Genomic DNA, 57671 nt, shown 5'->3' with positions numbered 1-57671 from the left:
TGATATCGCCTTACCAGACGGAGAATGGCAAGTCCTTCCTCCTTTCACCGGGGAAAGTTACCCCATCCGGTTAACTGTCTGGCATGGTCCCGCACACGCTGTGTGTGTGTTCCAAAAGCAATGATAAGGAGTCAGACATGGTCAAATTAGAAAGAGCAGAACATCTTATGCTGGCGCGCCAGCTCCCTACACAAACTGTTGCCCTTGTACTGGCTGGTGGACGCGGTACGCGTCTGGTGGATCTTACCGCTAAGCGTGCCAAGCCCGCCGTTCACTTTGGTGGTAAATTCCGTATTATCGACTTTGCCCTTTCCAACTGTGTTAACTCAGGCATTCGCCGTATTGGGGTCATTACGCAGTATCAATCTCATACGTTAACCCAACATATTCAGCGCGGTTGGTCTATCTTCAACGAAGAGATGAATGAATTTGTCGATCTGCTACCGGCTCAGCAGCGCTTTTCCACTGAGCAGTGGTATCGCGGTACAGCCGATGCCGTCACACAGAACCTCGACGTTATTCGGCGCTATGGCGCACAGTACGTGGTGATCCTTGCCGGCGATCATATCTACAAGATGGATTATTCAAGGATGTTGTTGGATCACGTGCTGAATGAAGCCCGGTGCACCATTGCCTGCCTGCCCGTACCGGTGCATGAGGCGACCGCATTTGGCGTGATGGCCGTAGACGAAAACAATAAAGTAATCGATTTCGTGGAGAAACCGCCGAAGCCACCGACCATGCCGGGTGACGACACAAAATCGCTGGCCAGTATGGGGATTTATGTGTTCGACGCCGATTACCTGTATGGCTTACTGGAAGACGATCTGAACGAGGCGGGTTCAAGCCACGACTTCGGCAAAGATATTCTGCCCAAAGTGGTCGCGAGTGGTGAGGGTTACGCCCATTCGTTTGCGATCTCTTGTGTGCAAAACGATCACGAGGCACCGCCTTACTGGCGGGATGTTGGGACGCTGGAAGCCTACTGGCGCGCCAACCTTGATTTGGCTTCAGTGACCCCTGAACTGGATATGTACGACAGCACCTGGCCGATTCGTACGCACATGGAACCTTTGCCACCGGCAAAGTTTGTCCAGGACCGCTCTGGTAGCCATGGTATGACGATGAATTCACTGGTGTCTGGGGGCTGTATTATCTCGGGCTCGGTGGTGGTGAATTCGGTCATGTTTTCCCGCGTGCGGGTGAACTCATTTTGCAATATTGATTCAACGGTACTGCTGCCTGATGTGGTAGTTGGCCGATCCTGTCGTCTGCGCCGCTGTGTCATTGACCGTGCTTGTGTGCTGCCAGAAGGGATGGTGATTGGTGAAAACCCTGATGAAGACAGCCGCCGTTTTTTCCGTTCAGAAGAAGGCATTGTACTGGTCACCCGCACCATGCTTGCCAAATTAAATAGTGCGGGATCATAAACGACAAGCGGCACACACCCAATCGGCACGAGGATCGTGCCTGGTAACTTAATGAGGTCGAGGATGCAGGTTTTACATGTCTGTTCAGAACTTTTCCCGCTGCTGAAAACGGGCGGGCTGGCTGATGTAGTCGGAGCATTACCTCAGGCACAAATTGCGGGTGGAACAGATACGCGTGTGTTATTGCCCGCGTTTCCTGCATTGCGTAAAGGAATACCGGATACTCAGGTGGTCGCGGAGCTGCAAACCTTTGCCGGTCCGGTTCGCCTGCTTTTTGGGCGCTTCGATGGGGTGGGCATCTATCTTATCGACGCCCCCGATCTCTACGATCGGCCGGGAAGCCCTTACCATGATGAATCGCAGTTTGCCTACGTCGACAACTATTTACGGTTTGCTTTACTGGGATGGATGGGCTGTGAGCTGGGCTGCGGGCTGGATAGCTACTGGCGGCCAGATATCGTTCATGCGCACGACTGGCATGCCGGCCTGACCTGTGCTTATCTGGAGGCACGCGGCCGACCGGCCAAATCTGTCTTCACCGTCCATAACCTGGCTTATCAGGGACTGTTCTCAGCGCACCATCTGGACGAGATTCAACTGCCGCGCGCCTTTTTTAATATGTTTGGCCTTGAGTTCTTCGGTCAGATCTCTTACCTGAAAGCCGGCTTATTTTACGCCGATCACGTGACGGCGGTCAGCCCGACCTACGCACATGAAATCACCACGCCAGAGTATGGCTATGGCATGGAAACGCTGCTGGCACAGCGCATGCGCGAAGGCCGGCTGAGTGGGGTTCTGAACGGGGTCGATCCGGCGATTTGGGACCCTTCACACGATCTCCTGCTGAGCTCCCGTTACAACCGGGATACGCTGGAAGCGAAAGCAGAAAACAAGCGCCAGTTACAGGTTGCGATGGGCCTGAAGGTCGATGACAAAGCACCGGTATTTGCCGTTATCAGCCGTCTGACCCGGCAAAAAGGATTGGATTTGGTGCTGGAAGCGCTGCCGGGTTTACTGGCGCAGGGCGGACAGTTGGTGCTGTTAGGGCAGGGCGATGCCGAGCTGCAGCAAGGCTTTCTGGCCGCGGCGGCGGAACATCCCGGCAGCGTAGGCGTACAGATTGGCTATCACGAAGCCTTTTCTCACCGTATTGTTGGCGGCGCCGACGTCATTATGGTGCCGAGCCGCTTTGAACCCTGCGGTCTGACACAACTGTATGGACTGAAATATGGTACGTTGCCCTTGGTTCGCCGGACCGGCGGACTGGCTGATACGGTTAACGACAGCTCATTAGAAAATCTGGCGGATGGCATTGCCAGCGGCTTCAGTTTCGAAGACAGTAATGCCTGGTCACTGTTGAGGGCAATTCGTCGCGCGTTCGTATTGTGGTCTCGTCCTTCACTCTGGCGCTATGTGCAGCGTCAGGCGATGGGCATGGACTTTAGCTGGCAGGTCGCCGCACAAGCCTACCGCGATCTTTACCAACGTTTGTTGTAACGGACTGGGAAACAGAAAATGACGACACCATTCACTTACGCTTCACCTACGTTGACGGTTGATGCTTTAAAGCACTCAATTGCTTACAAGCTGATGTTCACCATTGGTAAAGACCCTTCAATTGCTAACAAACATGAGTGGCTGAATGCTGCGCTGCTTGCCGTGCGCGATCGCATGGTCGAGCGCTGGCTGCGTTCTAACCGCGCTCAACTTTCTCAGGACGTTCGTCAGGTTTATTATCTGTCGATGGAATTCCTGATGGGCCGCACACTGGGCAATGCGCTGTTGGCCATGGGGATCTACGACGATCTCAATATGGCGCTGGACGAAATGGGTCTCGATCTGGCCGAGCTGATGGAAGAAGAGAACGATCCTGGGCTGGGTAACGGTGGTTTAGGCCGCCTGGCTGCCTGCTTCCTGGATTCTCTGGCGACGCTGGGCATGCCAGGACGCGGCTATGGCATCCGCTATGATTACGGCATGTTCAAACAGAACATTGTCGATGGCGAGCAGAAAGAATCCCCGGATTACTGGCTGGAATATGGTAACCCGTGGGAGTTTCAGCGTTTCAACACCCGCTATAAAGTCCGCTTCGGTGGTCGCCTTCAGCACGAAGGTGCCAAGGTGCGTTGGCTGGAAACCGAAGAAATTCTGGCCATGGCCTACGATCAAATTATCCCTGGCTACGACACAGACTCGACCAATACGTTACGCTTGTGGGCCGCGCAGGCCAGTAACGAAATCAACCTGGGTAAATTCAATCAGGGCGACTATTTTGCGGCAGTGGAAGATAAAAACCACTCAGAAAACGTGTCGCGTGTGCTCTATCCCGATGACTCGACCTATTCCGGCCGTGAACTGCGCTTGCGTCAGGAGTACTTCCTGGTGTCAGCCACCGTGCAGGATATCCTGAATCGTCACTGGATGATGCATCGTACCTGGGACAACCTGGCGGACAAAATTGCTATCCACCTCAATGACACGCACCCGGTATTGGCTATTCCGGAATTCATGCGCTTATTGATTGATGAGCACAAGTTTACCTGGGATGATGCGTTTGATGTGTGCTGCCAGGTGTTCTCTTACACCAACCATACGTTAATGAGCGAAGCGCTGGAAACCTGGCCGATCGATATGATCGGTAAGATCCTGCCGCGTCACCTCAGCATTATTTTTGAAATTAACGACTTCTTCCTGAAAACGATTCAGGAATACTACCCTGATGACTGGGATCTGCTGGCGCGTATTTCAATCATTGATGAGAACGACGGACGCCGTGTACGTATGGCCTGGCTGGCTGTTGTCGTCAGCCATAAAGTTAACGGCGTTTCTGAGCTGCACTCGAACCTGATGGTTCAGTCCCTGTTTGCTGATTTCTCCCGCCTGTTCCCTGGCCGCTTCTGTAACAAAACCAACGGGGTGACACCGCGTCGTTGGCTGGCGCTGGCTAACCCGCCGCTGTCAGAATTACTGGACGAACAAATCGGTCGTAACTGGCGTACAGACTTAAGCCAGCTCAGCGAGCTGAAGACGTGTATTGATTACCCGGCGTTTATTGAGAAAGTGGCGGAAGCCAAACTCGAAAACAAAAAGCGTTTAGCGACCTGGGTAGCGAAGAATCTGGATGTTGTTATCGATCCGAATGCGCTGTTTGATGTGCAGATTAAGCGCATTCATGAGTACAAGCGTCAGCTACTTAACGTTTTGCACGTGATTACGCGCTACAACCGTATCAAGGCCGATCCTGACGCCGAGTGGGTACCGCGTGTTAACATTTTTGCGGGTAAAGCGGCATCGGCTTACTACGTTGCCAAGCACATTATTCATCTGATCAACGATGTGGCTAAGGTCATTAATAACGATCCGCAGGTTAAAAACAAACTGAAGGTCGTGTTTATTCCTAACTACAGCGTGAGCCTGGCGCAGATTATTATTCCTGCCGCCGATCTCTCCGAGCAGATTTCAACGGCAGGGACTGAAGCATCGGGTACCAGTAACATGAAGTTTGCGCTCAACGGTGCGTTGACTATCGGCACGCTGGACGGTGCTAACGTTGAGATGCTTGATCATGTGGGCAAAGAAAACATCTTCATTTTTGGTAATACCACGCCGCAGGTCGAAGCCTTGCGTAAAGCAGGCTATAACCCGCGGAAATACTATGAAGAAGATGCCGAGCTGCATCAGGTGCTGACGCAGCTGGCCTCAGGTGTCTTTAGCCCGCAGGACCCTGGTCGCTACCGGAATCTGTTCGATTTGCTGGTTAACTTCGGCGATCACTATCAATTGTTAGCGGATTACCGCAGCTATGTGGATACCCAGGATAAGGTTGATGAGCTGTATCGCCAGCCGGATGAATGGCAGTACCGCGCGGCGATGAACATTGCTGGTATGGGCTATTTCTCGTCTGACCGTACGATTCAGGAGTACGCGGATGAGATTTGGAATATTTCGCCGGTAAGGTTGTAGTTTGGCGGTAGCGTTTCTGCTCTGAGAGGATTCCGCCCGCCAGGCGTCGGGGAGTTTCAGCCTGCCCGTGCAGGCGGTCGGGTTAAGGGGCTTGCGCCAGCCCCTTAACAATCCCGGCGTCCGGCAGCCGTCGCTGTCCCTTCGTCACTCACTGCGGCCTGACGGACCGTCCGGATGCGCCCTCCGTGGCGCAGCCGTCCTCGTCGCGGCGTCCCTGCCGCGCCGTCCTGGCCTCCGTTCTTTCCTCAGCGCGCCGGATGCCTCCGGAAACCCCCGCCTGTGAGGACTTATTCCTCCTTTGGTTTGGCTCTGCCTGTGGGCAGGTGAATACGGTTTTGTATCGGACGTGTTCCGGCTGACATGCGGGAGGCGCTCTGATCCTGCTTCAGGGATGTTCTGCCTTTGAGGCGGTGGGATACCGTTTTGCACTGAGCAGGTTCCGCCCGCCAGGAGGCAGGGAGTTTCAGCCTGTCCGTGCAGGCGGTCGGGTTAAGGGGCTCGCGCCAGCCCCTTAACAATCCCGGCGTCCGGCAGCCGTCGCTGTCCCTTCGTCACTCACTGCGGCCTGACGGACCGTCCGGATGCGCCCTCCGTGGCGCAGCCGTCCTCGTCGCGGCGTCCCTGCCGCGCCGTCCTGGCCTCTGTTCTTTCCTCAGCGCGCCGGATGCCTCCAGCAAATCCTCGCCTGTGAGGGCTTATTCTTTAGTTGATGTGGGGTTGCCTGTGGGCGGGGGCGATGCCATTTTACTTCCGGTGTGTTCCGGCCATCGGGCAGGGGAGCTACATTTTTGCTTCAGGTGTGCTGTGCCTGCAAGGTAGTGGGGATAGCGTTTTGCTCCGAGCATATTTTGCCCAGCTGGGCGCTACGGTTTTGCACTGAGCATGTTCCGCCCGGCTGGGCGCTACGGTTTTGCACTGAGCATATTCCGCCCGCCAGGCGTCGGGGAGTTTCAGCCTGTCCGAGCAGGCGGTCGGGTTAAGGGGCTTGCGCCAGCCCCTTAACAATCCCGGCGTCCGGCAGCCGTCGCTGTCCCTTCGTCGCTCACTGCGGCCTGACGGACCGTCCTGGCCTCCGTTCTTTCCTCAGCGCGCCGGATGCCTCCAGCAAACCCCCCGCCTGTGAGGGCGTATATTTTTCCCAAAGGCTGGCTTCGCCTGTCTGTTATTAACATGCGTAATCAGAACTGAAGACAGGGAAGCCTGACGAAAATGAAAAAATGAACAGCAATAAGCTGTGATGCTTTTCTGGTATCTGAAGCGATGTTTTCTGGCATCTGAAACGACGCGGAAAGTCGTTTTGGCACAGTTATCAAAGCGGGGGAGTTGGGTCGGCCTTCCCGTCCCGCTGAGCGGATGCAGGATTTCCGGATGAGCCGACAGGACGTCGGCGAAAGTCAGGCCGCGCCAGGGACGGCGCGTCCTGGCGGTCCGGCAGAAATCCTGAAGCAGCGAAGGGACCGCGCAGCGGCGGGTGGGCAGGACGGGAGCCCGGGGTCAAGGGGCCGCGGCGACTGGCGGCCCCTTGTCGGTCGCCCGCACGGGGCGGACTGAAACTGCCCGCCGCCTGGCGAGCGAAACCTTCTCAGAGTTACATAACTGGATGCCGCCCAGGCAACCAACCAAAAGCCACGTTCATGCAATGAACCTCAACACGCCACCGCGCAGGCAAAAAAAAACGGCACAACAGGCCGTAACCCGTTGTACCGCTTTCTCAGCGCTGACGCGCTATTACGATGCCAGTGAAAGCGTTGGTTTCGCCTTGACCGCCAGCCATTCGGCAATACGTGCCTGCTGGGCTTCGTTCAGCCACATACCCTGTTTGGTACGACGCCAGATCGCGTCATCCACTTCACGCACCCACTCGTGCTGCACCAGGTAACGCAACTCAGCTTCATAAAACTCATGACCGAAGTTTTCACCCAGATCTTCCAGCGATGTCGCGTCTTTAAGCAACACCTCGGTGCTGCTACCGTAAGTACGGGCGTAGTGACGTGCCATGTTTTCAGTAATGAACGGGTAACGACGGCGCAGGCTGGCAGCGTAATCGTCGCTGCTGCCGGAAATATTACCGCCGGGCAGCACGCAGTTTTTAGTCCAGGCCGCACCCGCGTCAGGATAATACTTCGACAACTTCTCCATCGCATGCTCGGCCAGCTTACGATAGGTCGTTAATTTACCGCCGAAAACGGACAGCAGCGGCGTTTCACCGTTGTCATCACGCACATCCAGTGTGTAATCGCGCGTAATAGCCTGCGGCGAATCTGACTCATCGTCACACAGTGGGCGCACGCCGGAATAGGTCCAGACGATATCATCAGGCGTTAACTGCTTTTTGAAATGGCCGTTGTACACCTTCAGGATGTAGTCGATTTCGCTATCGTCAATGGCAACGTTTTTCGGATCGCCTTTGTATTCCACATCGGTGGTACCGATGATGGAAAACTCGTCCATCCACGGAATGACAAACACAATGCGGTTGTCTTCGTTTTGCAGAATATAAGCCTGCTTCTCATTGTGTACGCGCGGCACCACGATGTGGCTGCCTTTGATAAGACGAATGCCATAAGGTGATTTCAGTTCCAGGCCATCATCAAAGAACTGCTTAACCCATGGGCCTGCGGCGTTGACCAGGCCTTTAGCCTGCCAGGTGAAGGTTTTGCCGCTGTCGATATCCTCAGCTTCCACCATCCACAAACCCTTTTCACGCCAGGCGCGGGTCACACGCGTGCGGGTACGTACTTCACCACCATGCTTAACCACTTCCTGCGCGTTCAGTACCACCATGCGGGCATCGTCCACCCAGCAGTCGGAATACTCGAAACCGCGCTTAATTTCGGGCTTGAGTGCTGACTCTGCACCGAAGCTCAGGCTCTTACTGCTCGGCAGGCTGGTACGTTTGCCCAGATGGTCGTACATAAACAACCCGGTGCGGATCATCCATGCCGGACGCAGATGCGGGCGATGCGGTAAGCGAAATCGCATAGGGAACGCGATATGAGGCGCCATCTTTAACAGCACTTCGCGTTCTGCCAGGGCTTCGCTCACCAGACGGAATTCATAATGTTCAAGGTAGCGCAGGCCACCATGAATCAGTTTTGAGCTGGCGGAAGAGGTCGCGCAAGCCAGGTCCCGCGCCTCTAGCATTAACACCGACAGTCCGCGTCCTGCAGCGTCTGCTGCGATGCCAGCACCGTTGATGCCGCCGCCGATAACGATCAGGTCTTTGGTTTCCACGTTGTCTCCTCCGATGTTCGGAATAGTTCACTTATGTTCGTTTTCGAGCATAATCATAATCGCAAACCAACATTGACGCCAGTATTTAACCACCTAAAAACAATTTTGCGTGATATGGATAACATTATGTCGGCGTAAAGGTGAATAGCCGTAGTCATTGTCAGGTTATTGGCGAGGATTATCGGGTTACACTAGACGTCATTTTGACGATGTGATGAGAGACACCATGGAAACCTACCAATGTATTGATGTTCATCAGGCTGAGCAGCGTCTGGCACAAGGCGCAGTGATGGTGGATATCCGCGATGCGCAAAGTTTTGCTCTTGGTCATGCCAGCGGCGCCTTGCATTTGTCGAACGCCAACCTCAATGATTTTATCAGCTCAACCGACACGAGCCTGCCGGTGCTGGTGATGTGCTATCACGGCAACAGCAGTAAAAGTGCAGCAGATTATTTGCACAGCCAGGGATTTACGACGGCTTACAGTATTGATGGCGGGTTTGATGCCTGGCGCGCCGCCTTCCCCCAACAGGTGATCAGTGGCGCTGAGTGACTGGTCAGGCGTAACACGGAGAGTGAGCAATGCGCATTACCCAATTTAATCAGCCGCGCATGGCGCAGGCTTTTGTTGACTACATGGCAACGCGCGGCGTGAAATTGCGTATAGAGCGTGAAAGTCAGTACGTCATTATGCTGGATGATGAAAGTCAGCTTTCGATGGTCGAAAACGAACTTCAGCAGTTTGTGCGCGATCCCAACCATCCTCGCTATCAGGCTGCAAGCTGGCACAGTGGCAAAACCGACAGCGGCTTGCGCTATGAGCGAGGCAATATTTGGGCAAATATCCGTGAACGTGCCGGGCCACTGACCATGGTAGTGATGTTCGCCTGTATTGCGGTGTTTGTGCTGATGCAGGTCCTGGGCGATCGCACCGTAATGTACTGGCTGGCATGGCCAGATAGCGATCAGCATTTTGAAGTCTGGCGCTGGTTCAGCCATGTGCTGCTTCACTTCTCTCTGCTTCACATCCTGTTTAATCTGATGTGGTGGTGGTATCTCGGTGGTGCGGTAGAAAAACGGCTGGGCAGTGGTAAGCTTTTTGTCATTTTTATCATTTCAGCGTTGCTCAGCGGCTGGCTTCAGTCGAAATTTAGCGGCATCTGGTTTGGCGGCTTGTCCGGCGTGGTCTATGCCCTGATGGGTTACTGCTGGCTGCGCGGTGAACGCGATCCGGACAGCGGTATTTATCTGGAGCGTGGGTTAATCGGTTTTGCACTTGTCTGGCTGGTGGTGGGCTGGTTTGGTGCATTTGGTCTGGCTATCGCTAACGCAGCACACGTTGGTGGATTGCTTGTCGGACTGGCAATGGCGTTTGTCGACACACGCAAGCGTAAACGGTAGTCACAACGAATAAGAATAAGCCCGAAACAGGAGAGGAATGTGAAGCAGACGCAACGTCATGACGCCATTATTGATCTGGTTCGGCGTCAGGGATATGTCAGTACTGAGGAGCTGGTCGATCATTTTGAGGTCAGCCCACAAACGATTCGTCGTGATTTAAACGACCTTGCCGATCAAAATAAAATTCAGCGCCATCACGGCGGCGCGGCCTTGCCTTCCAGTTCAGAGAATACCGCCTGGCAGGATCGCAAGATGATGTGGTCAGCAGAAAAAGCGCGTATTGCGCAGCGGGTTGCCAGCCAGATACCGGACGGCGCAACGCTGTTTATCGATATCGGTACCACGCCGGAAGCCGTGGCTCATGCGTTGCTAAATCACAGTGATTTACGCGTGGTGACCAATAACCTGAACGTGGCAATGCTGTTGATGGGCAAGCCAGATTTCCGGGTCATTATCGCCGGCGGAGAAGTGCGTACCCGTGATGGTGCGGTCATGGGGGAAGCGACGCTCGATTTTATTTCACAGTTTCGCCTCGATTACGGCATCCTCGGCATCAGCGGTATCGATATGGACGGCTCATTGCTGGAGTTCGACTATCACGAAGTGCGCACCAAACGCGCCATTATCGAAAACTCGCGCTGCGTCATGCTGGTCGTCGACCACTCTAAATTTGGCCGTAATGCGATGGTCAATCTGGGCAACATGAGCCAGCTTGATTATCTCTACACCGATAAAATGCCGCCTGACAGCATTATGAAAGTTATTGAACAGCATGAGGTTCATCTCGAACTCTGCTGACCTCTCTACGCCAGTTAGACAACTGGCGTTTTTCAAACCTGCCTGTCGCTTTTTTCTCCACTCACGTATTTAATGAATAGGGTCGCTGGCAATATTGCTGGCCCATGTGCATTCCATTTTTGCTTCACCCATATGGATACAGAAGGGAGTGATATGCCACAGCAGAAATTCAACAAATCCCGTTTTCAGGCTGCGTTAACCCGTCACTGGCAGCATCTTGGTTTCTCCTCCGCAAGGCAAATGACATCCCACCAGTGGTGGCAGGCTATCAGTGCCACAGTAAGTGAACTGCTCAATGCGCAACCGACCGTCCGGGGCGCGACACCACAGCGCCACGTGAACTATCTTTCCATGGAGTTTCTGCTGGGACGTCTTACGGGAAATAACCTGCTGAATTTAGGTTGGTATGATGAGGTCAAATCCCTGCTGGCTGAATATCAGGTTGAATTAAGCGAATTACTGGAAGAAGAGGTCGATCCGGCATTGGGCAATGGCGGCCTCGGCAGGCTGGCGGCCTGTTACATGGACTCGATGGCGACGGTTGGGCAGCCCGCCACTGGGCATGGGCTTAACTACCAGTACGGTTTGTTTCGTCAGCGCTTTGAAGAGGGGAAACAGGTTGAGGCACCCGATGACTGGGAGCGCGAGACCTATCCCTGGTTTCGTCATAACGCCGCGCTGGATGTCCGCGTCGCGATGGGCGGAAAAATCATAAAGCAGGATGACGGGCGTAAAGTGTGGGAGCCCGCCATTTATCTTCGTGGAGAAGCCTGGGATTTGCCGGTAACGGGTTATCGCAATGGCGTCACCCTGCCGTTGCGGCTGTGGAAAGCCACCAGTGAGCATCCCTTTGACCTGACCCTGTTCAATGACGGTAAGTTTTTACAGGCTGAGAAGCAGGGGATTGATGCCGCCAGCCTGACCAAAGTGCTCTATCCCAATGACAATCATCCACAGGGCAAACGCCTGCGTTTGATGCAGCAATATTTTCAGTGTGCCTGTGCGGTTGCCGATATTCTGCGTCGCCATCATCAGGCGGGCAGAAGCATTCATGCCCTGCCGGATTTTGAAGTGATTCAGCTTAACGATACGCATCCCACTATCGCCATTCCGGAGATGCTGCGTCTGCTGCTGGATGAGCACCAGTTAAGTTGGGATGAAGCCTGGCATATCACCAGCCGCGTGTTTGCTTACACCAATCACACCTTAATGCCCGAAGCCCTGGAGCGCTGGGATGAGAAGCTGATGCGCAGCCTGCTGCCGCGCCACATGATGATTATCAAAGAGATCAATCGTCGCCTGAAGCAGCAGATAAAGCAGCGCTGGCCTGATGACAAAGCGCTTTGGAACAAGCTGGCGGTGGTCGCCGACGGTCAGGTCAGAATGGCCAACCTCTGCGTCGTCAGTGGTTTTGCGGTGAATGGCGTGGCTGCACTGCATTCCGGGCTGGTCGTGACGGATCTTTTCCCCGAGTACCATCAGCTCTGGCCACAGAAGTTTCATAATGTCACCAACGGCATTACGCCACGCCGCTGGATCAAGCAGTGTAATCCCGCGTTAGCGGGGCTGATTGATGAAACCCTGAAGCGTGAATGGGTCAATCACCTGACCGCGTTGCAGGGGCTGGAGCCTTTCGCCGACGATCCCGCTTTCCGTCAGCGCTTTCGTGCCGTTAAGCAACATAACAAGGCGCGTCTGGCCACTTACATTGCGCAGCGCACCGGCATTGTGGTTAACCCGAACGCGATTTTTGACGTGCAGATCAAACGTCTGCACGAATACAAACGCCAGCATCTCGGCCTGTTGCATATCCTGCACTGCTATAAAAACGTCCGCGACAACCCCAACGATGCCAGTATTATCCCCCGCGTGTTTCTGTTTGGCGCTAAAGCTGCACCGGGCTATTACCTGGCAAAAAACATTATCTATGCCATCAACAAGGTGGCTGAGGTGGTGAATAACGACCCGCTTGTCGGCGACAAACTCAAGGTGGTTTTCATTCCTGATTACCGCATTACGGCAGCCGAATATCTGATTCCCGCCGCCGATTTGTCAGAGCAAATTTCAACGGCGGGCTATGAAGCGTCCGGCACTGGCAACATGAAGCTGGCGCTAAATGGCGCGCTGACGATTGGCACGCTGGATGGCGCAAACGTGGAAATTGCGGAGCAGGTCGGCGCAGAAAATATTTTTATTTTCGGCAATACCGTGGATGACGTTAAAGCCCTGAAAGCCGGAGGTTATAAGCCGCAAAAAGTCCGTAAGCACAACAAAGAACTGGATGCACTGCTGACGTCACTGAAAAAAGGGAAGTTCAGTCATGGCGATAAGCATGCATTCGACCTAATGTTGGATAGCCTGACAAAAAATGGCGATCCCTGGCTGGTGCTGGCGGATTATCAGGCTTATATCGATGCGCAAAAACGGGTTGAGGCCTTGTGGCGTGATCAGGAAGCCTGGACGCGCGCGGCGATTCTTAATACGGCGCGAACCGGTATTTTTAGTTCGGATCGATCGATTCGGGACTACCAACAGCGCATCTGGCAGGCGCAACGCTAAGGAATTGCGATGAAATCTACGTCACTTGATAAAGCCGCACTGGCGGCGGGAATCGCGCTCACGTATTTCGATGCGAACGGTGAACCCGAAGCCATCAGTGATGACACCAAGCGCGCCTTACTGGCCGTGATGGAGAACCCGCAGAAAGCCGGTAAATCCCCGCTGCCGCCCGTCGTTGTCTTCAGTGGCAATCGTCAACGCGTGCTCACGCCTGAGCTCGACGGCAGCATAAACTGGCAGTTACAGACGGAAAAAGGAAAGACTTTTAGCGGATCGCTGACGGGCGGTGAAGCCTTTACATTGCCTTCCCCTTTGGGACAGGGCTATCACCAACTTACCCTGAGCAAGGGGAAACGTCAGTGGCACACGCGCGTGATCATTACACCGCGCCGTTGCTATCTGCCTCCGGCCTTGCGCGCCGGAGAGAAACGCTGGGGCGCGCTGGTTCAGCTTTACACCGTGCGTTCCGGTAAAAACTGGGGCATCGGTGATTTTGGCGATCTGGAAACCCTGCTGGAGCAGCTTGCCGCTCGCGGCGGCGACTTTGTCGGACTCAACCCCTTGCATGCGCTCTATCCGGCCAGCCCCGCTTTTGCCAGTCCTTACAGCCCCTCATCGCGTCGCTGGCTGAATATCATCTACATCGATGTGTCACAGGTTGCCGATTTTCAACAAAGCAGCGCAGGTCAGAAGTGGTGGAAAAGTGCCAAAACCCAAAAGGCGTTAAATCAGGCCCGCGAAACCGAGTGGGTGGATTACGACGCCGTCATGGCACTGAAAATTACGGCATTACGTCACTGCTGGGCACAGTTTCAGGCCCGGGGTGCAGACGATGAGCAGAAGCGGCAGTTTGCAGCGTTTATCCAGCAGGGCGGTGACAGCCTGCGCTATCAGGCTGCCTATGATGGCCTGCAGGTTGAAATGCAGGGCAAAGGTGCCGCGCACGCCGGCTGGCCAGCATGGCCTGAGGGCTGGCGTAACAGCCAGTCTTCTGACGTTCAGGATTGGTGCGCACAGCACGCGGATGAGATTGCCTTCTGGCAGTGGTTGCAGTGGCTGGCTCAGCAACAGTTTTCTCAGTGCTGGGCGCGGAGTCAGGCGCTGGGAATGAGCGTGGGGCTGTATCGCGATCTGGCCGTCGGCGTGGCAGAGGGCAGTGCCGAAACCTGGCACGATCCCGAGCTTTATCGCCTCAAGGCGTCCATCGGCGCGCCGCCTGACAGACTTGGCCCGTTGGGACAAAACTGGGGACTGCCGCCAATGGACCCTCACGTATTGCAGGCCAGGGGCTATCAGCCTTTTATCGATATATTGCGCGCCAATATGCGTGACTGCGGTGCATTACGTATCGATCACGTGATGGCTCTGTTACGTCTCTGGTGGGTCCCGGCAGGGGAAACGGCGGATAAAGGCGCGTACGTCGCTTACCCGGTGCACGACCTGCTTGGCATTCTGGCTCTGGAAAGCCAGCGCCAGCGCTGCATGGTGATTGGCGAGGACTTAGGCACCGTACCCAAAGAGATCGTCAGTCTGCTCCGCGACAGCGGCGTGTTTTCCTGGAAAGTGTTGTGGTTTGAGCAGGAAAAACAGGGCGATTATCGCGCGCCACAGCATTATCCACGCCAGTCCATCGCCAGTGCCAGTACGCACGATCTCCCTACGCTGACCGGCTTCTGGAGTGCAGGCGATTTGCAGCTTGGTGAGAAAATCGGGCTGTATCCTGACGCGCAAACGGTACTCAATTTGCAGCAGCAGCGGATGAAACAGAAACAGGCGTTACTCGACGCGCTGCATAAAGCGGGAGCCGTGCCGGCGCGTAGCGCAAAACGGGCGGATTCTCTGGCGATGACGGCTGAACTGAATCAGTCCGTTCACCGTTTCCTGGCGGACACAAACAGTGCCCTGCTCGGGCTGCAGCCAGAGGACTGGCTGGGGATGACCACGCCGGTGAATGTGCCGGGAACGGTGGAGCAATATCCCAACTGGCGGCGTAAGCTGGCCCAACCGCTGGAAAGCATCTTTGCCGATGAAGAGGTGAATAAACTGCTGAAAACCGTGACCAAACGACGTAAGGCAGGATAGTGTCAGGACGCGCGACAGCGGGGCTGTCGCGCGGATACATCAGTAGAAGGAGTGCTCGCCGCGCTGGTGTTCGGTGATATCGCGCACGCCTTTCAGTTGTGGGAAGGCCGCCAGCAGTTCTTTCTCAATGCCATCCTTCAGGGTGACGTCAATCATCGAACAGCCGTTACAGCCGCCACCGAATTGCAGAATCGCAAAACCGTCTTCGGTGATTTCCATCAGCGAAACGCGACCGCCATGACCGGCCAGTTGCGGGTTAATCTGAGCCTGTAACAGGTATTCAACGCGCTCGACCATGGGCGCATCATCGGACACCTTGCGCATTTTAGCGTTAGGCGCCTTAAGCGTCAGTTGCGAACCCAGGTTATCCGTCACGAAGTCGATTTCAGCGTCTTCCAGATAAGGCGCGCTCAGCTCATCGACATAGGCTGACAGCTTTTCAAACTTCAGTTCAGTATCAGTCGCTTCCACCGCATCAGGTGGGCAGTAGGACACACCGCATTCGGCAGTTGGCGTACCCGGGTTAATCACGAATACGCGAATCTGGGTGCCATCTTCTTGTTTGGATAGCAGTTTTGAAAAATGCTCTTGGGCAGAATCAGTAATTCGGATCATGTCATTTGCTCAATAGTTGACTAATTTAGTTGGTTATAATACGCCCATCATCCAGGCTCTACAAGGTACGGCACAGGCACCAGACTTGCACGCTGGCTGCGCCTCGCCTGTGTAGCAGGCGGCTAATTTCCCTTACCGTGCTGCCGGTCGTGACCACATCATCGATTAAGGCAATATGGCGGCCGGTCACATCCGTTTCAAGGCAAAACGCGCCGCGTAAATTGCGGCGACGCTGGCGGGCACTTAACTGATGTTGAATGGCGGCTGCGCGCTGACGGGATAACGCCTGGCTGAATTCGCAGCCCAGCCAGCGTGACAGCGGTGTTGCCAGCAGGGCTGTTTGATTGTAACCGCGCCACCAGCAGCGTTGTGAATGCAGCGGAACACACATTAGTAAGTCGGGACGACGGGCCTGTCCTCTGCGATACGCATCCAACCAGCTTAGCAAAAGCAGCCGGGCCAGCATCACCCTAAGTGCGGTAATGCCCGAGAATTTTAATTGATTCACCCAGGAACTGAACGGTGGCTGATAATGGCTGACGCAGACTAACGCCTGCCAGGGCGGCGGTTTACGCAAACAGCGGCCACAGGACAGGCTGCCGGATGCGGCTGGCAGGCCGCAGCGTGGACAGCGTGACGGCAGGCAAGGTAACTGACGCATACAGACGCAGCACAGGCCATGCAGCGCGATGCGCAGCGGCAACTGACATAGCCAACACAGGGCAGGCATTGGTAGCATAGTGACCTCCTTATCAATCATGGAATAGTAACGGATGAGCTCACTTTACTGGCATACCTGTGGCGAAAGCGATGACGATCTTGTGCTGCTGCACGGCTGGGGACTGAATGCGGAAGTGTGGCAAAACATTGTGCCGCGACTCAGCGCACAATATCGTCTGCACCTGGTCGATCTGCCAGGCTATGGCCGCAGCCAGGGCTTCAGCGCCCTGTCGCTGGAACAGATGGCGCAGGCACTGTTGCCCCATTTGCCGCCGCGCGCCGTTGTCCTGGGTTGGTCGCTTGGCGGGCTGGTCGCCACGCAGTTGGCGTTGAGCGAGCCAGAACGGTTGCGTGCGCTGATCACGGTGGCCTCTTCGCCCTGTTTTACCGCCCGTGATGACTGGCCAGGTATTGCTCCCTTAACCTTGCATAACTTCCAGCAGCAGCTCAGCCACGACTTTCAGCGCACCGTGGAGCGTTTTCTGGCGCTGCAGACGATGGGAACAGAAACCGCACGTGCCGATGCGCGCAAACTCAAAGACATTGTTTTGTCGCAGCCTGTGCCTGACGTGGCGGTACTCAACGCTGGGCTGACAATACTGAGCGACGACGACTTACGGGACAGGCTTACCGCCATTAGGCTGCCCTTTCTGCGGATATATGGCGCGCTGGATGGCCTGGTACCGCGCCGTATCGCGCAGCAACTGGACGCGTTGCTGCCGATGTCGCCTTCTGTCGTGATGGACAAAGCCGCCCACGCGCCCTTTATTTCGCATCCTGATGCGTTCTGCCAGCAGATTGTGTCTTTTATCAGCCAATTAGACAGATAACCGCTGCCGTTACTGGCAAATTTCCGCACAGCGACAATACTTCATGAGTGAGCAAGGCCGCTGCACTTCTATGCGATTAGTCAGGGAGATGACTATGCCGTTCGATATAGCCTTAAGCGATTTGCGGCTGCTTACATCTCAACAATGGATCATGAATGAGGGTAGACAAATGAAGGTTATGAAATGGGTCGTTGCATCAATGATGATGGGCGCAGTGTCATTCTCTGCTTTTGCGGCGAAAGAAGTCACCAAAGAAGAAGTGCAGAAGATGAACCTGACCAAAATCGGCACCGTGAATACCACGGCAGAAACCACCTCGCCGATGGATGCCAAGAAGAAGCTGTCCGAAGCAGCTGACGAGAAGGGCGGCAAGTATTTCCTGGTGATCGCCGGTCGTGAGCACGGTAAGTTCAGTGCGACAGCGGAAGTTTACAAGTAATTATCGTAGCCACATGAATTGCCAGGCATCCAGCGTTACTGGCTGGGTGCCATCAATCTTCTCACCCCTTATCACATCCTGAAAAAGGTGCGCCTCCGGTAACTGCGCCTTGACCTGCCTGCCACTGAGATTGAAAACACAGAGCAATCCCTCACCACTGTCTGGATGATAGCGTTTCATCATCAGTAACGCATTGTCGCTCTGAAATATCATCACTGGATTATCTGGGTGAAAGGCCGACAAACGCCGACGCTGCTGAATCAGTTTGCTTAGCTGTGTATAAACCTGATGGCGTAAGCCGCTGCTGTTTACCAGCGCGTCTTCGATCACGGAGAGCGGGTACTTTTGCCGGTTGATCGCGCGGTTATGCCCTGCCTCACGCACGCCGTCATAATCATTACGTGAACCCAGTATGCTTTGGATATAGATCGCCGGCACACCGGGGAAGGCCAGTAAAATAGCATGTGCCAGCATGAAGCGTCTGAGGCGCGTTTCATCGTCATCATCTTCACGGTTAAGCGCGTCGAAATAGGTGACGTTGATTTCATAGGGGCTGGTGGTGCCGTCGGGGTTATTTTTATAGGAAATCAGTGCGCCTTCCAGCGCCAGATCGCGTACCAGGGCCGTAATCTCGACTTCAGATAAAATTCCGCGAGCCGGATTCAGGCCTATGCCATCGTGCGAGGCCAGAAAATTAAAAAAGGTTGTGTTGCCCTTGCCCACTTCCAGGGTGCTGGCCCATTGACGCAGTGCACGAGCCGAGCCGGTGTGAATGGCGTGCAGCACCAGCGGTGGCAGGGAAAACTGATAGACCATCTGGGCTTCGTCTTGCCCGTTACCAAAGTAGCTGATGTTGTCTTTATGCGGCACGTTGGTTTCCGTGATGATAACAGTGCCTGGTGCGACGACATCGGCAATGGCGCGAAACAGTTTGACCAGCAGATGGGTTTTTTCCAGATGAATACAGCGGGTGCCCGGCGTTTTCCACATGTAGCCCACCGCATCCAGCCGCACATAGTCCGCCCCACGCTTCAGATAGTCGAGTAAGACCTCAACCATGCGCATGAGCACCCTGGGACTGGCAAAGTTCAGGTCAATCTGATCGGCGCTGAACGTGGTCCAGATAAACCGGATTTCACCGTTCGCCAGCGTGAACGGCGTCAGCAGCGGCGATGTGCGGGGTCGCGTGACCGCACTGAGATCGGTGCTGGGCGGCAGACTAATAAAAAAATCATCCCAGCCCTCATCCTGAGCCAGATAATGTTTAAACCACGCGCTGTGTGCCGACATATGGTTACAGACAAAATCAAACATCAGGCGTGTTTCCTGATGCAGCAAGGCAATGTCGTGCCAGTCGCCACACAGCGGATCGACCTGATGGTAGTCAATGACCGAAAAACCGTCGTCGGATGAGTAGGGATAAAACGGCAGGAGATGCACCAGCGGAAAGGTGGATTGCAGATGCTGCTGATAAAAACGCGAAAAGGTGTTGAGTGTGGGTTTACCCGGCTCGCGAAACTGATCGGCATAGGTAATCAGCACCACGTCCTGCTCATCCCAGTGCGCCTTTCTTGGCAGCTTGTTCGTGTCGCGGGCCTCGACGATCGCGGCGAGCAGGCGTTCACGCATGGCCTCAGGAAAGGCATCGTCATAAATCTTATCGATTAAAGCAGTGATCTTTTCCATGTAAAAGGGTGCCACAGCAGGTGTCGTTATTATGACGGGCGTCTTTTTAGCGTAGCGTCAGGGTGGGGATTTTCAACTTAATCGTGCAAGGTCGGTCTGAAAAACCGCTGAAAAGCCGTCAGCATGAAGCGGACGATCCATCACAAATACTGCAGGCATCGCGCGGTAAACCACGTCGGGTTGCAAGGGTTTAGCGCGTTCAGGTAAACCGAATCAGCCGCGGGACAGGGGATAATGACGGTGATGACAGTCACCTCCACCCCGACAACTGGGATAAGAGGTGACTGCGTGTTTTTACTAGCGTTTTTTACCCAGTGCCGCCGCGAGAGCGTCACCCATGGCGCTATTTCCTGCGGGCTGGCTGACGGGACGTGGGCGACCTTTATTGGCGGCCGGACGTTTTTCTTCACGTGCCGTATTGCTCTTACCACTCCGGGCATTTCCTTCACCCGGCTGCTCGTCAAGGCGCATGGTCAAGGCAATGCGCTTACGTTGCAGATCCACTTCCATCACTTTGACTTTAACGATGTCGCCCGCTTTGACGACCTGATGAGGATCTTCCACAAACTTGTCTGACAGCGAAGAGATATGCACCAGGCCATCCTGATGCACGCCAATATCGACGAACGCACCAAAGTTCGTGACGTTAGTGACGGCACCTTCCAGTACCATGCCTGGCATCAGATCGTTCATGGTTTCCACGCCCTCGGCAAACTGCGCCGTTTTAAATTCAGGACGAGGATCGCGGCCCGGCTTTTCCAGCTCTTTCATGATGTCGGTAACGGTCGGTAAGCCAAAGCGGTCGTCGGTAAAGTCCACCGCTTTCAGGTTACGCAGGCTGGTGGGGTTGCCCATCAGCGCATTCAGCGCCTGCTCGGTCGCCGCCAGAATACGCTCGACTACCGGATAGGCTTCCGGGTGCACCGTTGAAGCATCCAGTGGATTGTCGCCGTGGTTAATACGCAGAAAGCCCGCGCACTGCTCAAACGCTTTAGGCCCCAAACGGCTGACCTTGAGTAGCTGCTGACGGTTCTGGAAACGGCCATTCTCATCACGCCAGCCCACAATATTTTGCGCCATCATACGGGTTAACCCTGCCACGCGCGTCAGCAGCGGAACCGAGGCCGTATTCAGATCGACACCGACGGCGTTCACACAGTCTTCTACCACCGCATCCAGTTTTTTCGCTAACTGGCTCTGGCTGACGTCATGCTGATACTGGCCTACGCCAATCGATTTCGGATCGATTTTCACCAGCTCAGCCAGGGGATCTTGCAGACGACGGGCGATCGAGACCGCGCCACGCAGTGAGACATCAAGATCCGGGAATTCCAGCGCGGCTAATTCAGACGCAGAGTAAACCGAAGCGCCGGCTTCGCTGACGATAACTTTCTGTGCCGTGACCTGCGGGAACTGCTTTTGCAGATCCAGGAAGAAACGCTCGGTTTCACGTGAGCCCGTACCATTGCCGATGGCCACCAGTTCGACCTGATGTTTCACGCACAGCGCCGCGACCGCAGCGGCTGCTTTGGCGGTTTGTCCTGTGTGCGGATAGACCGTGTCGGTAGCAACCACCTTGCCGGTCGCGTCAACCACGGCAACTTTCACACCAGTACGCAGGCCGGGGTCCAGGCCCATCGTGGCTCTCATGCCCGCAGGTGCCGCCATTAACAGGTCGTGCAGGTTACGGGCAAAGACGTTGATGGCCTCATCTTCAGCGCGCTCACGTACGGTGCCCATCAGCTCGGTTTCCAGATGCAGCATAACCTTGATGCGCCATGTCCAACTGACCACGGCTTTGCGCCAGCTGTCGGCCGGTGCATTATTCAGTCGCAGATTCAGGTGCTCTGTAATCAAGGTTTCGCCGTGGCTTTCGCGCGGCGGCTCATCAAACTGGGGATCGGCATTCAGAGACAGCTGTAACACACCTTCATTACGACCGCGCAGCATGGCCAGCGCGCGATGTGATGGAACGCTGTGCAGCGGCTCATGGTGATCGAAATAGTCGCGGAATTTAGCGCCTTCTTCCTCTTTACCTTCCACCACTTTTGAAACCAGGTGGGCGTTTTTCCACAGATAGTGACGGACTTTAGCCAGCAGCGCGGCATCTTCAGCGAAGCGTTCCATCAGAATGTAACGCGCGCCATCCAGCGCGGCGCGGACATCAGCGACGCCGTTATCCGCATTGATATAGCCTGCCGCCACCTGCTCAGGATCTTGTGACGGGTCCTGCCATAACGTGTCGGCCAGCGGTTCCAGCCCGGCTTCAATCGCAATCTGTCCACGTGTACGGCGTTTAGGTTTATAGGGCAGGTAGAGATCTTCGAGTTCGGTTTTGCTGAGGGTGGTATTGATGGCATTCGCCAGTTCGTCGGTGAGTTTTCCTTGTTCCTCAATGGATTTCAGGATGGCCTGCCGGCGCTCGGATAATTCACGCAGGTAGCTGAGGCGGGTTTCGAGCTGGCGGAGCTGTGTGTCATCCAGGCCGCCCGTCACCTCTTTACGATAACGTGCAATAAACGGCACGGTATTCCCTTCATCCAACAGGCGGACGGCCGCATCAACTTGCTCGGGGCGCGCCTGTAGCTCACTTGCAATTAGCTGGCTAAGAACATTCATCATCGGACTATTTTGCTTTCTGGGTTGAGAAATAGCCGATAGTTATACGGATTGATGGCTGAAATTGCCAGAGAAGCGGCCCGCTTTCAGCGATATTCTGAATCAGGCTTCAATATAACTAATTTCATTAACATACCAGCATGCCGGGCCAGCTGGCGTCTCGACCACAGCCGCGTCGCCGACCGCTTTTTTTAACAGTGCGCGGGCCATGGGCGAGTCAATGGAGATGTAATCCTTGCGGCCAAAAATCTCATCGTAACCCACAATTCGAAAGCGCTTGATGTCGCCGTCGTCGTTTTCGACTTCAACCCAGGCACCAAAAAACACTTTGCCGTTCTGCTGCGGCGAGTAATCCACAATGCGCAGTTGCTCAATGCTTTTGCTGAGATAACGGACACGGCGGTCAATTTCACGCAGGCGCTTCTTGTTGTATTGATAATCCGCATTTTCACTGCGGTCGCCAAGGCTGGCAGCCCAGGTCACTTTTTTGGTGACTTCAGGTCGCTCTTCACGCCACAGGTGATCGAGTTCTGCTTTTAAGGTATTGAAACCTTCACGCGTAATCAGTCGGGTTCTCATGGTACAGCAGCCGGTAAAATCGAAAGTGCTTCAGTGTAAAGCAAATCAGGCGTGGCGAAAAAGAGGTGGGAAAAGGGTTTTTTACGGATCAAAAAAACCTTGTACAGCTTTTGCAGGGGACGGCACGGCCTTAGTCAGACCAATGTGCGCCCCTGAGGGGCAAGTCTTACTTACCGGCCTTGGTCGATGTCGTGGTCGAGGTGCTGCTTCCGTTGCCGTCACCGCCGCCGCCGCCCGCTGTCGCCAGTGCTACGCCTAACAGTGCGCCGACTGCGCCAATACCGATAGCATTTGAGTTACCCTGGGCTGTGGTGGTGGCCTGTGCGCCCGCAGCTTCACCGGTTGCGGTTGCGGCATAAGTCTGACCCACACTGAATAAAGCCAGCGCGCTCAGCAGTAAAATCGTTTTTTTCATTATGGTTTCCCCGTAAAACGGCAAATTGGTGTCGCTACAGTCTGGGTGATATTTATCCGGGCGCAAAGCGGGCTTTACTGATTGATTTATCTCTCTTTACCTGTAACTGGCCTTATTGGGGGTGGATCTCAAACTAATCCGAGAGAGGTCGCGTATTAACCTGTTTTTTTGCGGGATATTATGCTGTTATCAGAGGGGAAAACCGCCAGATGCCAGATATGTCATCCGTCACTGATTTAATTTAAGGCAAATTTTCTGGCAAGCAGTTGAATTTACAAGCTCTGTCAGCCAGTGCATCCTGTTTAAACCAGGCAATAGCGGAATTTTACCTAATATTTCAGATTTGCCGTATTCTGTTCAACGCAGGTGGTGATGACACAGCTTCTCAGGCAGTCAGACCGAAATTTAAATATAAGCTGCTGTTTAATATGCTTTGTAACAATTTTGACTAGAATATAAACCATTAAACACTGTCACTGTGCCGCATCTTTTTTTAACAATATCGGCTCAGGCAATCGCGCCTTTGGGAGTTAAAAATGCAAGAAAACTACAAGATTCTGGTCGTCGATGACGATATGCGTTTGCGTGCACTACTGGAGCGCTATCTTACCGAGCAGGGCTTTCAGGTGCGCAGTGTCGCCAACGCCGAACAAATGGATCGTCTGTTAACCCGCGAATCCTTCCATTTAATGGTGCTTGACCTGATGCTGCCGGGCGAAGATGGCCTTTCCATCTGCCGCCGTCTGCGTAGTCAGAGCAACCCGATGCCTATCATCATGGTGACAGCCAAGGGTGAAGAAGTGGACCGTATTGTCGGACTGGAGATCGGTGCTGACGACTATATTCCAAAACCGTTTAACCCGCGTGAGCTGCTGGCGCGTATTCGTGCCGTGTTGCGCCGTCAGGCCAACGAACTGCCAGGCGCGCCTTCTCAGGAAGAAGCGGTCATTGCCTTTGGTAAGTTCAAACTCAACCTGGGCACGCGTGAGATGTTCCGTGAAGATGAACCTATGCCATTGACCAGCGGTGAATTCGCCGTGCTCAAGGCGCTGGTCAGCCACCCACGTGAGCCGCTGTCGCGCGACAAACTGATGAACCTGGCCCGTGGTCGTGAATACAGCGCCATGGAACGTTCTATCGACGTTCAGATTTCTCGTCTGCGCCGTATGGTGGAAGAAGATCCTGCTCACCCACGCTATATCCAGACCGTTTGGGGCCTGGGTTATGTGTTTGTTCCGGACGGCAGTAAAGCATGAGGCGGCTGCGCTTCTCGCCACGAAGTTCGTTTGCCCGCACCCTGTTGTTGATCGTTACCTTGCTGTTTGTCAGCCTGGTAACGACCTACCTGGTGGTGCTGAACTTTGCCATTCTTCCCAGCCTGCAACAGTTTAATAAAGTCCTCGCGTACGAAGTGCGTATGCTGATGACAGACCGTTTACAGCTGGAAGATGGCACGCAGCTTGAAGTGCCGCCCGCTTTTCGCCGCGAAATTTATCGTGAACTGGGTATTTCGCTCTATACCAATGCGGCAGCAGAGGAGAGCGGACTGCGCTGGGCGCAGCACTATAAGTTTCTTAGCGATCAGATGGGCCAGCAGCTTGGCGGCCCCACGGACGTTCGCGTCGAGGTAAACAAAAACTCCCCCGTTGTCTGGTTAAAGACCTGGCTATCGCCCGATATCTGGGTACGGGTGCCGTTAACCGAAATCCATCAGGGTGACTTCTCCCCGCTGTTCCGCTATACCCTGGCGATTATGTTGCTGGCGATAGGCGGTGCCTGGCTTTTTATCCGAATTCAAAACCGCCCGCTGGTCGATTTAGAGCATGCCGCACTTCAGGTGGGTAAAGGCATCATTCCGCCACCGTTACGTGAATACGGCGCGTCGGAAGTGCGATCGGTCACGCGAGCCTTTAACCAAATGGCGGCGGGCGTCAAGCAGCTTGCCGATGACAGAACGCTGCTGATGGCGGGCGTCAGTCATGATTTACGTACGCCGTTAACCCGTATTCGCCTTGCGACCGAAATGATGAATGAGCAGGATGGCTACCTGGCCGAGTCGATTAACAAAGACATCGAAGAGTGCAACGCCATCATTGAGCAATTCATTGATTACCTGCGCACCGGGCAGGAGATGCAGACTGAGCTGGCCGATCTTAATAGCGTGCTGGGTGAGGTGGTGGCAGCAGAAAGCGGTTACGAACGGGAAATTGAAAATGCGGTCATGGCGGAAGAGCTTATGCTGGAGATCAATCCGCTCTCCATCAAGCGCGCCCTGGCTAACCTGGTGGTGAACGCCGCGCGCTACGGCAACGGCTGGATTAAGGTCAGCAGTGGACGGGAACTGCACCGGGCCTGGTTCCAGGTTGAAGATGACGGTCCCGGCATTAAGCCTGACCAGCTGGCCCATCTGTTTCAGCCTTTTGTGCGCGGTGACAGCGCACGAAGCACCAGCGGCACGGGCCTGGGGCTGGCGATAGTGCAACGCATCATCGATGCGCATCAAGGGTCGCTGGAGATAGGTGACAGTGAACGAGGCGGATTACGCATCCGTGCCTGGTTACCCTTAGCGGAAAATCCCGAGGTGGTTCCACATAGCGGCAACCTGACGCTGAGTTGAGCAACAACGGCGCGGCCGGTTAAGCCGCGCCGTTGTTATTAGCGCTGTGGACCTGCTTTTACCAACGCGGCACCGGCCGCATTATCGGTATACTTTTCAAAGTTGGTGATAAAACGCTGTGCTAAATCATCTGCGGCAGCGTGCCACTTCTCTTCGCTTTCCCATGTACGACGCGGGTCGAGCGTTTCGGCATCCAAATCGCCCAGGGTTTTTGGCACCTGCAGGTTGAACACCGGCAGGGTCTCCGTTGGCGCATCGTCCAGCTCACCTGCGAGAATGGCGTTGATGATAGCGCGGGTATTCTTCAATGAGATACGCTTGCCACTGCCGTTCCAGCCCGTATTAACCAGATAAGCCTGCGCGCCCGCCGCTTCCATGCGTTTCACCAACACTTCTGCATACTGTGTGGGATGCAGCGTCAGGAAGGCTGCGCCAAAACAGGCTGAGAAGGTCGGGGTTGGTGCGGTCACACCTCGTTCCGTGCCGGCCAGCTTCGCGGTAAATCCGGACAGGAAATGATACTGGGTCTGCTCTGGCGTCAGCCTGGAGACCGGCGGTAGCACGCCAAAGGCATCGGCAGTCAGGAAAATGACTTTCTTCGCATGGCCTGCTTTGGAAACCGGCTGCACGATATTGTCGATATGGTTAATCGGATAAGACACGCGGGTATTTTCGGTTTTGCTACCATCCGCAAAATCGATGCTCCCGTCTTCACGCACCACCACGTTTTCCAGCAGGGCATTACGACGAATAGCACGATAGATTTCTGGCTCAGCCTGTTCGGAGAGGTTAATCGTCTTGGCGTAGCAACCGCCTTCGAAGTTAAACACGCCATCGTCATCCCAGCCGTGTTCATCATCGCCGATTAACTGGCGATCCGGATCGGTAGACAGCGTGGTTTTACCCGTACCGGAAAGCCCAAAAAACACCGCGACGTCGCCTGCTTTACCCACGTTAGCGGAGCAGTGCATGGAGGCAATGCCCTTCAACGGCAACAGGTAGTTCATCACCGCGAACAGCCCTTTTTTCATTTCTCCGCCGTACCACGTGCCACCAATCAACTGCATACGTTCGGTCAGATTAAAGGCGACGAAGTTCTCAGAATGCAGCCCCTGGGCCTGCCAGTCAGGATTGGTGCATTTCGCGCCATTCATCACCACAAAATCAGGCGTGAAGTTATCCAGTTCGGCTGCGCTCGGCTGAATGAACATGTTTTTAACGAAATGCGCCTGCCAGGCAACTTCAGTCACAAAGCGTACGCTCAGGCGTGAATCCGGGTTGGCACCGCAGAAGGCATCAATAACAAACAGGCGTTTCCCGGAGAGCTGCTGGGTGACGCATTTTTTCAGCGCCTGCCAGGTTTCCTGGGACAGCGGTTGGTTATCGTTCTTGCCGGTGCCTTGATCGTTCCACCACAGCGTATCGCGCGTGGTGTCATCACGAACAATATATTTATCCTTAGGCGAGCGCCCGGTAAAAATCCCGGTATCGACTGCGATAGCGCCGCTTTGCGTCAGGGTGCCGCGCTCAAAACCTTCGAGCTCCGGGCGCATCTCTTCCTGAAACAACGTATCGTAATCAGGGTTATGAACCACGTCAGTGGTATCGGTGATGCCCAGATCGGCAAGGGCTTTCGAGGTCAGGCCGTTAACGCGCATTTTACTGCTCCTTAAATCGGTGTCTGTTCTGTAGGGCAAAGAGAGTGTGGGATCGCGTCTGTAACATGCCGCACGGCCAGGTGCGGAAACACGATCGCGCGCAGTTTACGCTACTGTGTCAGGCGAGAAAGGCTTGTTCGTTAAAAATGAGACTCAGGGCGCGTTAAGGGTATGTTTCGAACGTTTTTAAGATGTTAAGAAAGTAAAAAAAGATAATTTGCTAAGTAAATTAAGGGCATAGCGATGGGGCAGGCAGGGCGGCCTGACCGCCCTGGTCCGATCAGTGAAGGCGATTGCTGTTCTCAAGGGAGTGGCTACGAATCCCGGCAATGTCTACCGCATCGAACACGTAATGTGATCCGCAGTAGTCGCAGTTCATATCGATTTTGCCATCTTCAGCAATAATCTCGTCGACTTCTTCCTGCGGCAGCGTTCTCAGTACCTCGCTGCAACGTTCGCGCGAACAGGTGCATTTGTAGACAACCGGCTGCGGGTCGTAAACGGTCACTTCTTCCTGATGGTAAAGACGCCACAGCACATCGGTCGCGGGCAAATCGATCAGCTCTTCCGTTTTAATCGTCTCGGTCAGCGTAGCCAGATGCGCAAAGTCTTCCTTATCGGTGTCCTGAGCCGGTAAAACCTGCAACAGAATCCCGGCTGCGCCTGCGTTGCTGGTGCGAATAAACAGACGAGTCGGCAACTGTTCGGAGCGCATAAAATAGTCTTCCAGACATTCACTTAGCGTGTCGCCTTCCAGACCGACCACGCCCTGATAGCGCTCGCCTTTTTCAGGCGTGATGGTAATGACCAAATAGCCATTGCCCACCATGCTCTTCAGCGTGCTGTCGTCAGGAATGTCACCTTTCATCCGTGCGATGCCGCGTAACTCCTGCTGATTGTTGCCATTAATCACGGCTAACGTCAGGGGACCATCGCCCTGAAGCTGAACGGTAATTTCACCGTCAAATTTTAGCGTTGCGGTAAGCAGGCTGGTCGCCACCAGCAATTCGCCCAGCAGGGTTTGTACCGCAGGCGGATAGTCGTGATTTTTCAGGATGGCTTGCCAGGTGTTTGAAACATTGACCAGTTCGCCGCGAACGGACGCATTTTCAAACAGATAACGACGCAGTTGATCTTGCTCAGACATAATTTTCTCTCTTTTGGCGGGCGGTGATAGGTTCAGTAACCTGTTTATTCATCACCCGATAACTTAAATTTCATCAAATCGCGGCGTTCTTTCTTGTCGGGCCGGCGATCGGGATGGGGCATGGTCAGCGCATTCATCTTGCGCGCCAGGGCTACTTTTTCACGTTTTTCAATACTGGCTTCCGTCTCGCGGTAAAGCAGCTGTGCTTCACTGGCAGAACGGCGCTGCTCGCTGATGTCGGCGATCACTACGGTGCGCTCATCATTACCCTGACGTAGGGTTAACTCAGCATCCCGCTCGACAAGCTTGCTGGGTTTACTGCGCTGGCCGTTGTAATGAACCTTGCCACCTTCAATCATCTCGCGTGCGATAGAACGGGTTTTGTAGAAACGCGCCGCCCAAAGCCATTTATCAAGACGAACGCCTTCGCTTGGTTTTTCTTTCATTGCTGCTCCCAGGCCTGAATCAGTGTGCGGTAGTCGCTTATTGCACCGTGACGCTGAAAGTGTTGTTCAGGACGACCGGAGTCAGGATTACTGACGCCCAGGCACCAGCCGATTCCCCATGATTTGGCGGCATCAAGAATGGTTTCGTTGTCATCGATGAACACTGTCCGTGATGCATCAAAGCCAGTGTGCTGCTCAACCGCCTGCCACAAACGTTGATCTTCTTTCGGATAGCCAAAGGTATGGGTGGAAAGTAATAAATCAAGGTGTGATGCTAAACCTGTTTGTTTCAGTTTAACGTCCAGATTCCAGGGATGCGCATTGGTGAGCAGGATGGTGCGTTTACCCGCCTGACGTAAAGCCTGTAAAAAAGGCAGTGTATCAACACGCAAGCTGACGCGATGGCGCTGTTCCCAGGTCATAGCATGAATGTCTAACTGCAGCGCCTGCGACCAGTAATCCAGACAATACCAGTTTAGCGTATGCGCCACGGCCTGATATTTTTCTTCAATAATCTGACGCGCCTGAGCAGCAGAAATACCGCGTTGGGTACGCAGGGTATCAGGGACAAGCTCCAGCCAGAAAAAGCGGTCAAACGCCAGATCGAGCAACGTGCCGTCCATATCGAGCAGCACGGTGTCAAAGTCAGACCGGTTGAACATCATGGTGAATTTACCCGTTGCCAGTTAGCGCAACAGGGTAGCACAGTTGCAAGGGGCTCAAAATATGGAGCGCACGCCCTGTATAGTGCTTAGCGTAGGATTAAAGCATTTATCGTAATATTGCTGGATAGCATGCATACGCTGACGATTCAGATGAATGCGCCGCAATGCCAGCAGGCCGTTCACGATGCCGCAGGCCAGCAGCACCATCAGCAACAGCGCGGCACCCAGATAGCGCCATTTTGCCATGGCATCAGGCTCATTGTGCAGGGCGATGTGGCGTGTGCCGTTTGCATCGGTATAGATATTGGTAATGATGCCGGTGGCGCTGAACGGCGTATGCAGCAACAGTGAGGACAGACGTTGCAGCTCTTGCCACTGTGACGACGCCTCAAGATCAAACAGCGGAACAGCAGGCTGGGGCTGATTGACGAGCTGGTGCCCTTCATCGCTGGCGATAACGAATCCGCCCGGCGGTGGGCTGTTAAGGTTCTCAGCGGCGCGACGCGTTTCACGGAAGAAGAAGGTGGAGGTCGCGGTGTGCACCAGGTTTTCCAGCGCTTCAGCACTGACCGGACGCAGCAGGACATTCATCCCGTTAAGCTGACCGGAATCGGCGCGGCTGACTAAGGTGTCCCAGTCTTTGGCATTACCCAGGTTCACCAGGGCATTTTTAAGACGCATACAGTCCTGTGCCTGGCTGCAGAGCGCCTGCGTTTTCAGCACCAGGTCTGAAAAGTCATCCAGCAGAATCATGCCCGATTTCTGAATTGCCGAGGCTAACTGAGGATTCAGTTTGGGATCGGTGTTGGTTTCGGGATGCAGCTGTTTCGTCGTGGTATCCAGCAATGCCGAGGCTTTCTCAATAATATCTGAGTGGGGCAGCGGCAGGGGCGTTGCGTTATTCCAGTAAATTTGTGAGCAATCGAACGGCATATAGGTATAGGTGCGATTGCTTTGGTAGTTGTCCGGCACCGCACACATGCCGGTCCCTGTGACCTTCAGGCTGTCGCCGACTTTAAGATCCACGCTACTCAGTTGGTTAACGCTGCTGACATCCAGGCTGTCGGTGCCTTTAGCCCAGGCCAGACTCAGCTTGATGGGCATGCTGAGCGGAATCCAGGTGATTAATAAAGCCAGAACAATCAGCGAGCCGCAGGCCAGCACGACATTTTTACGCCAGCGTTGCAGCGGAAAATTTCTGACCTCATCCTGCAGTGAAAGAAAGCGCCCCTGGCGCACCACCTGGCGATTCAGATAAATATCGACGTCCGTCACCTGACCCAGATCGTGAGCAACGTAGGGCTGCCAGTGGGCAGGATAAGCCAGATCGATAATCCCCAGCGTAATGTTGCTCTGTTCCTGATTTGACTCACCAAATAAGCCCCAGCGCTTGGGCGCGCCGCGCAGACAGTGAATTTCACGCAGGCCATTCTCACCAGGCACACGATACATCAGCCACAGACTGGCGACGATCATGATGCCGGCAATCACCGACAGCCAGATCATTAGACTGGCTGGCAACAGCAAGCCGATAAAAAACAACATCAAGGCAAAAGAAATAATGACCGCTTCCCGCGTGCCGTCAGGGCGAGACAGCCGGTACTCTTCCAGGGTTTCTTTGCGCACCCGCACTAATTCCACGTTTTCACTTTCCGCTTTGCGGATCGATGCGTTGGTGGAAGCCGGACGTATCAGGCTGGGTAGCGACTGCTGATCAACGGCGTAATCCACCAGCGAGTGTCCATTCAAAGAGATGATTAATGGAACGGACTGGGTGCGGATGAGCTCAACGTAGTTTTCATCCGTGATGTACTGTTCCCACAGCGGCGGCAAATGGACTTCGACTTCATCCAGATAGTAGCGCCACTTATGGGGATCGTCGGTGGAGAGGCCATAACGGGTAATCGCCCGCGTGACAGGATAGACATTGTTGCTTTGCGCGGTCAGCACCAGCTTGTCATGTTGACGGCGGGATTCACCGGGACTGAGGATACGGGGCTGTTTTTCAAGGGCAGCAAGGTACTGTTCAACCGCCTTGCGCTCCCGTTCAGACAGCTTACGGCAGGGCGGGCTAATGAATGGCAGCGGTTTCGCCAACGGGGGCCTGCGCCGCATAGCGTACCAAAATCCAATACCTGCCAGAATTGAACAGGTTAGCACTACGGCCAATATAATAATTATTGTGCTCATGCTTTGCTCAATTCAGCCAAAATACTGCCTTCACTTTAAACTTACATCCCCAGATTCGCCCACGATGCAAGACGATTTATGGGAGGTTAAACAACTCTGACACGTTTAACAATAAACGAAATAGTTCTGTAAATCATTTAATTAGGCGTTATGACATCACACACTGCCAGAATAGTAACGACAGTGCACCCGTTATTGTATCGGCATTATCTGAATTTTGAAGCGAGATATTGACTAACACAAATTTTTTGTACTCAGGAAACCAGTGTTATCGTAGAAAAAAGCGGCATACGCGCTGCGTGCGGTTGGAGAGTCGCACAAAGGCGGATCGTTAGGTATGCTAATTCGCTCCTGAGTGCTGGCGCAGCAAGTTTGAGGCTGATATGAAAAAGTCGTTAAAAAAACCTGACATCCTCAATGTAGAAACCGTGGCAAGGTCACGATTGTTTACTGTTGAAGCGGTAGACCTGGCCTTCAGTAATGGCGCACGGCGTATTTACGAGCGCATGAAGCCCTCGGAACGTGAAGCAGTGATGATCGTGCCGATTATCGATGATCACCTGGTGCTGATTGAAGAGTACGCGGTGGGTCTGGAGACCTACGAACTGGGCTTCCCTAAAGGCTTGATCGATCCGGGTGAAACCGTAAACCAGGCTGCGGACCGTGAACTCAAAGAGGAGGCGGGATTCGGTGCGGGCCAGCTGACTACCCTGGGCAAACTGACCATGGCGCCGTCGTACTTTTCCAGCAAGATGAATATTGTCGTGGCAGAAGGGCTTTATCAGGAGAAGCTGGAAGGCGATGAGCCTGAACCGCTGGTGGTGCATCACTGGCCGTTAAGCAACATGCTGGCATTATTGCAGGAGCCTGATTTTCGCGAAGCGCGCAACGTCAGTGCATTGTTTATGGTACGTGAGTGGCTGGTGAAGCAGGGACGTATCAGCTATTAACATCCGCGCAAGACAGGCCGGATAACCAGGGGCGACTCGCGCCGCCCCTGAGGATTATCAGAACAGTTCGTGGCTCTCGCCATTGTCCATAATGGTGGTGCCTGCATCATGCACCGAATACTCGGTTGGCTGCGTCCCGTTGATAAAGTACTCCTGGCGCGTATTACCACTGCCGTTTGCCAGTTTGCCCGTACTCCGATCGATGGTGACGGTCACGATGCCATCCGGTGGCGTGAGCGGCTGAACCGGCACGCCATCCAGAGCGACCTTCATAAAGTCATCCCAGGCAGGCTGTGCACTCTTCGCGCCGCCTTCATAACCCGATATTTGATCGGGAATCGCGCCAGAAAGGGTACTGCGACCCAGATCGCGACGCGCATCGTCAAAGCCGATCCACACCGAGGTGACGACGCCGGGGCCGTAGCCCGAGAACCAGGCATCTTTGGAACTGTTGGTTGTGCCCGTTTTTCCGCCAATATCGTTACGCTTCAGGTCGCGCCCGGCACGCCAGCCCGTGCCCATCCAGCCCGGTTCGCCAAAAATATTACTGTTCAGCGCACTTTTGATCAGGAATGACAGCGGCGTATTAATCACGTGCGGCGCATACTGCTGTTCACCACCCGGCTGCGGCTGTGCAGGTACCTGCTCCAGCTCAGGCTGCGGCACCGTCTGGTTTTGCTGCTGAGCCGAAGGCGCAACGTTCTCAACGCTCTCGGCGTTCAGCGCCAGCGCTTTTTTGGTTTCACCGTAAATCACTGGTAAGTTGCACTGAGGGCAGGCAATTCTCGGTTTTTCTTCAAAAACGGTTTGTCCCTGTTCATTTTCAATCTTGCTAATGAAGTAAGGATCAATCAGGAAGCCGCCATTCGCCATGACGGAATAACCGCGCACCACCTGCAAAGGGGTAAACGAGGCTGCCCCAAGGGCCAGTGATTCAGTATGCACAATGTTCTGCGCCGGGAAGCCAAAGCGCTGTAAGTACTCGGCCGCGTAATCCACGCCCATCGCACGCATCGCGCGAACCATCACAACGTTTTTCGACTGACCCAGCCCCTGGCGCAGACGAATCGGGCCATCGTAAGTAGGCGGTGAGTTTTTCGGACGCCAGTCCGCACCGGCACCTGCATCCCAGCGGGAAATAGGCACATCGTTAAGAATGGATGCCAGCGTTAACCCCCGATCCATCGCGGCCGTGTACAGGAACGGCTTAATGTTCGAGCCCACCTGGCGCAGTGCCTGAGTGGCGCGGTTGAACATGCTTTGGTTAAAGTCAAAACCGCCCACCAGTGCGCGCACGGCACCGTTGGTCGGATCTAATGAAACCAGTGCTGAGTTCACGTCCGGGACCTGGCCCAGCCACCATGTATCGCCAACCTGGCGTACCCAAATCTGCTGGCCTGGCTGCAGAACCTGAGTCAGGCTTTTAGGGGTTGGCCCTTGCACCGTGTCAGACTTAAAGGCACGCGCCCAGCGAACGCCAGCCATGGTCAGTGACACGTTGCTACCATCTTTCATCATGACGGTGGCTTCATCGCTCTGCGCATGGGTAACAACGGCCGGATGAAGGGGACCGTACAGAGGAAGATTTTTTAACGCTTTAACAATCTGCGCCTGTCCCCATGCAGGTTCACCGACTTTCCACAGCACGCTGGTCGGGCCACGGTAGCCATGACGCATATCATAAGCCATTACGTTGTTCTGCACGGCCTCCTGCGCAGACTGCTGCAGACGTCGTGTGACGGTGGTGTAAACCTTGTAGCCATCGGTGTAAGCATTATTACCATAGCGTTTTACCATCTCCTGGCGTGCCATCTCACTGAGATAAGGCGCAGAGAAGACGATTTTAGGGCCATGATAGGTGGCGACTAACGGTGTGTTACGCGCCTCATCGTACTGTTGCTGGGTAATGTAATGCTGATCCAGCATACGGGCCAGAACGACATTGCGACGTGCGACGGCGCGGCTGTGTGAATAAAGCGGGTTAAAGGTCGACGGGGCTTTAGGCAGACCGGCGATGGTCGCCATTTCGCTCAATGACAGCTCATTAACGGGCTTACCAAAATAAACCTGTGAGGCGGCACCCACACCGTAAGCCCGGTAGCCGAGGTAGATTTTGTTCAGGTAAAGCTCAAGAATCTCGTCTTTATTCAGCAACTGCTCTATGCGAATCGCCAGAAAGGCTTCCTTGATTTTTCGCATCAGGGAGCGTTCTGGGCTAAGGAAGAAGTTACGTGCCAGCTGCTGGGTTATCGTACTGGCCCCCTGCGAAGCATGGCCTGACACCAGCGCAACACTGGCAGCACGGAAAATCCCGATGGGATCTACACCGTGATGCTCATAGAAGCGGCTGTCTTCCGTTGCAATAAATGCTTTAACCATCTCAGGCGGAACCTGTTGCAGGCTAAGCGGTATACGGCGCATTTCACCGTACTGGGCGATAAGGTCGCCCTCAGCGCTGTAAACCTGCATTGGGGTTTGCAAACGCACATCTTTCAGCGTGTTAACGTCGGGTAACTGCGGCTCAATATATTTGTACAAACCATAAATCGAGCCAGCTCCCAGCAAGATGCAACACACTGCAAGGATTAATAAATACTTTACGAACTTCACCTGAGATTTCCCATCTGTTGTCGTTTGGGCAGTTTATAAGCAACCGCGCAGTAGTATAAAGGCAAGCCAGACGCTTTGATATGTCCATTTTTCCGGACGATAAGGAGATCGCGCGCATGGCTTTTCACACCTGGCAAATTGGGCTGGATATCCAGAACAGGCAGTGCTGTGCCCTTGCCATCCTGCGTCGCCGCCAGGGTTGGCAATTATGCCACTGGTGGCAGCAGCGGCTGGCGCAAGATACGTTAAGAAACGGCGTGCTGCAATCTTCCCCTGAATTGCTGTCAGTGTTAGACCGCTGGCGAAAGTGCTTACCCCAGCGCTACTCACTGCGTGTAGGGCTTCCTGCCCAGTTGGTACTGCAGCAGCCGCTTTCGCTTCCCGAACCGCCGTTAAAAGAACCGGCATTAAGCCGTTTTGTCCGGGCGGCTGCCCAACGTCTTTTTCCCGTTGATCCGCGCGAACTGGCGCTGGATTACCGTCTCGACCCCGCGCATGGGCAACTGTGTGTCACGGCCGCCCGGCTGGATGTGGTTAAACAGTGGCACGCTCCGCTGGCACAGGCAGGACTGAAACCCAGCGTATTTGAACTTGCCACCCAGGCGCTCAATATCGTTACTGAACAGGCGCAATTAACTGCGGGAAGTGTAGTGGTTTTACGACAGGATGCACGCTACCTGTGGAGTGACGGCATCAACGCCGCATCTTTTGCCGATGAGGGCGGGCTGGCGGCGCTGCATAAGCAGGCTTTTCCTCAGGCAAGCCGCGTTTTTTATTGTGATGCTGATAGCGTTTCATCCCCCGCCGGTACGGTTCCTTTTTCACCTTTTTCACCTTTGCAACTGTTGCGCTGTCCCTCGCCGCCTTTGCCTGACAACCCCGCTGCATTTGTACTGGCGACCGGCCTGGCGTTGCGACAAGAGGATCGCTAATGGTCGCGGTTAACCTTTTACCCTGGCGTCGCTGGCGCTGGCAACGCCAACGACGCCAGGGCCTTGTTGCGCTGGCCATAACGTTACTGATTTTAGTGTCAGCGGTCGCACTGCGGTTCTGGCAAGGGCATCAGGCGCTCACTCAGGTTGAACTTCAGCATATCCGGCTTACGCGTGCCCTTGAGACGCTTGTGCAGCGCGTGGAACAGCAAAAACTGCTGCTGCAACAGCTGGCCGAGGTACAGCAACGCCGCAGCTGGCTGCGTCAGCAGGCCAGGCAGTTTAGCGTCTGGCAACAGCTTTGGCTGGACTTGCCCGGCTTGCTGCCCGACGGGCTGTGGTTAACCCGATTGGAGAAGCGCAATACGGATTTGCTTCTGGAGGGCAAGGCGCAGCAGATGCAGGATATCCGCCATTTTCGCCAGCGTTTAACGGGCGTGGCGCTTTTTTCACAGATTAGACAGGGCAATGTGCAGCGCCAGTCAGAAGGGGATTACCACTTCACGTTGCGGATCAGGCTGAAGGAGGAGAACAGTGAGTAACGGGTTTCAGTTCTGGCTACAGTTAGCCGTGCCGCTTCGCTATGGCAGCCTGCTGGCGGCTGCTTCCGGCCTGTTCTTTGTTGCCTGGTGGACGGTGTTAGCGCCACAGCGGCAAGCGTTAGACGCTGCCATGCACCAGCTGGCACAACAGCAGCAACGCCTGCAACAGCAGCAGGTGCAACTGGCCCGGCATCCTGACATTGACGTGTTAGAGGCTGAGCTGGCGCAGGCGGCGACTAGGCAACCTGCAGCGCAACTGACGCTGGAGGCCATTATCGCAGAGCGAGGCGCACAACTGGAGGCGTGGCTTAGCGATGAACAGCCGCGGGCGCTGACGCTCCACCTGGAGTGGTCGCAGTTTCAGCCCCTTTTTACAGCGCTGTCCCAATCCGCGACGGCTTTCCCTGGCCGTTTTCAACTCACCGCACACCCGGCGCACCTGGTGGCGCAGCTCTGGCTGGACGCTGATGAAACCTTTTAGCGTCATGCTGCTCCTGCTCTGCTGCGGCATTGCGCAGGCGCGCGATCCGTTTCGTCCTCTTACCGGCGTGGCTTGTGTGGCAGAAGTTGAACCGCTCAGCGAATGGCGCTTACAGGGAATTATCGGCCGTGCGCCGAGGTTCCAGGGCTGGCTCCTGACCCCGCAGGGTAACGCCGTGAAAGTGCTCAGCGACCAACCCTTTCCCCTGCTTCCCTGGCAAACAGACCAGTTTACGTCGCGCACACTGAAGCTGTCGGTGCCCGGTAGCTGTTCGTCTCAATATTTCACCTTTCATCTCAAAGGAAGCCCGCATGATAAGGATATCGATTCTGACGTTTCTGCTGATCTGCCTGACGTCCGCCCGCGCCAGCCATGATGAGGGCTTGAGCCTGGCCTTTGACGATGCGCCCATTGAGCGGGTTTTACAGGCACTGGCCGATTATCAACAGATCAACCTGATGATTTCCCCCGAGGTTCAGGGGACGCTCTCACTGCGGCTGGATAACGTGCCCTGGCAGCAGGCGCTGTCGCTGGTCGCCCGCATGGCGCGGCTGACCTTGCTGGAAGAGGACAACGTTCTGCTGGTTTATCCAGAGCACTGGCAACAGCAGCGGCGCGAGGCGGAACAGGCGCAGCAAGCAGAGGTGTTGCAGCAACAGCCCCTACAACAGCGCAGGATAAGCCTGCACTATGCCAGTGCCAGTGAGGTCCATCGCAGCCTGCAGGGCGAACGTCAGTCGCTGATGACAGCAAGAGGAAGCGCCACGGTAGACAGCCGGACGAACAGCGTGCTGCTGCGCGACAGCGCGGCGGCCCTGAAAGAAACCGAGCGCTGGGTGCGCGCGCTTGATGTACCGCTGGAGCAGGTGGAACTGGCGGCACATATCGTCACCATCAGCGAAGATCACCTGCATGAGCTGGGCGTTAACTGGCGGCTGTACAATGCGGGCGACGTCGTTGACCGTGCGTTACGTCATCCTCTGCTTGATATCCCGTTAGGGCTGAATTCGCCCGCCGTCTCGGTTGGCGTCACACTGTCGCGAATTGGGGGTAAACTCCTGGATTTAGAACTCAGCGCCCTGGAGCAGGAGAATCAGGTCGAAATTATCGCCAGCCCACGCCTGTTTACCTCGCATCAACAAACCGCCACCATCAAACAGGGAACAGAAATCCCTTATGAAGTCTCCGCGGGCAACAGCGGGGCGACCAGTATCGAGTTTAAAGAGGCGGTGCTGGGCATGGAAGTGACGCCAACCGTTTTAGGCAATGGCCGCATTCAGCTAAAAATTCGTATCAGCCAGAACGTACCGGGGCGCGCGATTCAGACCGGTGATTCACAGGTCCTGTCTATCGATAAGCAGGAAATTGAAACCCAGGTGACGGTCAACGACGGGCAAACCCTGGCATTGGGCGGGATTTTCCATCAGCAGCGCACGCGCGGGCAGCGCCAGGTTCCACTGCTTGGTCATCTTCCCGCTGTGGGCAACCTGTTTCGACAGCAGTCCGAAGAACATAAGAAACGTGAGCTGGTTATTTTTATGACGCCGCGATTGGTCAGGGAAGCAGCGCTTACGGCACGATAAAACGGAAAATGTGCCCATAAAGTCCAACTGCGTTGACGCAGGGCTGGAATTAGCTTACAAGGTTTAGCGATTTTTAACACGTTGTAAGCGTCTGTGTTGGAAAAACCAGGCAAACAGATGAGAGAATTCCTCTGTAAGCAGTGATGTCACAACGCTGTACTGACGCATTACAGTTTCGCGAACGACGGGCCAATTCAGAAATGGATGTGCTGTTAGCAATATAATCGGTTGCCAAACAGCCTTGAGTGTTGAGATAATTTTTCGTCTGACTCTTGCTAACGCTCATGAGGTCTCAGTTCCTGTCCCGCCAGCAAAATGCTGAAAGCGGGGTATCATTAACGAATTCTTAGTAATACCGACAAAATGGCAGAGAAACGCAATATCTTTCTGGTTGGGCCGATGGGTGCCGGCAAAAGCACTATTGGCCGTCAGTTGGCTCAGCAACTCAATATGGAGTTCTTCGATTCCGATCAGGAAATTGAGCGACGCACCGGAGCGGATGTGGGCTGGGTTTTTGACGTTGAAGGCGAAGCTGGCTTCCGCGATCGTGAAGAAAAAATCATCAATGAACTGACCGAGAAGCAGGGCATCGTCCTGGCGACCGGTGGCGGCTCCGTAAAATCCCGGGAAACACGTAATCGTCTCTCCGCCCGCGGCGTCGTGGTTTATCTTGAAACCACTATTGAGAAACAACTGGCACGTACACAGCGTGATAAAAAACGCCCCTTACTGCAGGTAGAGTCGCCGCCACGTGAAGTGCTTGAAGCGCTGGCAGATGAACGCAACCCGCTTTATGAAGAGATCGCCGATGTTACCATCCGCACTGACGATCAAAGTGCAAAAGTGGTGGCGAATCAGATTATCAACATGTTGGAAAAAAGTTGATCCAACGTTTGAAGGCTCTTTGACAGGTATCGAGCACCATGGAGAAGATCACCGTTTCACTGGGGGAACGTAGTTACCCCATCACTATCGCCGCCGGACTGTTTAACGATCCGGCTTCTTTTTGGCCGTTAAAAGCGGGTGATAATGCCATGCTGGTGACTAACCAGACGCTGGCACCGCTCTACCTTGATAAGGTATCGGCTCTGCTGAAGGCGGCGGGGGTGAAAACGGATCAGGTGATTTTGCCCGACGGTGAGCAATTTAAAACGCTTGCCGTGATGGATCAGGTCTTTACTGCACTACTGCAAAAACCCCATGGTCGTGATACCACGCTGGTGGCGCTTGGCGGTGGTGTTATTGGCGATCTTACGGGTTTTGCGGCGGCAAGCTATCAGCGTGGCGTGCGTTTTATTCAGGTGCCGACAACGCTGCTGTCCCAGGTTGACTCCTCGGTTGGTGGCAAAACGGCCGTTAATCATCCTCTTGGCAAAAACATGATTGGCGCGTTTTATCAGCCCGCGTCTGTCGTGATCGACACCGAGTGTCTTCGCTCACTGCCGCCGCGTGAGCTGGCTTCCGGTCTGGCTGAGGTCATCAAGTACGGCATTATTCTGGACGGTGAATTCTTTCAGTGGCTTGAGCAGAATCTTGATCGTCTTCTGGCGCTGGATGAATCCGCACTGGCCTGGTGTATCCGCCGTTGCTGTGAGTTAAAGGCTGAGGTCGTCGCCGCAGATGAGCGCGAGCACGGCCAGCGCGCATTACTTAATCTTGGTCATACTTTTGGTCATGCTATTGAAGCCCATATGGGCTATGGCAACTGGTTACACGGTGAGGCGATTGCCGCTGGGATGGTGATGGCGGCGCGCACGGCGCAACGTCTGGGCCAGTTCAGCGCACAGGACTGCGATCGCGTCATTGCTTTACTGCAACGTGCCGGTTTACCGGTGAACGGGCCGGTAGAGATGCAGGCAGAAGACTATTTGCCGCATATGATGCGTGACAAAAAGGTTCTGGCTGGTGAATTGCGTCTGATACTGCCGCTGTCGATTGGACGTGCTGAAGTGCGCGGTGGCGTAGCTCATGATATGGTGATGGCTGCAATTAATGATTGCCAGAAATCTTGATATTAAGCAGGTAAGTGGTGACGCGGCGCGCGGGTGCGCAGTGCGGGATGCCGCTTTACGGAGGAGGCAGAATGGATGAGTTCAAACCGGATGATGAATTCAAACCGGATGATGAGTTAAAACCTGACGCCAGCGACCGCCGTCCCTCGCGCCCACGTAAATCGTCTTCTGCGACGAAAGCACCGGTATCGCGTCAGCATGTCATGATGGGCGTTGGTATTCTGGTGTTACTGCTGGTAGTGCTGGGAATTGGCTCTGCGCTGAATGGTTCTGACGACAGTAAGTCTTCTTCGGCCAATGGCAACAAGAGCACGCCTGCTACTGGCTCGACAGGTTCTGGCAGCGAAAAAAATATTGACCTGAGTGGCTCAACCGCCATGAGCGGTGGACAGAATGCCGCCGGGACGCCATCACCGTCTGCGACAACCCAGAATGCACCTGGCACGGCATCTTCTCCGGAGGCGACGAATGCGCCACGCGACATTTCCATGCCGCCAGTTGCGTCTACGCCGACGCAGGCCGCGCCTGTTGAAACCCCGGCGAATCAGCAGCGTGTTACTTTACCTGGCGATCTGAACACCGCCCTGACGAATCAACAGCAGCAGGTTGATGGCGCGGCTCAGGGGGCAGAAAACAGCAGCTCACTGCCTACGGCTCCCGCAACGGTCAGTGGCAAAGCCGGTTCCGCCGCCGCAGCCAATGCGCCCGCAGCAGGCCGTACCAACGCAGGCCAGGCCGCATTGACGCCACGCCATACGCGTGAGCAGCCGGCGAAAACCGCCGCTAAGCCGACGGCCAGTGAACATAAAACCCACACCACGCCAGCGCACACCGCAGTGAATAATGCGCCTGCTAAAGCCGCTGGCAACGGTGCAACGGCGAGTAAATCTCTGCCTGGCGGTAATTATACGCTGCAGCTGAGCGGTGCGTCGAAGGCAGAGAGCCTGAATGCCTGGGCGAAGAAACAAAATCTGAGCGCGTATCACGTGTATAAAACAACGCGTAACGGCCAGCCCTGGTATGTGCTGGTAAGTGGTGCATATGCAACACCGGCAGACGCGAAACGTGCCGTAGCTGCGTTGCCTGCTGAAGTGCGCGCACAGAATCCATGGGTGAAACCGGTTAGTCAGGTCAGGAAAGAAGCCAGCCAATAAATGATATGGGGCCGGCAGCTGCTGGTCCCGTTTTAAGCGCAGATCTGCTGTCGGTTCAACCACAGCCTCACAATAAGATGTAAATACCACGACAGCATGAAAAAAAATCGCGCTTTTTTAAAATGGGCGGGGGGAAAATTTCCCTTAGTCGAAGAGATCCACCGTTATTTGCCGCAAGGTGATTGCCTGATCGAACCCTTTGTCGGCGCTGGCTCAGTGTTTCTCAACTCCGATTTTGATCGCTATCACCTGGCCGACATCAACAACGATCTCATCAATCTCTACAACATCGTGAAAACGCGTACGGCGGATTTTATTCGCGATGCGCGTTTGCTGTTCACGCCTGAAGGCAATAACGAAGCCTGCTATTATCAGCTCCGTACTGAATTTAATCTCAGCAAAGACGCTTATCAGCGTGCGCTGTTATTCCTCTATCTCAATCGCCATTGTTACAACGGCCTGTGTCGTTACAATTTGCGCGGCGAGTTCAATGTGCCTTTTGGTCGCTACCGCAAACCTTACTTTCCGGAAGCCGAGCTGCTCTGGTTTGCTGAACGTGCGCAAAAAGCGACGTTTGTCTGCGAATCATACGATGTTACCCTGAACAATGCCCAGAAAGGCTCTGTGGTATATTGTGATCCGCCGTACGCGCCACTGTCCGCGACGGCTAACTTTACGGCTTACCATACGAATAGTTTCAGTATGAATGAGCAGCAACATCTGGCGCAACTGGCTGCGAAGCTGGCGTCGGAGAGTCAAATCCCGGTGCTGATTTCTAACCATGATACTGAACTGACGCGTTGCTGGTATCAGGATGCCGTGTTACATGTGGTCAAAGTCCGGCGTTCTATTAGCCGAAGCATAACCGGCCGCACCAAGGTCGACGAACTCCTGGCACTTTATCGCTAGTCTGTTTCGTCCGCGGCCAGGGTATTTCGCCAGCAGTGATGCTGGCGCACAACAGTGGAGAATCGGATGAAACAATATTTGCTGGCCCCTTCAATCCTTTCGGCAGACTTTGCCCGCCTGGGTGAAGACACTGCGAAAGCACTGGCGGCTGGAGGCGACGTGGTTCACTTCGACGTTATGGACAACCACTATGTTCCTAATCTGACGATGGGACCGATGGTACTGAAAGCACTGCGTGACTACGGTATTACGGCCCCGATCGATGTGCATTTAATGGTGAAGCCCGTGGACGCGTTAATTCCCGAGTTTGCCAAAGCCGGCGCTACCTATATCACCTTCCACCCGGAAGCCAGCGAGCATGTTGACCGTACGCTGCAGCTGATTAAAGAGCACGGTTGCAAGGCCGGTCTGGTGTTTAACCCCGCCACGCCGCTCAGCTACCTCGACTACGTGATGGATAAGCTGGATATCATTCTGCTGATGTCGGTGAATCCCGGTTTCGGTGGTCAGTCATTTATTCCGGGCACCCTGGATAAACTTCGTGAAGCGCGTAAACGTATCGATCAGAGCGGCTACAGCATTCGTCTGGAAGTGGATGGTGGTGTGAAGATTGATAACATTGGCCAAATCGCCGCCGCGGGTGCGGATATGTTTGTGGCCGGTTCAGCCATCTTTGGGCATCCGGACTATAAAAAAGTGATCGACGACATGCGGAACGAGCTGGAGAAAGCGAATGGCTCATTTCACTGATATTCACGCGCTGGCGTTCGACCTGGATGGCACGCTGGTCGACAGCGCGCCGGGCCTGGCTGATGCTATCGATCTGACGCTTGCGGACCTGCGTTTGCCTGCCGCTGGCGTCGGGCGCGTGTCCACCTGGATTGGTAACGGTGCGGATATCATGATGTCGCGCGCCCTGACCTGGGCACTGGGACGCGAGCCTCAGCAGGATGAGCAGCGCGATGCCCGGGTATTATTTGACAAACATTACGCCAATACGGTGGACGCCGGCAGTACGCTGTTTCCTCAGGTTAAAGAAACGCTGGCAAAACTTCAGGCGCTGAACATCCCGATGGCGATTGTCACCAATAAGCCCACGCCATTCGTTGCGCCTTTGCTGGCCTCCCTGGGGATTGATGGCGCGTTTTCACTGATTATTGGCGGTGACGACGTGGTGGTTAAAAAACCCCATCCTGCTGCTATTTTTCTGGTGCTGGGTAAATTTGGCCTGTTGCCTGACCAACTGCTGTTTGTTGGCGATTCGCGCAATGATATTCTGGCTGCGCAGTCGGCTGGTGTACCCAATATCGGTATGACTTTTGGCTATAACTATGGCGAACCTATTGCCACCAGCCAGCCCGATCTCGCCCTTGACTCTTTTGACGACCTTTTGCCCGCTATCGGGCGGTAATTTATCAGGACATAAGCATGAGCAAACCCATCGTTTTCAGCGGCGCACAGCCGTCCGGCGAACTGACCATTGGCAACTATATGGGTGCGCTGCGTCAGTGGGTGCAGATGCAGGACGATTTCCACTGCATTTACTGTATCGTCGACCTGCACGCGATCACCGTTCGCCAGGACCCGACAGCACTGCGTAAAGCCACCTTAGATACGCTGGCGCTGTACCTGGCCTGCGGTATTGATCCAAAGAAAAGCACTGTCTTCGTTCAGTCTCATGTGCCAGAGCACACGCAGCTGAGCTGGATTCTGAACTGCTACACCTATTTTGGTGAGCTGAACCGTATGACGCAGTTCAAAGACAAATCCTCGCGCTATGAAGAAAACATTAACGCAGGATTGTTCAGCTATCCGGTGCTGATGGCCGCAGATATTTTGCTTTATCAGACGACGCAGGTGCCGGTGGGTGAAGATCAGAAACAGCATCTTGAACTGAGTCGCGACATTGCCAGCCGGTTTAATGCCCTGTATGGCGATGTCTTTAAAGTGCCTGAGCCGTTCATTCCTAAATCTGGCGCACGCGTGATGTCCCTGCTGGAACCGACGAAAAAGATGTCTAAGTCGGACGATAACCGCAATAACGTTATCGGCCTGCTGGAAGATCCCAAATCCGTGGTCAAAAAAATCAAGCGTGCGATGACTGACTCTGAAGAGCCACCGGTCATTCGCTATGACGTTAAAGAGAAGGCGGGCGTGTCAAACCTGCTGGACATCCTGTCCGGCGTGACCGGCAAGCCGGTAGCGGAGCTGGAGCAGGAATTTGAAGGCAAAATGTACGGGCACCTGAAAGGCGCGGTCGCGGATGCGGTATCTGGCATGCTGACTGATCTGCAGGAACGTTATCATCGCTTCCGTAACGATGAAGCGTTGCTGGAGCAGGTGATGCGTGAGGGCGCACAAAAAGCCCGTGCTCAGGCGCAGGAAACCCTGAAAAAGGTGTATGCCGCCGTGGGTTTTGTTTCTCAGCCTTAGTCAGTGCTGGCATAACCTCAACGGCGAGCGAAAGCTCGCCGTTATTGTTTTAAAACCAACGTAATGTTTCGCGCAGGCTGACCACGCTGCCCACGATAATCAGACTGGGGCTGGTAACCTGTTGCGCTAAATCGCTGAGCGCTTGCAGCGTACCGGTGAGAACGCGTTGGTCTGTGCTGGTGCCTTTCTCCACCAGGGCTACGGGCATATCGGCGCGCATGCCGTGATGAATAAGCTGTTGCTGAATTTCTGCTGCCTGCGTGAGGCCCATATAAAACACCAACGTTTGCTGTTCTGCCGCCAGCGTCTGCCAGGCCAGTGAGCCCTGCTTTTGCAGATGGCCAGTGACCAGCCGTACGCTTTGCGCATGGTCGCGATGGGTGAGGGGAATACCGCTGTAGGCGGCACAGCCCGATGCTGCCGTAATGCCGGGCACCACGCTAAAGGGGATCTGATGCTGTGCCAGAATCTCCAGCTCTTCACCGCCCCGGCCAAAGATAAAGGGATCGCCACCTTTCAAACGTACGACCCGTTTACCGCGCTGGGCCTGCTGGAGCAACAGCTGGTTGATCTCATCCTGGGGCACGCAGTGGTGACCTGCACGTTTACCCACAAAGACACGTTCCGCATCACGACGCACGAGATCGAGAACGGCATCGGAAACCAGCCTGTCGTAAACGATCACATCCGCCTGCTGGATCTGCTGTAAACCTTTGAGCGTCAGTAACCCCGCATCGCCCGGGCCGGCACCGACCAGCACCACTTCACCTTGTGTTCGCCGATCCTCTGCGAACAGGGTTTCGGTTAGTTCATCTGCCCGTGTGTTGTCGCCATTCGCCAGGCTTTGCGCCAGCCTGTCGCTGCTAAAAAAACGTTCCCAGAAGTGGCGACGTTGCGCCATCGCGGTGAACTGCTTTTTCACCCTGCTGCGCAAGGTTCCGGCTCGCTGGGCCAGTTTTCCCAGGTGCTGCGGCAACATCGCCTCCAGTTTTTCACGCAGAAGCCTTGCCAGCACGGGCGCCCGACCGCCGGAGGACACGGCAATCATCAGCGGCGAGCGGTCAATAATGGAGGGCATGATGGCACTGGCCTGCTCGGGTGCATCGACCAGATTACAAAAGATTTGCTGTGTTTCAGCCACGTCGGCGACCTGTTGATTAACCCCCTCATCGTTGGTGGCCGCGACGACCAGCCAGCAGCCCGCCAGCCAGTCCGGGTGAAAATCACCGTGTATCAAGGTCAGCTCTCCCGCTTGCGCCCAGTGCTGAAAAGCAGAAGAAAAGGTCAGTGCGCCCACGCTGAGGCTGGCCCCGGCGGCCAGCAGCAGCCGGGCTTTACGCTCGGCGACGTCGCCGGCACCCACCAGCAGGCAGCGTTTGCCTTGCAGACGACAAAAAAGCGGGAAATAGTCCATAGCCAGTCCTGCTAAAAGCCCGTATTCACGGGCTGGCTTGAGAGGGATAAACGATGATAATCGTTTTGGGGAACAGGTGGCGCTAAATCCGCGCGGGCAGTGCCTTAACCTCAACCTGGCCTGCATTGACGCGGACCGGATACACCGGCACAGAGCGTGATGCATCCTCCATGCAGTATCCATCACGCAGGCGGAAACGCTGTTTTTTCAACGGGCTGGCGACCCACAGTTCGCCCTGATGTTCACCGATAATCCCGCGAGACAGAACGCTGGCGTCTGCAAAAGGGTCAAGGTTACTGAGAGCAAATACGCGATCATCAGCGCTGGGGCGGAAGACGGCAATCTGATGACCACTGACCCAGGCACAGACGCCGGTGGCAGGCAGGATCTGCGCTAACGGGCAGACGCGGGTCCATTCACTCATAGTGTGTTCTCCTCGATTAGCGTGACGGCGATACGCTCATCCGGGCGCGCCGGACGATGCTGAAGGCGTTCGGCAACGATCTGTACGTTGGGATCGCGCTGAGGTGTATTGATGAAATGGGCAAAACGCACCAGGCCTTGCGGGTCCTGTAGCGCCGTTTGCCACTCACATTCGGCGCTGGCGCGCAGAATGCTCAGATCCTGTTCGAGCTGCGGGTTAAGCCCTAAGCTGTCATCAACGATGACGCTGCGCAGGTAGTCGATACCACCTTCAAGGCTCTCCAGCCACAGTGAGGTCCGCTGTAACCGATCGGCGGTGCGGATATAAAACATCATAAAGCGGTCCAGATAAGCAATCAGCGTCGCGTCATCAAGGTCTGCCGCCAGCAGATCGCCATGACGGGGTTTTATGCCTCCATTACCGCACACATACAGGTTCCAGCCTTTTTCCGTCGCGATAATCCCAACATCTTTGCCCTGGGCTTCGGCGCATTCACGGGTGCAACCCGACACGCCGAATTTCATTTTATGCGGCGTGCGAATGCCTTTATAGCGGTTCTCCAGCATGATGCCGAAGCCAAGGCTGTCACCCACGCCATAGCGACACCAGCTGCTGCCTACACAGGTTTTTGCCATACGGAGCGCTTTGGCATAGGCCTGACCGGTTTCAAATCCGGCGGCGATTAACTGCGACCAGATGGCGGGTAAATCATCTTTTTGCGCACCAAACAGGCCAATACGCTGGGAGCCGGTGATTTTGGTGTAGAGATGATACTGCTGTGCGATGTCGCCAATGACCTTAAGTCCCTGTGGCGTTATCTCCCCGCCCGGTGAACGTGGAATGACAGAATAGGTGCCATCTTTCTGGATATTGCCCAGGAAGTTGTCGTTGCTGTCCTGCAGAGAGGCGTGCTCGGGTTTCAGAATGTACTCGTTCCAGCAGGACGCCAACAGCGAGCCAACAGTCGGTTTACAGATTTCACAGCCATAGCCATGGCCGTGCTTCGTCAGTAGCGCAGCAAAGGTTTTAATCCCTTCTACCTTAATCAGGTGATACAACGCCTGACGAGAGTAGGGGAAGTGCTCACATATATGATTACTCACTTCAATGCCCTGATGACTCAGCTCATTGTTCAGGACCTGGGTGATCAGGGGAATACAGCCGCCACAACCGGTGCCGGCTCGGGTTTCGGCCTTGAGCGCGGCGACAGTGTGACAACCGCCTTTCACGGCGTTAACGATATCGCCTTTACTGACATCAAAGCAGGAGCAGATTTGCGCACTGGCAGGCAGCGCGTCCACCCCAATCGAGGCTTTTTCACCGCTGCCTGCGGGTAAGATCAGCGTTTCCGGATCGGCGGGCAGCGGAATGGCATTCAGCACCAACTGCAGCAGATTACCGTAATCGGCGGTATCGCCCACTAACACCGCGCCCAGCAGCGTTTTGTGGTCCTGACTCACAATCAGTCGTTTGTAGATGGATTTCGCCTCGTCCAGCCAGACAATGCTGCGGGCACCCGGCGTGCTGGCGCGGGTGTCACCAATACCGCCCACGTCAACGCCCAGCAGTTTCAGTTTGGCACTCATGTCGGCACCGGCAAACGCATTAGTGCGGCCCAACAGTACATCGCTGGCCACCTGCGCCATTTTATAGCCCGGCGCCACCAGTCCATAGGCACGATTGTGCCAGGCGGCGCACTCGCCGATGGCGTAGATAGCCGGATCGCTTGTCTGGCACTGGTCGTTGATGGCGATACCGCCGCGCGTACCCAGCGTCAGACCACACTGTTTGGCCAGCTTATCCTGTGGGCGGATACCGGTGGAGAACACGATAAAGTCGACATCGAGATGGCTGCCATCAGCGAACAGCAATGTCTTGCCGCCGTTATCATGATGCACAATCTGCTGGGTATTTTTGCCGGTGTGAACCTGCACGCCCATCTGCTCGATCTTACGACGTAACAGCTCACCGCCCTGTTGGTCTACTTGCTCAGCCATTAACACGGGGGCGAATTCAATCACGTGGGTTTCGACGCCCAGATTTTTCAGCGCACCTGCCGCTTCAAGGCCAAGCAGGCCACCACCGATTACCGCACCGCGCTGGCTACGACGCGAGCAGGCTTCAATGGCATTCAGATCTTCAATCGTACGGTAGACAAAGCAACCACTGCCCTCTGCGCCCGCAACAGGCGGAATCCACGGGACGGAGCCGGTCGCAAAGACCAGCGTGTCATAATGCACGGCGCGCCCGGTGCTGGAGTGAACCCGCTTTTCATCACGGTTAATGGTCATGGCACGCTCGCCCAGCAGCAGATTGACATGATGTTTTTCGTAGTAGCCTTCCCGGACAAGGGAAAGTTTTTCAGCGGTATGGTGAGCGAAGTAAGCGGAGAGGTGAACGCGATCGTAGGCGACACGGGGTTCTTCACAAAAAACCGTTAAGGAAAACTGACCAGGCGCGGCTTTATCCATGAGTTCTTCGATGAAGCGGTGACCGACCATGCCGTTACCGATAATGACGACACTGTGATTGCTCATTTTTGCCTCAAATTTGCGATATCTGCGGCTACAATAGCGCGGCTTGTCTGGCGCTTATTGATGTACATCAATCGTAATGCGATATACCTCTTCAGGGTGAGTGTCACGATTCAGCGTCCTGCACGTGAAGTTCACAAAGTCATCTGGAGCAGGGCAGCGCTAACGTGTTAGCTTTAATCAGTAGCGCTTAACTCATCAGGAGCCAGGTATGACAACCGCACCACTTCGCTGGATCAATAATCTGCGTTTGCCCACGCGTGACGGCCTGTGGCAGATAGAAATTGATGAAGGAAAAATCGCCCGTATTTCGGCACAGCCTCAGCAGATAGCCGCCGACGGCGCAGCGCTGGATGCGGAAGGCGGCCTGGCACTCGCGCCCTTTATTGAACCCCATATTCACCTGGATACGACGCAAACTGCGGGAGAGCCTGCCTGGAATCAGTCTGGTACGCTGTTTGAGGGCATTGAACGCTGGGCAGAGCGCAAAGCCTTGCTGAGTCATGAAGATGTCAAACGGCGGGCGATGCAGACGCTGAAGTGGCAAATAGCCAACGGCATACAGTGTGTTCGCACCCATGTCGATGTGTCCGATCCCACCTTAACGGCACTCAAGGCGATGCTGGAACTTAAGGCCGAGATGGCACCCTGGATTACTCTTCAAATTGTGGCGTTTCCACAGGAAGGCATCCTGTCTTATCCCAATGGCGAAGCATTGCTTGAAGAGGCGCTTCGACTCGGTGCCGATGTCGTTGGGGCCATTCCCCATTTTGAGTTCACCCGGGAATACGGCGTGGAGTCCCTGCATAAAACCTTTGCATTGGCTAACCGTTACGACAGGCTGGTGGATGTGCACTGTGACGAAATTGACGATGAGCAGTCGCGCTTCGTCGAAACCGTGGCTGCGCTGGCACACCGCGACGGCATGGGCGCGCGGGTGACCGCGAGCCATACGACGGCGATGCACTCCTATAACGGGGCTTACACATCGCGTCTGTTTCGGCTACTGAAGCTCTCCGGCATTAACTTTGTCGCCAATCCGCTGGTCAATATTCATTTACAGGGCCGCTTCGACAGTTATCCCAAACGCCGTGGCATTACCCGCGTCAAAGAGCTGCTGGAGGCGGACATCAACGTCTGCTTTGGTCACGATGATGTGTTCGATCCCTGGTATCCGCTGGGTACGGGAAATATGCTCCAGGTGCTACATATGGGATTACACGTGTGTCAGTTGATGGGCTATGAACAAATCAATGCCGGGCTCGATCTGATCACCCACAACAGTGCCAGAACGATGAATCTTTCAGGATATGGCATTCAGCGCGGTCATGATGCCAGCTTGATTATTCTGCCAGCGGAGAATGGTTTCGACGCAGTAAGAAGGCAAGTGCCGGTGCGTTATTCGCTTCGTCGCGGAAACGTTATCGCCGCGACACAGCCTGCCAACAGCGCCATCTGTTTAGAACAGTGGGAAGACGTGACCTTTAAACGCTAAAACACGTGGGCGGCGCGGTAACGCCGCCCGACGGGATTAATGCGTGTTGTGACCGTGGGTACGGTGTTTAGTTACCAGACCTAACAGTACGCACATAATAAACACGACCGCGTACAGGCCATTTGCGGTTAACAGCGCGCTGTGAACGCCGCTGTTTTTCACAATTGGTGACGTGACAATAAAGGTCAGCATGGTGCCGACCGTGCCACAGGTCAGGATAAAGTTAACCAGCTTGGGTGAGGCGACTTTGGTTTGCAGCGAGCCCAGGGTAATAATCGTGGTGTAAATCGCACTAGAGCTAAAGCCCAGCGTTAAGATGATCCACCTCAGCATGCCCGCGTCGTGACTGCTCACGAACCAGTACATCAACACCGTCGCCAGGCCAGCCAGAACCATCAGAATACGTTGCAGATCGAAGAAGCGCAGCAGGAAGCTGAACGCCCACATGCCCACCATATAGGCAGTCCAGAAACTTCCCACCAGTTGGCCGGCATCGTCGATGTTCATGCCCATGACCTTCGTCGCGTACTCTGGCACCCAGGAAATAAAGCCTAACTGACCCAGGATGTAGCATAGCGCCGCGATAGCCAGCAGCAGCACGCCAACGCCCCATTTTTCTTTCTCGACGGTCGGGCTGTTCTCTGGCTTACGCAGCACGGGAAACTCAACAAACAGCGTCATGATGAAAATGCCGACGTAAATCACACCAATGCAGACGTAAACCCAGTACCACGGCAGATGGCGCGCCAGCAGAATACCGGCAAGCACAGGGAAAATGGTGCCTGCCATGCTGAAGAACGAATCCGTGAACAGCAGGCGTGAACCGCGCTGACGGCCTTCATACATGTGGGTAATCAGGAATGTCCCAATCGACATGGTAATGCCGCTGACCACGCCAAGTACGAACATGCACAGTGAAAATACCGACAGATCACGGCTGGTCATTAAGCCGATAACGGCTAATACCATGAGTACAAAGCCAAAAATCAGTTGCCGTTTGAGCGGTACAATCACCATCAACCAGGCATTAAGGAAAACCGCAGCCAGAATGCCGCTGTTCAGGAAGGTGAAGGTGTTACCCATACTGTCGATAGGAATCTGGAAATCTTTCGCAATATCGCCCATTACCATGCCGGTGACAATCACCAGTGCGCCGGTAAGCGCGTACGAGAGAAAGCTAATCCAGGTAAGGCCGATACGATTACGATTTGTCATGTTCTGAACCTGTTGAGAAGCCGGAGGGCCTGAAGCGTCAGAAATTGTAAACGTAACCGTGATCTTAATAAACTAACAGTGAAAACAGATGTCATTCATTTCATCAATACTGTGATTTTAGTCACGAAGCGGAAGCCGCTTTATTCCAGCTATAGTGCGCATTGTTAGCGTAAATATAGGTAAAACGCTGGCTCTTGTATTACATGCTCTTTACAATCAATATCGTTTTTGAGCTAGCTCTCCAAAGTAAGGAATTACTCATGTTTAAACGTACTTTGACAGCGGCAGTTGCCCTGTTAGCGCTCTCTTCTGTTTCCGTCTCAGCTTTAGCGGCTAAAGGTGATACGCATGTCCTGCTTAACACCTCTGCCGGCAATATCGAACTCGAACTGAATAATCAAAAAGCGCCGGTTTCCGTTAAAAACTTCGTGGACTATGTGAACAACGGCTTTTACAACAACACGATTTTTCATCGCGTGATTCCTGGCTTTATGATCCAGGGTGGTGGCTTCACCAGTGAAATGCAGCAAAAGCAGACCAACGCGCCGATCAAAAACGAAGCGGATAACGGCTTACGCAATCTGCGTGGCACTATCTCTATGGCGCGTACCGCCGATAAAGACAGCGCAACCAGCCAGTTCTTCCTGAACGTTACTGACAACGCTTTCCTGGATCATGGTCAACGCGATTTCGGTTATGCCGTGTTTGGTAAGATTGTAAAAGGCCAGGACGTCGTGGACAAAATCTCTCAGGTGCCGACTAAAGACGTGGGCCCCTATCAGAATGTCCCCATCAAGCCCGTGGTCATTCTGTCGGCTAAAGTTTTACCCTAATTCGGTGTAATGCCATCTCGTCTCCGGCAAAGGGGAAATTTGCTCTTATACTTAGGGCAAACCTGAGCAGGAGGCGGTATGGCAAACACACTCACAGATAAACAAAAAGCAGTGCTCTGGCAACAGCGGCGACATGCCAGCTATCGGGCAAGTTGCCGACTCGAAGGCTTTACCCTGACAGAACCAGAAATCAAGGGTGAAGATGCAGAAGAGCGCCTGGCCTCACTGAGGAGGCAATATGGCTGCTAATACTGCCGTTACTCAGGACCCCTACCTGTGGCAAAACGACACTGTGTTGAAAAACCGTCTCGGTATTCACGATGCGGCACAGCTGCGTAAAGCCGAGTTAAGCTTCAGTGCCGCACGACTCGCCACGCTTGAACTGGGCCCGCGCAACGCCGGATTACCCTATCTTTGCCATATCCACCGTACGTTGTTTCAGGACGTTTACAGCTGGGCTGGCGAACTGCGTACGCTCGACATCTGGCGCGACGAAACCCCTTTCTGCCATTTCGAGTACATCGAAAAAGAGGGGAATGCGCTGCTGGCAGCACTGGAAGACGAGAAGGGCCTGGCCGATCTCCCTCTGGCTGATTTCGCGAAGCGGATTGCCTGGTACTACTGTGAAATCAATATGCTGCATCCCTTCCGCGAAGGTAACGGCAGGGCGCAGCGTGTTTTCTTCGAGCAGTTGGCTCTGCATGCCGGCTACCTGCTTGCATGGGACAGTCTGAGCGCGGAAGCATGGGTTGCGGCAAATCAGGCCGGGGCGTCCGGTGATGTGCAACTGCTTGAAAAGGCTTTCGCCAGCATCGTCAGTGAAGCCAAAGCTGTCTGAACCGTTGCAGCATAAGGGAGACGCCAGCAGTGTGCCTCCCTGTGCGACATGGGCTTTCCTGCTTCCCCGCATCACACTCACCATGAACAGCATGGTAAGATGCCGCTCTGGACATCACTCTGGATGCCGAGCGATGCGCGCATCCTTCCGGTCTGCCTGAAACCATAACCATGCTGCTGCTTATTGATAACTACGACTCGTTTACCTGGAACCTCTACCAGTATTTTTGCCAACTGGGAGCCAACGTACGGGTAGTGAGAAATGATGCCATCACTCTTGATGAGATGCGCGCCCTGCCGCTGAGCCATTTGGTGATCTCGCCCGGCCCCTGTACGCCCGATCAGAGCGGTATTTCGTTGCAGGCCATTCGCCACTTCGCCGGTCGTCTTCCGGTGTTAGGTGTTTGCCTGGGTCATCAGGCCATCGCTCAGGTTTTCGGTGCGCAGATCGTGCGTGCCCGCAACGTGATGCATGGTAAAACCTCGGCGATACAGCACAATGGTGGTGGTGTGTTCCGTGGCCTTAATCAGCCATTGACCGTGACGCGCTACCACTCTCTTATCGTTAAAGCGGATACGCTGCCTGATGAATTTGATGTCACGGCCTGGAGCCTGCGCGACGGTCAGCCGGATGAGATTATGGGGATTCGCCATAAAACCCTGGCGCTGGAAGGCGTGCAGTTTCACCCCGAGAGCATCCTCAGTGAGCAGGGGCACCTGCTGTTAGCTAATTTCCTGAATCAATGAAGTTGTGTTTGCCTTTAAGTGATTTTTTATGCATATTTCATGATTATTATTTCATCTTGACTCAACGAACCAGTTAACGAGGTTGTCAATGGCAGCGGAAAATATGGCGGTAACGCGGGAGACGTTCGATCAGGTTATTTTGCCTGTTTATGCACCTGCACAGTTTGTACCGGTGAAAGGCAAAGGGAGCCGAGTCTGGGATCAGCAGGGCAAAGAGTATATCGACTTCTCTGGCGGGATTGCCGTCACCGCACTGGGCCATTGTCACCCGGCGCTGGTTGAAACCCTGAAGAAACAGGGTGAAACCTTGTGGCATACCAGCAATGTGTTCACCAATGAACCCGCGCTGCGGCTGGCCAGTAAACTCATCAACGCCACGTTTGCGGAGCGCGTCTTTTTTGCTAATTCCGGTGCGGAAGCCAATGAAGCCGCCTTTAAGCTGGCTCGTTATTATGCCTGCAAACGTCACAGCCCGTTTAAAAGTAAAATTATTGCCTTTCATAATGCCTTCCACGGCCGGACGCTGTTCACCGTTACGGTGGGCGGACAGCCAAAGTATTCCGATGGTTTTGGTCCGAAACCCGCCGATATCGTTCACGTGCCTTTCAACGACCTGGATGCGGTAAAAGCCGTCATTGACGATCATACCTGCGCGATTGTGGTGGAGCCGATTCAGGGCGAGGGCGGTGTGATGCCGGCCACGCCAGCGTTTCTGCAGGGCTTACGTGAACTGTGCGACAAACACCAGGCGCTGCTGGTACTGGATGAAGTACAAAGCGGCATGGGACGCAGCGGTAAATTGTTTGCCTATGAGCACTATGGCGTGACGCCAGACATTCTGACCTCGGCGAAGGCGCTGGGCGGTGGTTTTCCGGTCAGTGCGATGCTGACCACGAATGAGGTGGCCTCAACCATGGCACCTGGCGTTCATGGCACCACCTATGGCGGAAACCCGCTGGCCTGTGCGATTGCAGAAACCGCGCTGGATATCATCAATACACCAGAGGTATTGAATGGCGTGGAAATCCGTCGTCAGCAGTTTGTTGAGGCCCTTAAGGCGATTGATGCGCGTCACGATCTGTTCAGCGATATCCGGGGTAAAGGTTTACTGATTGGTGCAGCCCTGAAACCGCAGCATGCGGGCAAGGCGCGCGATATCCTGAATGCGTCAGCCGCAGAAGGCGTGATGGTGCTGGTGGCCGGGACCGATGTGATGCGCTTTGCGCCATCGCTGATTATCGAGCCTGCCGATATAGAAGAGGGCATGACGCGCTTTGCCAACGCGGTAGAGAAGGTGCTGTCGGCCTGAGTTATTTCCGGCGCAGACTGCGCATCAGCCAGCGGCCATGATGAGGCCGCTGGTTCCAGGCCAAAGATGAGATCGTGTGCATCACTTTCAGATGATCAAGAATGCGCCGGACGTGCTGCTCCAGCACCGTGACGGGCCCCTCGTTAATATCTTCAACGCCCTGCAGCAGATCCGTCTGCGAACTTTCCCCATCATATTCCAGTCGTTGCTGGCAACGTTGCAGTGCAATCTCGCACCATTGCAGATAGTGCTCAGCCAGCGTGGGCGGCAGCATGGTGTGTTCGCGCGCCAGAATCGTCATGGCATTGATGTGTTCAACAATAAACTGGCAGTGCGTGACCCATAAGCGCATATCCTGCAGGTAGCGTGAGTTAAATCCCGGCTCCTGCATCGCCTGATTCAGGGAATTAAACACCGCGTTATGGGCCTGGTTGACCTTAATCCGCTGGTAAGCCAGCTTATCTGGAGACTGCTCCGGGCCGAGTAACATCCGCAGCGCGTCCTGACAGGCCTCCAGTGCATCATGCGCATTCTGACGCAACAGCGCGCTCTGCCACTGCGGCCACAGCCATAACATGCCACCAAAGGCGATCAGGCAACCCATCAGCGTATCCAGCAGGCGGGGCAATAAAAACTGTGCCCCGTTAAGGGAAAGCAGTTGCAGCGTATAAACGGCCGTGACCGTAAATCCTACCATCGACCAGCCGTAAAACTGTCGGGTAAAGCGATAGCTGATAAAGGTAATGGCCAGCATGATGCTCAACACCAGCGGCTCTGGCACATCCAGGCGCAGCGAGGCTGCCGCAATGACCAACCCGGCAAAGGTGCCCAGGGCCCGGTGCTGGATACGAACCCGGGTTGCACTGTAGTTGCTCTGGCTGACAAACATGATTGTCATCAAAATCCAGTAGGGCTTTGGAATGGAGAAAAACACCGCCAGGGCGCTGCCCAGCATCAGCATGACGGCAAAACGACCGGCGGTGCGCAGCGCGGAAGAACGCAGCGACAGATAGCTTCGCAGCGCGGGCAGCAGCGGCAAACGACGCTGGCGATCGGCCATCAGGTCACGTTGATAAAGCGGCTTTTGGGTACGAAGTACCCGGGCGATGCGGCTGAAATGATAGAGGCAGAAGTTACCCACCGGATTGTCCGGATGCTGGCGGG

Annotated in this window: 50 protein-coding genes (2 of these 50 running past the window's edge); 32 read left to right on the top strand and 18 right to left on the bottom strand. The window is 54.7% G+C overall.

Annotated elements, in window-relative coordinates; genetic code table 11:
* The 4 genes from glgX to glgP form a co-directional block, all read left to right on the top strand.
* On the top strand, window positions 1-124 hold the end of the coding sequence (gene glgX, locus A6A26_RS03815) for a glycogen debranching protein GlgX (RefSeq protein WP_063877534.1). 1856 nt of this gene lie to the left of the window's left edge; only the last 124 of its 1980 coding nucleotides appear in the window; its start codon lies beyond the left edge, outside the window; it ends in the stop codon at window positions 122-124.
* Window positions 125-137: 13 nt separating this feature from the next.
* A complete protein-coding gene (glgC, locus tag A6A26_RS03810; protein ID WP_063877533.1) occupies window positions 138-1430 on the top strand; it encodes a glucose-1-phosphate adenylyltransferase in 1293 nt (430 codons plus the stop codon).
* Between the two features lie 63 nt (window positions 1431-1493).
* Complete coding sequence (gene glgA / locus A6A26_RS03805) at window positions 1494-2927, top strand: glycogen synthase GlgA (RefSeq protein WP_063877532.1); 1434 nt, start codon at window positions 1494-1496, stop codon at window positions 2925-2927.
* A gap of 18 nt (window positions 2928-2945) precedes the next feature.
* Window positions 2946-5393: a glycogen phosphorylase gene (gene glgP / locus A6A26_RS03800; protein WP_063877531.1), complete on the top strand. Its 2448-nt coding sequence runs from the start codon at window positions 2946-2948 to the stop codon at window positions 5391-5393.
* 1728 nt (window positions 5394-7121) lie between these two features.
* Here glgP and glpD read toward each other — a convergent pair.
* Window positions 7122-8627 carry a glycerol-3-phosphate dehydrogenase gene (gene glpD, locus A6A26_RS03790; RefSeq protein ID WP_063877530.1) on the bottom strand — a complete coding sequence of 502 codons (1506 nt, stop codon included), beginning with the start codon at window positions 8625-8627 and terminating at the stop codon, window positions 7122-7124.
* Between the two features lie 226 nt (window positions 8628-8853).
* Here glpD and glpE point away from each other — a divergent pair, with 226 nt between their 5' ends.
* From glpE to malQ, 5 genes are all read left to right on the top strand, one after another.
* A complete protein-coding gene (gene glpE / locus A6A26_RS03785; RefSeq protein ID WP_063877529.1) occupies window positions 8854-9180 on the top strand; it encodes a thiosulfate sulfurtransferase GlpE in 327 nt (108 codons plus the stop codon).
* A 29-nt stretch (window positions 9181-9209) separates the two neighbouring features.
* A complete protein-coding gene (gene glpG, locus A6A26_RS03780; RefSeq protein WP_063877528.1) occupies window positions 9210-10028 on the top strand; it encodes a rhomboid family intramembrane serine protease GlpG in 819 nt (272 codons plus the stop codon).
* Between the two features lie 39 nt (window positions 10029-10067).
* The gene (locus A6A26_RS03775; protein ID WP_063877527.1) at window positions 10068-10826 is read left to right on the top strand and encodes a DeoR/GlpR family transcriptional regulator; all 759 of its coding nucleotides are present in this window, start codon (window positions 10068-10070) and stop codon (window positions 10824-10826) included.
* Between the two features lie 153 nt (window positions 10827-10979).
* A complete protein-coding gene (malP, locus tag A6A26_RS03770; RefSeq protein ID WP_063877526.1) occupies window positions 10980-13385 on the top strand; it encodes a maltodextrin phosphorylase in 2406 nt (801 codons plus the stop codon).
* Between the two features lie 9 nt (window positions 13386-13394).
* On the top strand, window positions 13395-15467 hold the full coding sequence (malQ, locus tag A6A26_RS03765) for a 4-alpha-glucanotransferase (protein ID WP_063877525.1): 2073 nt from the start codon (window positions 13395-13397) through the stop codon (window positions 15465-15467).
* A gap of 39 nt (window positions 15468-15506) precedes the next feature.
* Here the strand turns inward: malQ and nfuA are convergent, their stop codons facing one another.
* Together nfuA and gntX are read right to left on the bottom strand one after the other, a co-directional pair.
* Window positions 15507-16082, bottom strand: a complete 576-nt coding sequence (gene nfuA / locus A6A26_RS03760; protein ID WP_063877524.1) for a Fe-S biogenesis protein NfuA — start codon at window positions 16080-16082, stop codon at window positions 15507-15509.
* Window positions 16083-16140: 58 nt separating this feature from the next.
* Window positions 16141-16821, bottom strand: coding sequence for a DNA utilization protein GntX (gene gntX / locus A6A26_RS03755; protein WP_063877523.1), 681 nt, complete (start codon window positions 16819-16821; stop codon window positions 16141-16143).
* Between the two features lie 34 nt (window positions 16822-16855).
* Here gntX and bioH point away from each other — a divergent pair, with 34 nt between their 5' ends.
* Window positions 16856-17632 (top strand): pimeloyl-ACP methyl ester esterase BioH, encoded by a 777-nt coding sequence (gene bioH / locus A6A26_RS03750; RefSeq protein ID WP_063877522.1) that lies wholly within the window; start codon window positions 16856-16858, stop codon window positions 17630-17632.
* A 169-nt stretch (window positions 17633-17801) separates the two neighbouring features.
* A complete protein-coding gene (locus A6A26_RS03745; protein ID WP_063881049.1) occupies window positions 17802-18071 on the top strand; it encodes a YdgH/BhsA/McbA-like domain containing protein in 270 nt (89 codons plus the stop codon).
* On the opposite strand, the gene A6A26_RS03740 is transcribed toward A6A26_RS03745, so the two are convergent.
* The 4 genes from A6A26_RS03740 to yjbE all read right to left on the bottom strand — a co-directional run bounded on the left by A6A26_RS03740 (window position 18072) and on the right by yjbE (window position 23370).
* Window positions 18072-19757, bottom strand: coding sequence for an alpha-amylase family glycosyl hydrolase (locus A6A26_RS03740; protein ID WP_063877521.1), 1686 nt, complete (start codon window positions 19755-19757; stop codon window positions 18072-18074).
* Window positions 19758-20054: 297 nt separating this feature from the next.
* Complete coding sequence (locus A6A26_RS03735; protein WP_063877520.1) at window positions 20055-22379, bottom strand: Tex family protein; 2325 nt, start codon at window positions 22377-22379, stop codon at window positions 20055-20057.
* 99 nt (window positions 22380-22478) lie between these two features.
* Entirely contained in the window at window positions 22479-22955 is a 477-nt protein-coding gene (gene greB, locus A6A26_RS03730) for a transcription elongation factor GreB (protein ID WP_063877519.1), read from the bottom strand.
* A gap of 166 nt (window positions 22956-23121) precedes the next feature.
* Complete coding sequence (gene yjbE / locus A6A26_RS03725) at window positions 23122-23370, bottom strand: exopolysaccharide production protein YjbE (protein ID WP_063877518.1); 249 nt, start codon at window positions 23368-23370, stop codon at window positions 23122-23124.
* Between the two features lie 536 nt (window positions 23371-23906).
* Here yjbE and ompR point away from each other — a divergent pair.
* A complete protein-coding gene (ompR, locus tag A6A26_RS03720; RefSeq protein ID WP_001157751.1) occupies window positions 23907-24626 on the top strand; it encodes an osmolarity response regulator transcription factor OmpR in 720 nt (239 codons plus the stop codon).
* Window positions 24623-25987 (top strand): two-component system sensor histidine kinase EnvZ, encoded by a 1365-nt coding sequence (gene envZ, locus A6A26_RS03715; protein ID WP_063877517.1) that lies wholly within the window; start codon window positions 24623-24625, stop codon window positions 25985-25987. Before ompR ends, envZ begins: the two co-directional genes overlap by 4 nt.
* A gap of 38 nt (window positions 25988-26025) precedes the next feature.
* Here envZ and pckA read toward each other — a convergent pair whose 3' ends face one another.
* The 5 genes from pckA to A6A26_RS03690 all read right to left on the bottom strand — a co-directional run bounded on the left by pckA (window position 26026) and on the right by A6A26_RS03690 (window position 32093).
* Complete coding sequence (gene pckA, locus A6A26_RS03710) at window positions 26026-27645, bottom strand: phosphoenolpyruvate carboxykinase (ATP) (RefSeq protein ID WP_063877516.1); 1620 nt, start codon at window positions 27643-27645, stop codon at window positions 26026-26028.
* Window positions 27646-27925: 280 nt separating this feature from the next.
* On the bottom strand, window positions 27926-28792 hold the full coding sequence (hslO, locus tag A6A26_RS03705; RefSeq protein WP_063877515.1) for an Hsp33 family molecular chaperone HslO: 867 nt from the start codon (window positions 28790-28792) through the stop codon (window positions 27926-27928).
* A 44-nt stretch (window positions 28793-28836) separates the two neighbouring features.
* A complete protein-coding gene (hslR, locus tag A6A26_RS03700) occupies window positions 28837-29238 on the bottom strand; it encodes a ribosome-associated heat shock protein Hsp15 (protein ID WP_063877514.1) in 402 nt (133 codons plus the stop codon).
* A complete protein-coding gene (gene yrfG, locus A6A26_RS03695; protein ID WP_371560244.1) occupies window positions 29235-29900 on the bottom strand; it encodes a GMP/IMP nucleotidase in 666 nt (221 codons plus the stop codon). The genes hslR and yrfG overlap by 4 nt, the downstream gene beginning before the upstream one ends.
* A gap of 57 nt (window positions 29901-29957) precedes the next feature.
* A complete protein-coding gene (locus A6A26_RS03690) occupies window positions 29958-32093 on the bottom strand; it encodes an intracellular growth attenuator family protein (RefSeq protein ID WP_063877512.1) in 2136 nt (711 codons plus the stop codon).
* A gap of 383 nt (window positions 32094-32476) precedes the next feature.
* Between A6A26_RS03690 and nudE the strand changes: the two genes are divergently transcribed.
* The gene (nudE, locus tag A6A26_RS03685; protein ID WP_063877511.1) at window positions 32477-33043 is read left to right on the top strand and encodes an ADP compounds hydrolase NudE; all 567 of its coding nucleotides are present in this window, start codon (window positions 32477-32479) and stop codon (window positions 33041-33043) included.
* Window positions 33044-33100: 57 nt separating this feature from the next.
* On the opposite strand, the gene mrcA is transcribed toward nudE, so the two are convergent.
* Window positions 33101-35653 carry a peptidoglycan glycosyltransferase/peptidoglycan DD-transpeptidase MrcA gene (gene mrcA / locus A6A26_RS03680; RefSeq protein WP_063877510.1) on the bottom strand — a complete coding sequence of 851 codons (2553 nt, stop codon included), beginning with the start codon at window positions 35651-35653 and terminating at the stop codon, window positions 33101-33103.
* Between the two features lie 116 nt (window positions 35654-35769).
* Here mrcA and pilM point away from each other — a divergent pair, with 116 nt between their 5' ends.
* The 12 genes from pilM (at window position 35770) to trpS (ending at window position 45699) form a co-directional block, all read left to right on the top strand.
* Window positions 35770-36585 (top strand): pilus assembly protein PilM, encoded by an 816-nt coding sequence (gene pilM, locus A6A26_RS03675; RefSeq protein WP_063881048.1) that lies wholly within the window; start codon window positions 35770-35772, stop codon window positions 36583-36585.
* Entirely contained in the window at window positions 36585-37127 is a 543-nt protein-coding gene (locus tag A6A26_RS03670) for a PilN domain-containing protein (protein WP_063877509.1), read from the top strand. Before pilM ends, A6A26_RS03670 begins: the two co-directional genes overlap by 1 nt.
* Window positions 37120-37608, top strand: a complete 489-nt coding sequence (locus tag A6A26_RS03665) for a HofO family protein (protein ID WP_063877508.1) — start codon at window positions 37120-37122, stop codon at window positions 37606-37608. Before A6A26_RS03670 ends, A6A26_RS03665 begins: the two co-directional genes overlap by 8 nt.
* Entirely contained in the window at window positions 37595-37984 is a 390-nt protein-coding gene (locus A6A26_RS03660) for a HofP DNA utilization family protein (RefSeq protein ID WP_063877507.1), read from the top strand. The genes A6A26_RS03665 and A6A26_RS03660 overlap by 14 nt, the downstream gene beginning before the upstream one ends.
* Window positions 37920-39191, top strand: coding sequence for a DNA uptake porin HofQ (gene hofQ, locus A6A26_RS03655; RefSeq protein ID WP_063877506.1), 1272 nt, complete (start codon window positions 37920-37922; stop codon window positions 39189-39191). The genes A6A26_RS03660 and hofQ overlap by 65 nt, the downstream gene beginning before the upstream one ends.
* 363 nt (window positions 39192-39554) lie before the next feature.
* Window positions 39555-40076, top strand: a complete 522-nt coding sequence (gene aroK / locus A6A26_RS03650; protein WP_063877505.1) for a shikimate kinase AroK — start codon at window positions 39555-39557, stop codon at window positions 40074-40076.
* A 38-nt stretch (window positions 40077-40114) separates the two neighbouring features.
* Window positions 40115-41203, top strand: coding sequence for a 3-dehydroquinate synthase (gene aroB, locus A6A26_RS03645; RefSeq protein ID WP_063877504.1), 1089 nt, complete (start codon window positions 40115-40117; stop codon window positions 41201-41203).
* 47 nt (window positions 41204-41250) lie between these two features.
* Window positions 41251-42357 (top strand): SPOR domain-containing protein, encoded by a 1107-nt coding sequence (locus A6A26_RS03640; RefSeq protein WP_063881047.1) that lies wholly within the window; start codon window positions 41251-41253, stop codon window positions 42355-42357.
* Between the two features lie 96 nt (window positions 42358-42453).
* Window positions 42454-43266, top strand: a complete 813-nt coding sequence (gene dam / locus A6A26_RS03635; protein ID WP_063877503.1) for an adenine-specific DNA-methyltransferase — start codon at window positions 42454-42456, stop codon at window positions 43264-43266.
* A 66-nt stretch (window positions 43267-43332) separates the two neighbouring features.
* A complete protein-coding gene (gene rpe / locus A6A26_RS03630; RefSeq protein WP_014594778.1) occupies window positions 43333-44016 on the top strand; it encodes a ribulose-phosphate 3-epimerase in 684 nt (227 codons plus the stop codon).
* Window positions 44000-44677: a phosphoglycolate phosphatase gene (locus A6A26_RS03625; protein WP_063877502.1), complete on the top strand. Its 678-nt coding sequence runs from the start codon at window positions 44000-44002 to the stop codon at window positions 44675-44677. The genes rpe and A6A26_RS03625 overlap by 17 nt, the downstream gene beginning before the upstream one ends.
* A 17-nt stretch (window positions 44678-44694) precedes the next feature.
* Window positions 44695-45699: a tryptophan--tRNA ligase gene (gene trpS, locus A6A26_RS03620; protein ID WP_063877501.1), complete on the top strand. Its 1005-nt coding sequence runs from the start codon at window positions 44695-44697 to the stop codon at window positions 45697-45699.
* 49 nt (window positions 45700-45748) lie between these two features.
* On the opposite strand, the gene cysG is transcribed toward trpS, so the two are convergent.
* The 3 genes from cysG to nirB all read right to left on the bottom strand — a co-directional run bounded on the left by cysG (window position 45749) and on the right by nirB (window position 50074).
* A complete protein-coding gene (gene cysG, locus A6A26_RS03615; protein ID WP_063877500.1) occupies window positions 45749-47113 on the bottom strand; it encodes a siroheme synthase CysG in 1365 nt (454 codons plus the stop codon).
* An 82-nt stretch (window positions 47114-47195) separates the two neighbouring features.
* Window positions 47196-47537 (bottom strand): nitrite reductase small subunit NirD, encoded by a 342-nt coding sequence (gene nirD / locus A6A26_RS03610; RefSeq protein WP_063877499.1) that lies wholly within the window; start codon window positions 47535-47537, stop codon window positions 47196-47198.
* Window positions 47534-50074 (bottom strand): nitrite reductase large subunit NirB, encoded by a 2541-nt coding sequence (gene nirB / locus A6A26_RS03605; protein WP_063877498.1) that lies wholly within the window; start codon window positions 50072-50074, stop codon window positions 47534-47536. The genes nirD and nirB overlap by 4 nt, the downstream gene beginning before the upstream one ends.
* A 208-nt stretch (window positions 50075-50282) precedes the next feature.
* Here nirB and A6A26_RS03600 point away from each other — a divergent pair, with 208 nt between their 5' ends.
* Window positions 50283-51566, top strand: coding sequence for a cytosine deaminase (locus A6A26_RS03600; protein WP_063877497.1), 1284 nt, complete (start codon window positions 50283-50285; stop codon window positions 51564-51566).
* Window positions 51567-51602: 36 nt separating this feature from the next.
* Here the strand turns inward: A6A26_RS03600 and tsgA are convergent, their stop codons facing one another.
* Entirely contained in the window at window positions 51603-52781 is a 1179-nt protein-coding gene (gene tsgA, locus A6A26_RS03595; RefSeq protein ID WP_063877496.1) for an MFS transporter TsgA, read from the bottom strand.
* Between the two features lie 260 nt (window positions 52782-53041).
* On the opposite strand from tsgA, the gene ppiA reads away from it, so the two are divergent.
* From ppiA to A6A26_RS03575, 5 genes are all read left to right on the top strand, one after another.
* Window positions 53042-53614, top strand: coding sequence for a peptidylprolyl isomerase A (gene ppiA, locus A6A26_RS03590; protein WP_063877495.1), 573 nt, complete (start codon window positions 53042-53044; stop codon window positions 53612-53614).
* Between the two features lie 78 nt (window positions 53615-53692).
* Complete coding sequence (locus A6A26_RS24590) at window positions 53693-53863, top strand: YhfG family protein (RefSeq protein WP_074180980.1); 171 nt, start codon at window positions 53693-53695, stop codon at window positions 53861-53863.
* The gene (locus A6A26_RS03585) at window positions 53853-54452 is read left to right on the top strand and encodes a putative adenosine monophosphate-protein transferase Fic (RefSeq protein WP_063877494.1); all 600 of its coding nucleotides are present in this window, start codon (window positions 53853-53855) and stop codon (window positions 54450-54452) included. Before A6A26_RS24590 ends, A6A26_RS03585 begins: the two co-directional genes overlap by 11 nt.
* A 170-nt stretch (window positions 54453-54622) precedes the next feature.
* Window positions 54623-55198, top strand: a complete 576-nt coding sequence (locus A6A26_RS03580) for an aminodeoxychorismate synthase component II (RefSeq protein WP_063877493.1) — start codon at window positions 54623-54625, stop codon at window positions 55196-55198.
* 88 nt (window positions 55199-55286) lie between these two features.
* A complete protein-coding gene (locus tag A6A26_RS03575) occupies window positions 55287-56507 on the top strand; it encodes a bifunctional acetylornithine/succinyldiaminopimelate transaminase (protein WP_063877492.1) in 1221 nt (406 codons plus the stop codon).
* 1 nt (window position 56508) lies between these two features.
* Here the strand turns inward: A6A26_RS03575 and A6A26_RS03570 are convergent, their stop codons facing one another.
* On the bottom strand, window positions 56509-57671 hold the 3' portion of the coding sequence (locus tag A6A26_RS03570) for a YccS/YhfK family putative transporter (RefSeq protein WP_063877491.1). It continues 913 nt past the right edge of the window; the window shows 1163 of its 2076 coding nt (coding positions 914-2076); its start codon lies off the right edge, out of view — the gene reads right to left on this strand; the stop codon is at window positions 56509-56511.

Origin of the sequence: Pantoea sp. OXWO6B1 (genome assembly GCF_001641135.1) — a bacterium.
Taxonomy (GTDB): Bacteria; Pseudomonadota; Gammaproteobacteria; order Enterobacterales; family Enterobacteriaceae; genus Pantoea; species Pantoea allii.
This window is presented reverse-complemented; position numbering and strand designations above follow the sequence as displayed.

Bases quoted from the DNA above. Each gene is read 5' to 3' on its own strand.
- aroK (WP_063877505.1), top strand. From the start codon at position 39,555: ATGGCAGAGAAACGCAATATCTTTCTGGTTGGGCCGATGGGTGCCGGC.
- greB (WP_063877519.1), bottom strand. From the start codon at position 22,955: ATGAGAACCCGACTGATTACGCGTGAAGGTTTCAATACCTTAAAAGCA.
- A6A26_RS03660 (WP_063877507.1), top strand. From the start codon at position 37,595: ATGAAACCTTTTAGCGTCATGCTGCTCCTGCTCTGCTGCGGCATTGCG.
- ppiA (WP_063877495.1), top strand. From the start codon at position 53,042: ATGTTTAAACGTACTTTGACAGCGGCAGTTGCCCTGTTAGCGCTCTCT.
- malP (WP_063877526.1), top strand. From the start codon at position 10,980: ATGCCACAGCAGAAATTCAACAAATCCCGTTTTCAGGCTGCGTTAACC.
- pilM (WP_063881048.1), top strand. From the start codon at position 35,770: ATGGCTTTTCACACCTGGCAAATTGGGCTGGATATCCAGAACAGGCAG.
- A6A26_RS03600 (WP_063877497.1), top strand. From the start codon at position 50,283: ATGACAACCGCACCACTTCGCTGGATCAATAATCTGCGTTTGCCCACG.
- A6A26_RS24590 (WP_074180980.1), top strand. From the start codon at position 53,693: ATGGCAAACACACTCACAGATAAACAAAAAGCAGTGCTCTGGCAACAG.
- trpS (WP_063877501.1), top strand. From the start codon at position 44,695: ATGAGCAAACCCATCGTTTTCAGCGGCGCACAGCCGTCCGGCGAACTG.
- nfuA (WP_063877524.1), bottom strand. From the start codon at position 16,082: ATGATCCGAATTACTGATTCTGCCCAAGAGCATTTTTCAAAACTGCTA.
- glpG (WP_063877528.1), top strand. From the start codon at position 9,210: ATGCGCATTACCCAATTTAATCAGCCGCGCATGGCGCAGGCTTTTGTT.
- tsgA (WP_063877496.1), bottom strand. From the start codon at position 52,781: ATGACAAATCGTAATCGTATCGGCCTTACCTGGATTAGCTTTCTCTCG.
- A6A26_RS03690 (WP_063877512.1), bottom strand. From the start codon at position 32,093: ATGAGCACAATAATTATTATATTGGCCGTAGTGCTAACCTGTTCAATT.
- aroB (WP_063877504.1), top strand. From the start codon at position 40,115: ATGGAGAAGATCACCGTTTCACTGGGGGAACGTAGTTACCCCATCACT.
- A6A26_RS03670 (WP_063877509.1), top strand. From the start codon at position 36,585: ATGGTCGCGGTTAACCTTTTACCCTGGCGTCGCTGGCGCTGGCAACGC.
- rpe (WP_014594778.1), top strand. From the start codon at position 43,333: ATGAAACAATATTTGCTGGCCCCTTCAATCCTTTCGGCAGACTTTGCC.
- hslR (WP_063877514.1), bottom strand. From the start codon at position 29,238: ATGAAAGAAAAACCAAGCGAAGGCGTTCGTCTTGATAAATGGCTTTGG.
- yjbE (WP_063877518.1), bottom strand. From the start codon at position 23,370: ATGAAAAAAACGATTTTACTGCTGAGCGCGCTGGCTTTATTCAGTGTG.
- glpE (WP_063877529.1), top strand. From the start codon at position 8,854: ATGGAAACCTACCAATGTATTGATGTTCATCAGGCTGAGCAGCGTCTG.
- A6A26_RS03745 (WP_063881049.1), top strand. From the start codon at position 17,802: ATGAAGGTTATGAAATGGGTCGTTGCATCAATGATGATGGGCGCAGTG.
- yrfG (WP_371560244.1), bottom strand. From the start codon at position 29,900: ATGTTCAACCGGTCTGACTTTGACACCGTGCTGCTCGATATGGACGGC.
- envZ (WP_063877517.1), top strand. From the start codon at position 24,623: ATGAGGCGGCTGCGCTTCTCGCCACGAAGTTCGTTTGCCCGCACCCTG.
- bioH (WP_063877522.1), top strand. From the start codon at position 16,856: ATGAGCTCACTTTACTGGCATACCTGTGGCGAAAGCGATGACGATCTT.
- nirD (WP_063877499.1), bottom strand. From the start codon at position 47,537: ATGAGTGAATGGACCCGCGTCTGCCCGTTAGCGCAGATCCTGCCTGCC.
- malQ (WP_063877525.1), top strand. From the start codon at position 13,395: ATGAAATCTACGTCACTTGATAAAGCCGCACTGGCGGCGGGAATCGCG.
- cysG (WP_063877500.1), bottom strand. From the start codon at position 47,113: ATGGACTATTTCCCGCTTTTTTGTCGTCTGCAAGGCAAACGCTGCCTG.
- gntX (WP_063877523.1), bottom strand. From the start codon at position 16,821: ATGCTACCAATGCCTGCCCTGTGTTGGCTATGTCAGTTGCCGCTGCGC.
- A6A26_RS03640 (WP_063881047.1), top strand. From the start codon at position 41,251: ATGCCGCTTTACGGAGGAGGCAGAATGGATGAGTTCAAACCGGATGAT.
- A6A26_RS03580 (WP_063877493.1), top strand. From the start codon at position 54,623: ATGCTGCTGCTTATTGATAACTACGACTCGTTTACCTGGAACCTCTAC.
- glgC (WP_063877533.1), top strand. From the start codon at position 138: ATGGTCAAATTAGAAAGAGCAGAACATCTTATGCTGGCGCGCCAGCTC.
- A6A26_RS03740 (WP_063877521.1), bottom strand. From the start codon at position 19,757: ATGGAAAAGATCACTGCTTTAATCGATAAGATTTATGACGATGCCTTT.
- nirB (WP_063877498.1), bottom strand. From the start codon at position 50,074: ATGAGCAATCACAGTGTCGTCATTATCGGTAACGGCATGGTCGGTCAC.
- A6A26_RS03575 (WP_063877492.1), top strand. From the start codon at position 55,287: ATGGCAGCGGAAAATATGGCGGTAACGCGGGAGACGTTCGATCAGGTT.
- hofQ (WP_063877506.1), top strand. From the start codon at position 37,920: ATGATAAGGATATCGATTCTGACGTTTCTGCTGATCTGCCTGACGTCC.
- glgA (WP_063877532.1), top strand. From the start codon at position 1,494: ATGCAGGTTTTACATGTCTGTTCAGAACTTTTCCCGCTGCTGAAAACG.
- pckA (WP_063877516.1), bottom strand. From the start codon at position 27,645: ATGCGCGTTAACGGCCTGACCTCGAAAGCCCTTGCCGATCTGGGCATC.
- A6A26_RS03625 (WP_063877502.1), top strand. From the start codon at position 44,000: ATGGCTCATTTCACTGATATTCACGCGCTGGCGTTCGACCTGGATGGC.
- ompR (WP_001157751.1), top strand. From the start codon at position 23,907: ATGCAAGAAAACTACAAGATTCTGGTCGTCGATGACGATATGCGTTTG.
- A6A26_RS03735 (WP_063877520.1), bottom strand. From the start codon at position 22,379: ATGATGAATGTTCTTAGCCAGCTAATTGCAAGTGAGCTACAGGCGCGC.
- nudE (WP_063877511.1), top strand. From the start codon at position 32,477: ATGAAAAAGTCGTTAAAAAAACCTGACATCCTCAATGTAGAAACCGTG.
- glgP (WP_063877531.1), top strand. From the start codon at position 2,946: ATGACGACACCATTCACTTACGCTTCACCTACGTTGACGGTTGATGCT.
- A6A26_RS03585 (WP_063877494.1), top strand. From the start codon at position 53,853: ATGGCTGCTAATACTGCCGTTACTCAGGACCCCTACCTGTGGCAAAAC.
- hslO (WP_063877515.1), bottom strand. From the start codon at position 28,792: ATGTCTGAGCAAGATCAACTGCGTCGTTATCTGTTTGAAAATGCGTCC.
- dam (WP_063877503.1), top strand. From the start codon at position 42,454: ATGAAAAAAAATCGCGCTTTTTTAAAATGGGCGGGGGGAAAATTTCCC.